General features: G+C 59.4%; 46 protein-coding genes (1 of these 46 running past the window's edge). 20 read left to right on the top strand and 26 right to left on the bottom strand.

From position 1 onward, the window contains the following. Positions 1-70: 70 nt before the first annotated feature. The 3 genes from msrB (at position 71) to D8U69_RS08550 (ending at position 1,571) form a co-directional block, all read left to right on the top strand. Positions 71-466 (top strand): peptide-methionine (R)-S-oxide reductase MsrB, encoded by a 396-nt coding sequence (gene msrB / locus D8U69_RS08540; RefSeq protein ID WP_056856382.1) that lies wholly within the window; start codon positions 71-73, stop codon positions 464-466. Positions 467-627: 161 nt separating this feature from the next. Then, on the top strand, positions 628-1,113 hold the full coding sequence (locus D8U69_RS08545) for a glutathione peroxidase (RefSeq protein ID WP_056856381.1): 486 nt from the start codon (positions 628-630) through the stop codon (positions 1,111-1,113). Continuing rightward, complete coding sequence (locus tag D8U69_RS08550) at positions 1,110-1,571, top strand: MarR family transcriptional regulator (RefSeq protein ID WP_056856380.1); 462 nt, start codon at positions 1,110-1,112, stop codon at positions 1,569-1,571. The genes D8U69_RS08545 and D8U69_RS08550 overlap by 4 nt, the downstream gene beginning before the upstream one ends. Here the strand turns inward: D8U69_RS08550 and D8U69_RS08555 are convergent. Further along, positions 1,555-3,882, bottom strand: a complete 2,328-nt coding sequence (locus D8U69_RS08555; RefSeq protein WP_177434558.1) for a response regulator — start codon at positions 3,880-3,882, stop codon at positions 1,555-1,557. The genes D8U69_RS08550 and D8U69_RS08555 overlap by 17 nt on opposite strands. Before the next feature lie 163 nt (positions 3,883-4,045). Between D8U69_RS08555 and D8U69_RS08560 the strand changes: the two genes are divergently transcribed. Next, entirely contained in the window at positions 4,046-4,936 is an 891-nt protein-coding gene (locus D8U69_RS08560; RefSeq protein ID WP_056856378.1) for an ATP-binding protein, read from the top strand. Next, complete coding sequence (locus D8U69_RS08565; RefSeq protein WP_056856377.1) at positions 4,933-5,415, top strand: GAF domain-containing protein; 483 nt, start codon at positions 4,933-4,935, stop codon at positions 5,413-5,415. Before D8U69_RS08560 ends, D8U69_RS08565 begins: the two co-directional genes overlap by 4 nt. On the opposite strand, the gene D8U69_RS08570 is transcribed toward D8U69_RS08565, so the two are convergent. The 8 genes from D8U69_RS08570 to D8U69_RS08605 all read right to left on the bottom strand — a co-directional run bounded on the left by D8U69_RS08570 (position 5,416) and on the right by D8U69_RS08605 (position 16,008). Then, positions 5,416-8,361, bottom strand: coding sequence for an HD domain-containing phosphohydrolase (locus D8U69_RS08570; protein ID WP_130907118.1), 2,946 nt, complete (start codon positions 8,359-8,361; stop codon positions 5,416-5,418). Between the two features lie 48 nt (positions 8,362-8,409). Continuing rightward, complete coding sequence (locus D8U69_RS08575; protein ID WP_130907119.1) at positions 8,410-12,051, bottom strand: transporter substrate-binding domain-containing protein; 3,642 nt, start codon at positions 12,049-12,051, stop codon at positions 8,410-8,412. Between the two features lie 8 nt (positions 12,052-12,059). Next, positions 12,060-12,686, bottom strand: coding sequence for a response regulator transcription factor (locus D8U69_RS08580; RefSeq protein ID WP_056856374.1), 627 nt, complete (start codon positions 12,684-12,686; stop codon positions 12,060-12,062). A gap of 246 nt (positions 12,687-12,932) precedes the next feature. After that, complete coding sequence (locus D8U69_RS08585; protein WP_056856887.1) at positions 12,933-13,319, bottom strand: response regulator; 387 nt, start codon at positions 13,317-13,319, stop codon at positions 12,933-12,935. Between the two features lie 172 nt (positions 13,320-13,491). Then, on the bottom strand, positions 13,492-14,820 hold the full coding sequence (locus D8U69_RS08590) for a deoxyguanosinetriphosphate triphosphohydrolase (RefSeq protein ID WP_056856373.1): 1,329 nt from the start codon (positions 14,818-14,820) through the stop codon (positions 13,492-13,494). Positions 14,821-14,960: 140 nt separating this feature from the next. Beyond that, positions 14,961-15,305, bottom strand: coding sequence for a hypothetical protein (locus D8U69_RS08595; RefSeq protein WP_130907120.1), 345 nt, complete (start codon positions 15,303-15,305; stop codon positions 14,961-14,963). Further along, positions 15,302-15,691 (bottom strand): phage holin family protein, encoded by a 390-nt coding sequence (locus D8U69_RS08600; protein WP_056856371.1) that lies wholly within the window; start codon positions 15,689-15,691, stop codon positions 15,302-15,304. The genes D8U69_RS08595 and D8U69_RS08600 overlap by 4 nt, the downstream gene beginning before the upstream one ends. Positions 15,692-15,693: 2 nt before the next feature. Continuing rightward, a complete protein-coding gene (locus D8U69_RS08605; protein WP_008055105.1) occupies positions 15,694-16,008 on the bottom strand; it encodes a YqjD family protein in 315 nt (104 codons plus the stop codon). A 327-nt stretch (positions 16,009-16,335) separates the two neighbouring features. Between D8U69_RS08605 and D8U69_RS08610 the strand changes: the two genes are divergently transcribed. The 5 genes from D8U69_RS08610 to D8U69_RS08630 all read left to right on the top strand — a co-directional run bounded on the left by D8U69_RS08610 (position 16,336) and on the right by D8U69_RS08630 (position 19,774). Further along, positions 16,336-17,544, top strand: coding sequence for an ammonium transporter (locus D8U69_RS08610; RefSeq protein ID WP_130904084.1), 1,209 nt, complete (start codon positions 16,336-16,338; stop codon positions 17,542-17,544). Between the two features lie 141 nt (positions 17,545-17,685). Next, positions 17,686-17,922: a glutaredoxin family protein gene (locus tag D8U69_RS08615; RefSeq protein ID WP_056856369.1), complete on the top strand. Its 237-nt coding sequence runs from the start codon at positions 17,686-17,688 to the stop codon at positions 17,920-17,922. Between the two features lie 167 nt (positions 17,923-18,089). Next, positions 18,090-18,407, top strand: a complete 318-nt coding sequence (locus D8U69_RS08620) for a hypothetical protein (RefSeq protein WP_056856368.1) — start codon at positions 18,090-18,092, stop codon at positions 18,405-18,407. Between the two features lie 71 nt (positions 18,408-18,478). Then, positions 18,479-19,369, top strand: coding sequence for a pseudouridine synthase (locus D8U69_RS08625; protein WP_056856367.1), 891 nt, complete (start codon positions 18,479-18,481; stop codon positions 19,367-19,369). A gap of 126 nt (positions 19,370-19,495) precedes the next feature. After that, positions 19,496-19,774 carry a hypothetical protein gene (locus D8U69_RS08630; protein WP_130907121.1) on the top strand — a complete coding sequence of 93 codons (279 nt, stop codon included), beginning with the start codon at positions 19,496-19,498 and terminating at the stop codon, positions 19,772-19,774. A 79-nt stretch (positions 19,775-19,853) separates the two neighbouring features. On the opposite strand, the gene D8U69_RS08635 is transcribed toward D8U69_RS08630, so the two are convergent. Together D8U69_RS08635 and mobA are read right to left on the bottom strand one after the other, a co-directional pair. Continuing rightward, positions 19,854-20,075 carry a YgdI/YgdR family lipoprotein gene (locus D8U69_RS08635; protein WP_056856365.1) on the bottom strand — a complete coding sequence of 74 codons (222 nt, stop codon included), beginning with the start codon at positions 20,073-20,075 and terminating at the stop codon, positions 19,854-19,856. 77 nt (positions 20,076-20,152) lie between these two features. Beyond that, complete coding sequence (gene mobA / locus D8U69_RS08640) at positions 20,153-20,755, bottom strand: molybdenum cofactor guanylyltransferase MobA (protein WP_056856364.1); 603 nt, start codon at positions 20,753-20,755, stop codon at positions 20,153-20,155. Between the two features lie 81 nt (positions 20,756-20,836). On the opposite strand from mobA, the gene moaB reads away from it, so the two are divergent. Together moaB and glp are read left to right on the top strand one after the other, a co-directional pair. Next, complete coding sequence (gene moaB, locus D8U69_RS08645; protein WP_046816112.1) at positions 20,837-21,376, top strand: molybdenum cofactor biosynthesis protein B; 540 nt, start codon at positions 20,837-20,839, stop codon at positions 21,374-21,376. Further along, a complete protein-coding gene (glp, locus tag D8U69_RS08650; protein ID WP_130907122.1) occupies positions 21,360-22,586 on the top strand; it encodes a gephyrin-like molybdotransferase Glp in 1,227 nt (408 codons plus the stop codon). The genes moaB and glp overlap by 17 nt, the downstream gene beginning before the upstream one ends. Before the next feature lie 62 nt (positions 22,587-22,648). On the opposite strand, the gene D8U69_RS08655 is transcribed toward glp, so the two are convergent. Next, complete coding sequence (locus D8U69_RS08655; protein WP_056856362.1) at positions 22,649-22,960, bottom strand: hypothetical protein; 312 nt, start codon at positions 22,958-22,960, stop codon at positions 22,649-22,651. 228 nt (positions 22,961-23,188) lie between these two features. Here D8U69_RS08655 and yegS point away from each other — a divergent pair, with 228 nt between their 5' ends. Further along, the gene (gene yegS / locus D8U69_RS08660; protein ID WP_056856361.1) at positions 23,189-24,106 is read left to right on the top strand and encodes a lipid kinase YegS; all 918 of its coding nucleotides are present in this window, start codon (positions 23,189-23,191) and stop codon (positions 24,104-24,106) included. On the opposite strand, the gene D8U69_RS08665 is transcribed toward yegS, so the two are convergent. The 3 genes from D8U69_RS08665 to D8U69_RS08675 all read right to left on the bottom strand — a co-directional run bounded on the left by D8U69_RS08665 (position 24,090) and on the right by D8U69_RS08675 (position 26,607). Continuing rightward, complete coding sequence (locus tag D8U69_RS08665) at positions 24,090-24,746, bottom strand: response regulator transcription factor (protein WP_130907123.1); 657 nt, start codon at positions 24,744-24,746, stop codon at positions 24,090-24,092. The genes yegS and D8U69_RS08665 overlap by 17 nt on opposite strands. Further along, positions 24,743-25,636: a sensor histidine kinase gene (locus tag D8U69_RS08670; RefSeq protein ID WP_056856359.1), complete on the bottom strand. Its 894-nt coding sequence runs from the start codon at positions 25,634-25,636 to the stop codon at positions 24,743-24,745. The genes D8U69_RS08665 and D8U69_RS08670 overlap by 4 nt, the downstream gene beginning before the upstream one ends. A gap of 500 nt (positions 25,637-26,136) precedes the next feature. After that, entirely contained in the window at positions 26,137-26,607 is a 471-nt protein-coding gene (locus tag D8U69_RS08675) for a hypothetical protein (RefSeq protein WP_130904080.1), read from the bottom strand. 461 nt (positions 26,608-27,068) lie between these two features. Between D8U69_RS08675 and D8U69_RS08680 the strand changes: the two genes are divergently transcribed. Then, positions 27,069-28,004 carry a chemotaxis protein CheV gene (locus D8U69_RS08680; protein ID WP_056856356.1) on the top strand — a complete coding sequence of 312 codons (936 nt, stop codon included), beginning with the start codon at positions 27,069-27,071 and terminating at the stop codon, positions 28,002-28,004. Between the two features lie 91 nt (positions 28,005-28,095). Continuing rightward, positions 28,096-28,902 carry an MOSC domain-containing protein gene (locus tag D8U69_RS08685; RefSeq protein ID WP_130907124.1) on the top strand — a complete coding sequence of 269 codons (807 nt, stop codon included), beginning with the start codon at positions 28,096-28,098 and terminating at the stop codon, positions 28,900-28,902. A gap of 68 nt (positions 28,903-28,970) precedes the next feature. Here the strand turns inward: D8U69_RS08685 and D8U69_RS08690 are convergent, their stop codons facing one another. From D8U69_RS08690 to D8U69_RS08725, 8 genes are all read right to left on the bottom strand, one after another. Beyond that, positions 28,971-29,255 (bottom strand): pyrimidine/purine nucleoside phosphorylase, encoded by a 285-nt coding sequence (locus tag D8U69_RS08690; protein WP_056856354.1) that lies wholly within the window; start codon positions 29,253-29,255, stop codon positions 28,971-28,973. Between the two features lie 69 nt (positions 29,256-29,324). After that, complete coding sequence (locus D8U69_RS08695; protein WP_056856353.1) at positions 29,325-29,867, bottom strand: exonuclease domain-containing protein; 543 nt, start codon at positions 29,865-29,867, stop codon at positions 29,325-29,327. 71 nt (positions 29,868-29,938) lie between these two features. Further along, entirely contained in the window at positions 29,939-31,900 is a 1,962-nt protein-coding gene (locus D8U69_RS08700; protein WP_130907125.1) for an acetyl/propionyl/methylcrotonyl-CoA carboxylase subunit alpha, read from the bottom strand. 117 nt (positions 31,901-32,017) lie between these two features. After that, positions 32,018-32,815, bottom strand: coding sequence for an enoyl-CoA hydratase-related protein (locus D8U69_RS08705; protein ID WP_056856351.1), 798 nt, complete (start codon positions 32,813-32,815; stop codon positions 32,018-32,020). Then, a complete protein-coding gene (atuD, locus tag D8U69_RS08710) occupies positions 32,812-33,969 on the bottom strand; it encodes a citronellyl-CoA dehydrogenase (protein WP_130904077.1) in 1,158 nt (385 codons plus the stop codon). The genes D8U69_RS08705 and atuD overlap by 4 nt, the downstream gene beginning before the upstream one ends. Before the next feature lie 25 nt (positions 33,970-33,994). Further along, a complete protein-coding gene (gene atuC / locus D8U69_RS08715) occupies positions 33,995-35,611 on the bottom strand; it encodes a geranyl-CoA carboxylase subunit beta (RefSeq protein WP_130907126.1) in 1,617 nt (538 codons plus the stop codon). 3 nt (positions 35,612-35,614) lie between these two features. After that, complete coding sequence (locus D8U69_RS08720; protein ID WP_130907127.1) at positions 35,615-36,484, bottom strand: SDR family oxidoreductase; 870 nt, start codon at positions 36,482-36,484, stop codon at positions 35,615-35,617. A gap of 12 nt (positions 36,485-36,496) precedes the next feature. Then, positions 36,497-38,299 carry an acyclic terpene utilization AtuA family protein gene (locus tag D8U69_RS08725; RefSeq protein WP_130907128.1) on the bottom strand — a complete coding sequence of 601 codons (1,803 nt, stop codon included), beginning with the start codon at positions 38,297-38,299 and terminating at the stop codon, positions 36,497-36,499. Between the two features lie 163 nt (positions 38,300-38,462). Here D8U69_RS08725 and D8U69_RS08730 point away from each other — a divergent pair, with 163 nt between their 5' ends. From D8U69_RS08730 to D8U69_RS08740, 3 genes are all read left to right on the top strand, one after another. Next, positions 38,463-39,086 carry a TetR/AcrR family transcriptional regulator gene (locus D8U69_RS08730; RefSeq protein ID WP_130904073.1) on the top strand — a complete coding sequence of 208 codons (624 nt, stop codon included), beginning with the start codon at positions 38,463-38,465 and terminating at the stop codon, positions 39,084-39,086. Positions 39,087-39,180: 94 nt separating this feature from the next. After that, positions 39,181-39,987: a transporter substrate-binding domain-containing protein gene (locus D8U69_RS08735; RefSeq protein ID WP_177434499.1), complete on the top strand. Its 807-nt coding sequence runs from the start codon at positions 39,181-39,183 to the stop codon at positions 39,985-39,987. 101 nt (positions 39,988-40,088) lie between these two features. Beyond that, the gene (locus tag D8U69_RS08740; RefSeq protein ID WP_130907130.1) at positions 40,089-41,099 is read left to right on the top strand and encodes a GNAT family N-acetyltransferase; all 1,011 of its coding nucleotides are present in this window, start codon (positions 40,089-40,091) and stop codon (positions 41,097-41,099) included. Between the two features lie 154 nt (positions 41,100-41,253). Here the strand turns inward: D8U69_RS08740 and D8U69_RS08745 are convergent, their stop codons facing one another. Next, a complete protein-coding gene (locus D8U69_RS08745) occupies positions 41,254-41,802 on the bottom strand; it encodes an RNA polymerase factor sigma-70 (RefSeq protein ID WP_130907131.1) in 549 nt (182 codons plus the stop codon). Between the two features lie 384 nt (positions 41,803-42,186). Between D8U69_RS08745 and D8U69_RS08750 the strand changes: the two genes are divergently transcribed. Then, positions 42,187-55,185, top strand: coding sequence for a non-ribosomal peptide synthetase (locus tag D8U69_RS08750; RefSeq protein ID WP_130907132.1), 12,999 nt, complete (start codon positions 42,187-42,189; stop codon positions 55,183-55,185). A gap of 205 nt (positions 55,186-55,390) precedes the next feature. Next, on the top strand, positions 55,391-56,203 hold the full coding sequence (locus tag D8U69_RS08755; RefSeq protein WP_130907133.1) for an alpha/beta fold hydrolase: 813 nt from the start codon (positions 55,391-55,393) through the stop codon (positions 56,201-56,203). Positions 56,204-56,359: 156 nt separating this feature from the next. On the opposite strand, the gene dsbG is transcribed toward D8U69_RS08755, so the two are convergent. After that, on the bottom strand, positions 56,360-57,127 hold the full coding sequence (gene dsbG / locus D8U69_RS08760) for a thiol:disulfide interchange protein DsbG (protein WP_130907134.1): 768 nt from the start codon (positions 57,125-57,127) through the stop codon (positions 56,360-56,362). Next, positions 57,103-57,671: the 3' portion of a TlpA disulfide reductase family protein gene (locus D8U69_RS08765; RefSeq protein ID WP_056856340.1), read on the bottom strand. It continues 286 nt past the right edge of the window; the window shows 569 of its 855 coding nt (coding positions 287-855); its start codon lies beyond the right edge, outside the window — the gene reads right to left on this strand; it ends in the stop codon at positions 57,103-57,105. Before D8U69_RS08765 ends, dsbG begins: the two co-directional genes overlap by 25 nt.

The raw sequence follows: 57,671 nt of genomic DNA on the forward strand, positions 1-57,671 counted from the left end.
GCAATCATACGTGCCGCCCGATCCGTGGAAAAGGTACAGATCGGGCTTTTTCAGCCGCCGAGGTGTGATGATGGAAAAGTTGGAAAAAACCCTGGAAGAATGGAAAGCCATGCTCGATCCGGAGCAGTACAACGTATGCCGGCTCAAGGGCACGGAGCGGCCGTTTTCCGGCAAATACAACGACAGCAAGGTCGACGGTATCTACCACTGCATCTGCTGTAACGAGCCGTTGTTCGATTCCACAACCAAATTCGATTCCGGCTGCGGCTGGCCAAGTTTCTATGCACCGATCGGCGACAGTGCCATGACGGAAATCCGCGATGTCAGCCACGGCATGATCCGCACCGAAGTGGTCTGCGCCAAATGCGATGCGCACCTGGGCCACGTGTTTCCTGACGGACCACCGCCGACCGGGCTGCGGTACTGCATCAACTCGGTGTGCCTGGACCTGGTACCACGGGGATAACGCTTATCCCGTAGGAGCAAGGCTTGCCCGCGATGGCGATCTCAAGGACGCCATCGCGGGCAAGCCTTGCTCCTACAGTAGCGTGGCGTCCGGTAATTTAAATTGCACACAATTCAATTGCACTCTATTTTGTATCCCTCATCTCTTCCAGAGCGCAAATCATGAGCGACAATCTGCTGAACATTCCTTGCACCACGATCAAGGGCGAGCAAAAGACTCTGGCGGATTTCGCTGGCAAGGCCGTGCTGGTGGTCAACACGGCCAGCAAGTGCGGTTTCACGCCACAGTACAAAGGCCTCGAGGAACTGTGGCAGACCTACAAGGATCAAGGCCTGGTAGTGCTCGGCTTTCCCTGCAATCAATTCGGCAAGCAAGAGCCCGGAAACGAAGGCGCGATCAGTGAGTTTTGCGAGCTGAACTACGGTGTCAGTTTCCCGCTGTTCAAAAAGATTGAAGTCAACGGCGCGGGTGCCCATCCGCTGTTCGTGCAGTTGAAGCAGCGTGCGCCCGGCGTGCTCGGCTCCCAAGGCATCAAATGGAATTTCACCAAGTTCCTGATCGGCAAGGACGGCCAGTTGGTCAAGCGTTTTGCCCCTGCCACCAAGCCGCAGGATCTGAGCCGCGAGATCGAAGCCCTGCTCAAATGAACAGCGTGTCAGTCGACTCCCTGAATCTCGACAGTCAACTGTGCTTCAAGCTGTATGCCGCTTCCCGCGCGGTGATTCGTGCCTACAAGCCGATGCTCGATCAACTGGGGCTGACGTACCCGCAGTACCTGGCCATGCTGGTGTTGTGGGAATGGCAAGAGACCGCCCCGGAGCAACCGACCGTCAAGGCATTGGGCGAGCGTCTGGCGCTGGATTCCGGCACGCTGACGCCGTTGCTCAAGCGATTGGAGCAACTGCAACTGGTTCAGCGCCAACGCTCGGCGCGCGATGAGCGCGAGGTGCACCTGAGCCTGTCGCCCGCCGGTACGGCATTGCGCGATCAAGTCGGACCGCTCAAGGCTCGGTTGTTATGCGACAGCGGCGTGGACCTCAATCGCCTGAATGACTTGCGCCAGGGGCTGGACCATCTTTTGGGGCAGATCAGGGCTCTGTCGTAACGGGAACCCACAGGTCCAGCAGTGAGGCCAGTTCTTCGCGGCGGAAGGGTTTGGCCAGGTAGTCGCTCATGCCCGCCGCGCGGCATCGTTCGCGTTCCTCCGACATGGCGTTGGCGGTCAGGGCGACGATCGGCAGTTCCGGCCATCGTCCGCTACGACGGATTTGCCGACTGGCTTCATAGCCGTCCATCACTGGCATGTTGCAGTCCATCAGCACCAGATCGAATTCATCATTCTCCAGCCGGTCGAGCGCCTCGGCTCCGTGAGCGGCGACCGTTACGTCACAGCCGAGTTTGCCGAGCATGCCTTTGGCCACCAATTGATTGACCGGGTTGTCCTCGACCAACAGCACCCGTGCCCGGCGCTGCGGGCTGAGGATATCCACCGGCGTATCGCTGACGGTGCTGATTTGCGGTTGCAGGATACGTCGCAAGGTCTGGTGCAGAGCGTTGCGTGCCAGGGGCCGCGCTTGCTGCTGCAAGGGGGCGAGGGCGTTGACTTGCTCTCCGGGCATGAAATTGCCGTAAGCGGTCACCAGCAGAATTGGCGCACTGAAAGTCGGGCGCAGGTTGAACAGACATTCGGGGCAATCGGTGATCAGCACATCAGGATTCAAACCTAGAAGGGATTCATCAATGGCGCGTTGCTGATATTCCAGCCCCCAACCCGGCAGCAGGCTGCCCAGCAGTTCGGCCAAGCCACTGCTTGCGGCGGTAATGGCGATGACCTTGCCCTGCAATGGCAGCGGCGGCAGGGCTCGCGTGTGGCGAGGCAACGGCAATTCTGCGCAGAACTGACTGCCGAAACCTGCTTCTGAGCTGATGGTCAGGCGCCCGTGCATCGCTTCACAGAGGTTGTAGGTCAGGGCCAGTCCCAACCCGGTGCCGCCGAACTGCCGGGTAATACCGGCGCCGGCCTGGGTGAAGGGCTGGAAGATTTTGACCTGGGCATCCTGGGGAATACCGATGCCGGTGTCACAAACCTCGATTCGTACGCCATCGCCGTCGCCGATGCTCGACAGACGGACGTCGACCCTGCCGAAACGGGTAAATTTGAGGGCATTGGAGAGCAGGTTGCTGACGATTTGCCTGACCCGCGTCGGATCGCCGAGCACCAGCGCCGGGAAGTGCGGGTCGATCAGGCAAGTCAGCTCGACACTTGGTGCGGCGTTTTGCGACAACAGGTTGGCCGTGTCTTCGACCAATGAGCCAAGGTCGAACGGGATGTTTTCGAGTTCAAGCTGACCGGCATCGAACTTCGACAGATCGAGAATATCGTTGAGCAATTCCACCAGAACTTTGCCCGAGTCGTGAGCAATCGACAGCTGTTGCTGTTGTTCGGCAGTCAATGGCCCATCGAGCGATAGCGCAATCATGCCCAACAGACCATTGAGCGGCGTACGGATTTCGTGGCTCATGTTGGCCAGGAATACCGAGCGTGCTTCGGCCATGTCCAGCGCCGTACTGCGAGCCAGTTCCAGTTCCTGATTGGACTGACTGAGCCGGGTGTTGATTGCCTTGAGCTCCGCTGTGCGCGCCGAGACGATGTTTTCCAGTTGGCCGAGGTAATCGGTCAGGCGGTTTTCGGCGTTGCGCCGCTGCTGGATTTCAGTGGTGACGTTCTCGAATTGTTGGTTGGCGACTTTCACCAGCACGCCGATTTCATCGTTGGCGTGCCCTGCCGGACATTCCAGAGGCGTGGGTTCCCCGCTGCGTGAATCCCGGCTACTGAGTTCGTGAATCAGCCGCACCAGAGGTTTGGTCAACATTACATAGAACAGTGTCAGCAGAATGCCGGTCAGGATCAGGCTGCGGGCGAAGCCGTTGAGCAGCGTCACCTCGGCCCGACGCAGGAAGCGATAGCCGAACGAATAAGTGTCGACGTCCAGTTTTAGTGTGCCAAGGGATTCGTTGGGCAGGTGGTCCAGATAGAGGCGGTCTTCGAACTGTCGTTCGGCGCCGAACAACAGGTCGCTGATCATGCGATAGCCACTTTGCTGGCCGGGGCGCTTGACGTCGGCCAGCACGTTGCCGTTGTTATCGATCAGTCTGGCTCCGATGATTGCCGGAGAACGCAGCAGGCCCAGTGTCAGTTCCTGAGCGAGTTCGGCGTCGATGTTATAGGCGATGCGCGAGGCGGGGTTGTGGCTGATTTCCAGCAAAGACAGTATTTCGCGGTTGATGGAGGCGTCTTCACTGGCATAATCGATGCCTATTTGCAGCAGGCTGAGCAGCATGCCCAAAATGAAACCAACCAGCACGGTAAGCCGGGCTTGCTTGTAGGACAGCCGGTTGGTGAACTTGATATCCATGGGGTGCTGAACCACTTCCGTTTCCCTTCGCTGCTCAAGCATAGTCGATCATGCATGTATACCGATGTTCTCGCGACCCCGTGTACCGGGGTGATCGCTCATTGAACGCTAAGTTTCGTCGATGTATCACCATCATTACCGTGAACGTGCCCGAGGAAAAGACGTGGACTCCCGATTGAATGCTTTTCTTGAACGTGCCGACGCCGTTCTGGCTCGAATCGAACCGTTGCTGCCTGCACCTCGGCAAGCCATAGACTGGTCCCATTGCCTGGCAGCGCGCTGGCAGCGCGAGGGACGAAGCGGGTTTTTGCTGCCACTGCAAGTCAGCCTCGACATGCGCCTGTCCGACCTGATCGGCGTTGACCGGCAACTGGAGCAACTGGGACGCAATACCCGGCAGTTCCTCGATGGCATGCCGGCCAACCACGCCTTGCTCTGGGGTTCGCGCGGTACCGGCAAGTCGTCGCTGGTGCGTGCCTTGCTGGCCGAGCATGCCAAGGGTGGATTGCGCCTGATCGAGATTGAACGCGATCACCTGGCCGACTTGCCGCGAGTGGTCGAACAGATCGCCAAATTGCCGCAACGTTTCGTGCTGTTCTGCGATGACTTGTCGTTCGAGTCGGGCGAGGGTGACTACCGCGTGCTCAAGAGCGTGCTCGACGGTTCGCTCGAACAAGCGCCGGACAATGTATTGCTGTACGCCACTTCGAACCGTCGCCACCTGGTGCCGGAGAAAGAAAGCGATAACGAAAACTGGAAACGCGTCGACGGCGAACTGCACCCCAGCGAAGCGGTGGAAGACAAGATCGCGCTGTCGGATCGCTTCGGTCTGTGGCTGTCGTTTTATCCGTTTACCCAAGAGCACTATCTCAACGTCGTCGAACACTGGATCGGCCAACTGGCGGACAAGGCCGGCCTCAAGTGGCAACGGGACGAAGCGCTGGACATCCTCGCCGTGCGTTGGGCCACGGGACGCGGCAATCGCAACGGTCGTTGCGCGTATCAATTTGCCCGCTATTGGGTTGGGCTGAAACTGTTGGAGCACAAGGCATGATCGATTTACAAAAAAGCGGCCAGGGCCTCGAAGGTTACGGCATGCTGCACGCGCAGCTCGAATCGTTGCTGGCGGACGAGCGGGATTTCATCGCCAACGCCGCGCAATTTTCGGCGTTTCTGTTCAATCAGCTCGATGACCTGAACTGGGCGGGCTTCTACCTCAATCGCAACGAAGAACTGGTGCTGGGCCCGTTTCAAGGGCAGATCGCTTGTGTGCGTATCCCGTTTGGCCGTGGAGTATGCGGAACGGCGGCTGCGACCTTGCAGACGCAACTGGTCGAAGACGTGCACGCCTTCCCAGGGCACATCGCTTGTGACAGTGCATCAAACAGTGAACTGGTGGTGCCGCTGATCAAGGATGGCCGACTGATCGGCGTGCTTGACCTCGACAGCCCGAAACTTTCGCGTTTCACGGCACAGGATCAGGCCGGAATCGAGCAGTTGGCCGCGATTTTCCTGCGCCTGACCGATTGCTGATCACCCCTTCAGGCCTGCCTTGATCAGCAGGCCTTGCACGTCCACCGCATCGATCTGTTGAGGGTCGAGAAAGCGTTCGGCGTAGAGCAGATAGATGCGCGCGTTGATGAACAGTCCAAACAGTTGCGGGTCGATGTGGGCGTCCCGGCACATGAATGCCATGATGCCCAGCGCTTCGCTCAAGGACTTGGCTTTCTTGTAGGGGCGGTCGGCGGCGGTCAGTGCTTCGAAAATATCGGCAATCGCCATCATTCGCGCCGGCAGGCTCATTTCCTCGCGTTTGAGCCGTTTCGGATAACCGGTGCCGTCCATTTTTTCGTGATGACCACCGGCGATTTCCGGAACGTTGCGCAGGTGTTCCGGGAAAGGCAGGTGGTTGAGCATCAGGATGGTCTGCACCATGTGATGGTTGATGATGTATCGCTCTTCGTTCGTCAGGGTGCCGCGGGTAATGCTCAGGTTGTAGAGTTCGCCGCGGTTGTACTTGAAGGGTGGCACATTGAGCTTGAAACCCGAGGGATTGTCCGGCGCTATCAGTTCAACTGCCGGGCGTTCGAACAGATGCTCGGGTTTGTCGGCCAGCAGTGATTCAATGACCGGCAGAGTTGCCGCCGGGGTGCGGGCCTGACGCCGGTTTTCTTCCCATGAAACTCCCAAGCGGTCATCCAGGGTTCGGGTCCAGGTGCGTTGAGCGATGCTGTGCAGGCGTTGCAGATCGGCTTCGGCCATGGCTTCGCCACCGAGATTGCAACGCGCGATGAACGCAAAATCCTCATCGAGCGCCGTCAGCGCTGTATCACGTAGCGGCGCCAGTTGTTGTTCGTCGCCACCCTGGGCAATGCCTCGCCAATAACCGATCCAGACATCGCGCTTGAGCACTTCGACGCGAGTGCGGATTTCGTGGATACGGTCGTTCAGGGTTTCCAGTTTCGTGGCTTTATCGACGACGTATTCCGGGGTGGTGATCTTGCCGCAATCGTGTAGCCAGGCGGCGATGTGCAGCGCCTCCCATTCATCGTCCGTGGGTTGGTAGCTGGCGAACTCCGGGGCCTGGCTGGCCGCTGCAGCCTCGGCGAGCATCAGGGTCAGTGCTGGCACGCGCTGGCAATGGCCACCGGTGTAGGGGCTTTTCGCGTCAATCGCACCGGCCAGCAGTTTGATGAAAGCGTCCAGCAACTGTTTTTGCCTGACTTGCAGTCGCTGACTCTCGATACTCACCGCGGCCGCGCCAGACACGGCCTGAAGAAACGCTATGCGATCCGGACGCAGTTTCTCCAGATCACTGCGCTCGCCGCTATCGGCCAGCAAAAACACCAGCAGCCCCACGGTTTCGTTGTGGCGATTGTGCAGGCGGATGCCAATCAGATGGACTCGCGGGCAGGCCATTGCCAGCAGTACTTTCTGCAGGTCCCCTGCCTGTTCGAAGCCCAAGTTGGTCACGACGTTGTTGGCGCCCGACAGCTGCCGCAGCCACGTCGGGCTTTGCACGTCTTGCAGTTCATGCGCCTGGATGTCGAAGGATGACAGGGGCTGAGCGACGTCGTTAATCACCAGGCCATGGGGTTCCATGCGGTCCCCGTCGCCTTCGCGCAGGTAAATCAGGCCGGCCTGGGCCTGGCCGATTTTTACCGTTTCGAACAACACCCGTTTCAGCAGCGGCGCAAAGCGGGTCTCGGCGCTCAGGCTGTCGGTGATCTGAAAAAAGCTCGCCAGTGTGTCTTTCATGCGCGCCATCGACACGCTCAGTTGGTCAATCTCCAGCACCGGGGATCGCCGGGACAGCGGAAAGTTGAAATCGAAACTGCGTATCGCGTCCGCTTCCTGCACCAGTGCACGCAGGGGTTTGACCAGGATTCTCGACGTCAGCCAGCCAAGCGGCAGGCACAGCAACAAGGTCGCCAGCGTAATCAGCGCGCCTTGCCAGCGCATGCGGTAGGCGTCAACGAGCAATTCATCTTCCGGCACCAGCATTGCCAGTTGCAGCCCTTGGGGGCCACCCTCCTGCATGCTGCTGCGGGCCACGATCCAGTTGCGACCGGCGGCACTCAGGCGGTTGCCCTGCGTCGGGTTGTTGAGCAATGCGCCAAGACTGGGGTTCAGGTCGGCCGCCTTGATCAGGCGGGCGGACTGATCGTCGATGATCAATCGACTGCTGTCGGGGTAGGCAATGGCATTGCCCTGACCATCGAAGAGCACGATTTCGGTAGCCGGCGTCACCACATGCCTGGCCAGGGTAGCGCTGAGTGCGGCCAGGGTCAGGTCGGCGCCCATCACCACATTCTCACCGCCGCGCCGGGCCAGCGTAGTGCCAATTTCGCGGGTGGAGAAAAAGATGTAGGGCTCGGTGGTGATCTGATCGTTGTCGTGGCTGGCGCTGGAGAACCAGGCACGGCTGCGTGGATCGTAATTATCGCCGGGATTGTCCTGGCGACTGATCAACATCAGGTCTTTATCGAAAAAAAGTGATTGGGAATGAACCTGGCCGTTAGCGTCATGTTCGATGCTCCATACCTGGAATGCCGCTGTATCCGGGGCTTTGAGCAGGGCTTTCAGAGGCGCGGAGCGCAGCGGCCGCACCATGAAGAAGTCACCGTTGTCGTAGCCCAGGTACAACGAGGCGAGGTCGGGATTGTCCTGGAGTGACTGGCTGAACGGCGGGAGTAACGCCAGGCGCTGTTGCAGATCGGGAGCCTGGACTGCAGGCGCGTGCACCAGCAGGCTGAGCAAATGTCGAATCGGTTCGTAGGTCGCGTGCAGGTCCACGCGCACGTCCTGTTCTATTCGATTGAAAAGCCTCTCGCTGCTGGACAGGATGATCTGTGTGGTTTGGTGATAGTTGAAAACACCCAGCACCACCCCGGTCAGCAAAAGCAAAAAGGTGAACATCACGCTGATATGCACGTGCAACGGAAACCGACGTTGATTCGGGCGCAGTGGGCTGGGCATGCAAGTTACTCCATGATGGTTAACACACTGCTCAGCGTCCAAGCATAGTTAAGCCTCTGGCATTTCGCCTTGGTCCGTTTTGTCGATTTGCAGCAGCAATGCCTGCTCCAGTTCGAGCATCGCGTGCTCCAGTTCCGTGCAGCGCTCGGTCACTTTTTCGCGCAGCAAGCGTTCACGGCAGGTGGCTTCGAGCGCCTCGCAACAGTCGATCAGTCGGCAGGCCTGCACGATTCGCGCGGCGCCTTTGATTTTGTGGGCAATGTCCAGAAATGGTTGCGAATCGGTTGACCCCGACAGCGTCTTCAATGCCTGGCGATCCAGACGATTACTGTTGAGCAGCTCGGCCAGCAGTCGCTGATTGAGCTGCGGATTTCCTCCGGTCAACTGTTGCAACGCGCGCAGGCTGAAGGCCGGTGTTACAAGAGCAGGCGCCAGGCCGTTGACCCATTGACTCAGGGCGGTCAGCGTCAGGGGCTTGAACAGGCAGTCATCCATACCGGCCTGTTTGCAGCGTTGCACTTCTTCGGGCTGCGCGTTGGCGGTAAAACCCAGCACGGTGCAGGGTGGCAATTGCAGGTGTTGTTCGTGTCGGCGAATGGCGCGCGCCAACGCGTAGCCATTCATGACCGGCATGTTGCAATCGGCGATCACCAGATCGAACCTGTCGTTCTTCCACGCCTCGAATGCTGCCTGACCATCCGCCGCAACGCGGAAACGATGGCCCAGAAACTCCAGTTGCTGACACATGAGCAAGCGGTTGGCGGCGTGATCGTCGACCACAAGGACGTGCAACGGAGCAATGGCGGTAGCGAGCGGGGTTTCAATTTTTTCCACCTGCGGCTCGCGCGGCAGCATGGGCAGGCGCAGCAACATTCGCACGTTGGTTCCTGTCCCGGGCTGACTGCTCAATTGCAGTTGGCCACCCATCATTTCGCACAGGCTGCGGCTGATCACCAGGCCAAGCCCGGCACCACCTCTGCCTGACTGGCCGGTGGCATCGGCCTGAGCGAAAGGCGCGAACAGGCGCAGTTGATCCTCTTCACTGATTCCGATGCCGCTGTCTTCGACCTGCAACATCATGTCCACCTGATCGGGTTCGGTGGCGTGCTGCAGTCGGACGACAATCCTGACCTGGCCTTGCTCGGTAAACTTGATGGCGTTGCTGACCAGGTTGGACAGCACCTGTTTGAAGCGCAGCGGATCGAGCAGAACATCCACTGGCGGATCGGCCGATTCGAATTCCAGCAGCAGTTCGAGCGCTTTCTGCCGGGCAAGCCCATCGAAGATACGCACCACCGACGCCACGATCTCTTCAGGATTGACGCGTTCAGGGCTCAGGCTCAGGTGCCCGGATTCGATGCGTGCAATGTCGAGTATGTCTCCGATCAACTCCAGCAGGTCTTTGGCCGAGTGATACGCCACATCGATTGCCGAGCGATCGGGATGGTTGTGTTCAATGCGCTTGAGTGTCAGCTCGAGCATGCCGATCACTGCATTCATCGGGGTGCGGATTTCATGGCTCATGGTCGCCAGGAATGTGCTTTTGGCCCGGTTGGCTTCATCGGCGCGTTCTTTCGCCAAGCGCAGATCATCGAACAGTTGTCGCCGTTCGCTGATATCGATCCAGCCACCGATGATGCCTTGAACCTCACCACTTGAATCCCGATACGGAAGAATCCAGTGATAGATCGTCAATCGCCGGCCGCCGATGTGCAGCGCACGGTCGAGAATCAGCGGCGTGCCTTCGGTCACGACACGCTGGTAATCGGCCTGATACTCCAGGGCTTCGAACGCATTGCTCATCGAGCCCTGAATCACGCTTTTGCCGATGACGTCTTCGCGTTTTGCGCAGAACGCTTGCAGATAACTGTCATTGCAACTTTGCAGCAAGCCCTGGCGGTCGCGTACGTAAATCGGGTGAGGCGTACCGTTGACCAGTGAACGCATGAATTCGAACTGATCGTTCAGGGCTCGCTCGGCCGCCTTGCGCTGGTTGATCTGGCGCCGCATGTACGCGTTCCAGGCCACGGAAATCATCAGCAATACACCGGCACCTATGACGATTTGGTAGAAGAGCCGGTGCAAGGTTCGCCAGGTGTTTTGCGTGGACTCCGAATACCCTCGCCAGCGGCTGTTGATGATGCCCAGTTCTTCCGGGGCGATGCTCAGCAATGCCTTGTTGAGGATGTCATTGAGCTCCTTGGCCTCGCGGCCGGTTGCCAGGGAAAAGGCTGCCTGCTCGGTGCCGATGGTGGTACTGATCTGCAGCGAGCGCTCGAACAGACGCGATGAAATGAAGTAGTTGGCGATCACCAACGAGTTGACCGCACCTTCGGCCAAACCTTCGGCCAGCATCTCTACGGCGCTGAATGTATCCGGCGTTTCAATGAGTTTTATCCTGGGAAAATCCTTGCGCAGATACTCCACCACCGGGTTGCCTTGGGCGACAGCCAGGCGTTTGCCTTCGAGCTGTTCAAGATTGAGCGGGCTGTCCGGGGCCTTGCGTGTCAGCAAGACGTAGGAGTTTTGCAGGTACGGGCGGCTGAAGTTCAGCAGGGTGTCGCGCTGCGCACTGGGGAGCAGGGCGGCGATCAGGTCGGCCTGGTTGTGCTTGATCCGTTCGATCATGTCGCTGTCACTGCGGCTGCGCTGAATGTCGAAGCGCAACCCGGTACGCAAGCGGATCAGCTCGAGCAAGTCCGCGGCCACGCCGCGAAAGTTGCCGGCGCTATCGAAAAACGTCAGTGGCGCGAAAGCTTCGTTGACCACCACTCGCACGACTGGATGTTGTGCCAGCCAGCGCTCCTCGCTGTAACTGAGTTCCAGTTTGTGATCGGTGAGCAGAATGTCGCTGCCGGCACTCCAGCGTTTGGCGATGTCTTCCCGGATGCTTACAGGAACCGCCATCAGCATCGCATTGATGATGCCGAGCAGTTGTGGATTGTTTTTGTTCACCGCGAAACTGAAACCGTGGGCTTCGTGTTTGCCGAAGTTGGCCATGCGGATGTTGTTCAGGTAGCCCTTGTTGATCATGTAATGGGTTGAAATGGTATCGCCCAGAAACACATCGGCCTGGTCGAAGGCCACGGCGTTGATCGCATTCTGGTAGGACGGATAGGACGTGATGATTGCCTTCGGGTAAAGCGCTTTGACTTCTTCCTGCGGCAAGTAGTGATAGACCATGCTCAATCGCATGCCGGCGAGGCCATCGGTCAACGACCTGGTTTCACCTTCGCGTGTCACCAGTACCGGTTGATCCACGGCATAGGGTGCGGAAAGGACAATGTTGTCATTGTGGGCTTCAAACCCGTTGGCAGTTCCCAGAAGGTCAATCTTGCCGCTTTCCAGTGCCTCGATGGCAGCATTTCTGGTCGCAAAGCGTTGAACCCTGACCGGCAAGCCGGTGACAGTGCCAAGGATGCCTGCGTAATCGGCAGTGAAACCTTCATAATCCTGGCCGCTGAGTGTCAGGTCGAAGGGTGGATAATCCGGTGCTGACGTTCCAAGGACCAGCTCGCGTTTATGCTCGAGCCATTGCCGTTGCGTGGCATCCAGCCGGATTTCCAGGGTGCCGGCCGTGGAGCGACTCAACAGGGCATAGTTTTCAGCGCCCTGTGCCGCGAACAATGAAGTGCTCAGGCACAAGCCTGCGATCATCAGTATCAGGTAATCCGTCAGGCGGCTGGGCATGGTTTTTCTCACACCAAAGCGTTGCGCTTCGCCATTTCGATGAGTTCGACCAGGGATTTGGCTTTGAGCTTTTGCATAAGACGTTTCTTGTAAGTGCTGACAGTCTTGTTGCTCAGGAACATGCCTTTGGCGATTTCCTTGTTGGTGCGGCCTTGTGCAAAAAGTTGCAATACCATCAGCTCACGGTCGTTGACTGACTTGAATAGTTCCAGTTCGGCCCAGCGAATATCATCACTTCGTACAGGGTTCAGCGCCTCGCTCGGGAAATAGTTGTAACCCGACAATACCGCTTTTATCGCGCTGACCAATTCACTGAGTTCTTCCTGTTTGCATACATAGCCCGAGGCCCCGGATTGCATGCAACGAATACCGAAAAGGGTCGGGCATTGTGCAGTTAAAACCAGTGTTTTCAGCGGAGTGCTCATGGCGTTGAAGCGGGCAAGTACTTCCAGCCCGTCAAGTTTGGGAATGCTGATATCGAGAATGACCAGATCAGGCATGCACTCGCGAACCATTTGCATGGCGTCAACCCCGTTATCGGTTTCGCCAACGACTTTAAAACCTTCGTGTTCCAGCAGCATGCGAACGGCAAGTCGGATGACAGGGTGATCGTCGACGATAAAAACGGAGTTCATAATCAAATCCCATGCGAGCTCAATAAAGCGCGCACCTTAGCTCAGATAGTCGAGGTGACGTACAAACAGCTGCGGCTGTACCTGCAATATAGGAAAGTTCCTACAAGTGATAAAGAATAGCCTTACGTGGTAACTAGGTTTTTGATGAGGGTGAATAAAAGTTACTTTGTATGTTTGTGTTTGGCAGGAAGTTCACTTCGGGGCTTTTACTGCTTTTTTTGACTGTTTTAAATTGGCTTTCAATGGTTATGTCAAGGTCAATAGTTGTATAAATTCAGATTGTTTCAATGGTTTTATCAAGTAACCAAGTAAAGGAAGGTCGTGAATGTTTGCCGAGTTTTCTATGCCATCCAGTTCTGCGGACGTCAGGCTGCTCAGCAGGATTGCTTGCCTGATCATTCCAAGCTCGCTGGCCAGTTTGACCAGCTCGATTCCAGGCATGTCCGGCAGACATTGGTCACACAATAAAATATCGAACGGCTGCTCGGCGCGGTTCATTTCCTGAAACGCACCTTGGGCACAATCGGTTGTAATCAGTCGGGTAAAACCAAAACTTTCTAATAAATATTGTGTTGCCCTGAGCTGAAACGGATGGTCTTCCACCAGCAAGATGCGCAGATTGTCCTTTATCATCTTTACCACGCTTATGATGTTGTACAAAAATAGTCGTGATTGTTTCCTGACAACTCTGAACAATCGATCAGTTCACTCGACATTGGCTGTAGGGATATTCCGCGAACGTTGAATGCTCTTGAGTTATCCGCGGTTAATCGGCCATTACGAATGACGTAATGGCCGATCTGGCTCAGTGACTGGAGCGCCCGGTCATCTCCAGCGCCATATCGCTGGCGTAGCTGTCGGTCATGCCGGCGATGAAGTCGATCATTCGTAGAAACGAGGTGTGTAAAGGGCCATGCGGGTCGGGCGCGTTGTTGCCCAGCAGGTCGAGAATCCGCCGACTCTTGAAGGATGGCGTGCGACCGTCATGCTGCTCCAGTGCCGCACCGCAAAAGGCGTTGAGCAAAATTTCCAACGTGGTGTAGGCACCGATCTCGTGCAAGGTCTTGCGTTTGTCCTGGAAGATTTTTTTGCGCGCCATGTCTTTTGCATTCAGGACGCAACGCTTGGCAGGGCCGTGCATGTGCTCCACCAGATCCCCGGGGAGCGTTCCGGCCAGCAAGGTGTGCTGCTGCTCGACGAAGGCGCGGGCAGCGGCATTGGTCAGGTGCTCGATGGCCTTGCCACGCAAAATCGCCAGTTTGCGCCGACGTGAATCCCTGGGGCCGAGCTGGCGATAGGTTTCCGGCAAATCGTCACCCACCAGGTCCAATAACAGGGACTCGACTTCGGCGTATTCCAGCAACTCCATTTCCAGGCCGTCTTCCAGATCGATCAGCGCGTAGCAGATGTCATCGGCGGCTTCCATCAGGTACACCAGCGGGTGGCGCGCCCAGCGCTGGTCTTCAAGTTGTGGCAGGCCAAGCTTCTGGGCAATCTGCTCCAGGAGCGGCAGCTCGCTTTGATAGCAGCCGAATTTGTGCTTTTTGTAACCCAGCGAATCGGCGTGCTTGGCCGTCCATGGGTATTTCAGGTAGGTGCCGAGCGTGGCGTAGGTCAATCGCGTGCCGCCATCGAACTGGTGGTACTCCAGTTGAGTCAGTACCCGAAAGCCTTGGGCGTTGCCTTCGAAATTGAGGAAGTCATTGCGCTCGGCTTCGCTCATCGCGTCCAGCCAGCCCCGGCCAGCGGCTTGTTGGAACCAGTGGCGAATCGCATCTTCGCCAGAGTGGCCAAACGGTGGGTTGCCGATGTCATGGGCCAGGCAGGCCGATTGAACGACCATTCCCAGGTCGCTGGGGTCGCACCAGTCTGGCAGGGCGTTGCGAATGGTTTCGCCGACGCGCATCCCCAGCGATCGGCCGACGCAACTGACTTCCAGCGAGTGCGTCAGGCGAGTGTGAATGTGGTCGTTGCTGGACACCGGATGAACCTGGGTCTTGCGTCCGAGGCGGCGGAACGCACCTGAGAAAATGATCCGGTCATGGTCTTTGTGAAAAGGGCTGCGGCCGAGCTCTTGCGGGCTATGCAGCGGCTTCCCAAGGCGTTCGCGGGTAAGCAGGGTATGCCAATCCAAGGCTGGTTCTCTCCGTCAGGTGACTGATGAGCCTAGCTTCCCGGTTCACACTGCGACCTGCAAGTGGCACGCGGGATGACCCCCTCGATGAAGAGGTTCATCCCGCGTGTTTTTGCTGCGTACAAACAACAGCGTGGCCGCTACTGTTTGCGCGAGGAGCCTTGCATGACCAGCTTGACCAGAGGTCCCAGGGTGGTGCCCAGTCGAACCAGCCGAGTCAGGCTGCTGATGCCACCGCCATGTTTTGCGCCCTTGCCGGTCAGAAAACCAAGCAAGGTGACGGCGGCCACACCCCACAGTGGAGCGTGCTTGATACCGAAACCGTCCTGCAAATTTTGCGTCATGCCGCGAACTCGCTGCAGGGGTTGCAGCAGTTGCGCGGATTCATGGCGAATTTCCTGGCGATGCATTTCCATGCGCAGGCGGATCAGCGCCTTGCGCATTTCCGTACGCGAACTGTTTCTTGGAAGTTCAGGCAGGTTCATGGCAGCAGACGCTCCCGATCATTGGCCAGTTCTTCCAGGGTGCCATGGAAGGGCGAGGATTCATCGAAGATGGCCGCTCTCAAGCGCATGCCGCAGAAGATCGCTGCCAGGGTATAGAACACGCAGAGCCCGATAATCGCCGCCAGACGATAGGTGTCCCAGAACAGAATCAGCACCAGCGTTGATAGCCCCACGAGCAACAGCAAGGCAAATACCAACGCCAGGCCTGCAAACAGCAGCAAGCTTACGGTGCGGGCCTTCTGCTCTTGCAACTCGATGCCAAACAGTTCGACGTGACTGTGCAGCAAGCCAAGGAATGCAGCACCCAGGCGCCGCGATGAGGAACTTGGGCTGGTCTCGGGCGAGACGGGGTCACCGATCGCCATAATCAGCGCCGTGTCGCCAGAAGGCCAATCAGGAAACCCACGCCGGCGGCAATCCCGACCGATTGCCAAGGGTTGGCCTGGACATAATCTTCAGTGGCGGTGACGGCAGCTTTGCCGCGTTCGCGCAGGGAGTCTTCAGTCAGTTTCAAGGTTTCCCGTGCCCGCAGAAGACTGTCGTGGATCTGGTCTCGCAGCTCATCCGCCTGATCACCGGCCAGAGACGCGGTGTGCTCGAGCAACCGTTCGGTGTCGCTGACCAGTGTCTGAAAATCGCTCATCAGGATTTCTTGAGCAGTCTTTGCCTTGATGCTGGCCATTGGTGATCTCCATAAGTGGCTTTCTGAAACGTTCGAGTATGAGCCTTGCGCGAAGGTTCAGTACAAATGACTGGTACAACTTTTGCTGTGTCGTGGTGCGCCGGCCTGTCCGCATGCGCTGTTGCTGGGCAAGGTTTGCCTGAAACCATAACTCAAACAATCGAAACCCGCGCGATTTGTCCGGCCCCGATCGGACTTGACGAACCCTGTGCCTCAAAGCGGTTCATCGGGAGTGAGCTAGTCGTTTTGATAGGTCACAACTTGGTGCATGGATTGCCCGCGCGAACTGCTTTGGTGCTTTTTTCAGCCTTAAGGTCTGCCAAATCCATGGAAAATATGCAAAGCGCTGTGGACAGCCTGGTCCATAGTTCCAACACGTTGTTCATTCTCATCGGCGCCGTCATGGTTCTGGCCATGCACGCCGGGTTCGCCTTCCTCGAAGTCGGAACGGTCCGACAAAAAAACCAGGTCAACGCATTGTCGAAAATCCTCAGCGACTTTGCGATTTCAACGTTGGCTTACTTCTTTATAGGCTATTGGATCTCCTACGGTGTCACCTTTATGCAACCGGCGGCGGTGATCAATGCCGACCATGGATACGCTCTGGTGAAGTTTTTCTTTTTGCTGACTTTCGCCGCGGCGATCCCGGCAATCATTTCCGGAGGTATCGCCGAACGGGCGAGATTCGTGCCGCAACTGTGTGCGACGGCACTCATCGTGGCGTTCATTTATCCCTTCTTTGAAGGCATCGTCTGGAATGGCAATTTTGGTTTGCAAGCCTGGCTGCTGGCGCATTTCGGCGCCGGTTTCCACGACTTTGCCGGTTCTGTTGTCGTCCATGCCATGGGCGGCTGGCTGGCACTGGCCGCGGTGTTGTTGCTGGGACCACGCAATGGGCGCTATCGCGAAGGGCGGTTGGTGGCGTTCGCACCGTCGAGTATTCCGTTCCTGGCATTGGGTTCGTGGATTCTCATTGTCGGCTGGTTCGGTTTCAACGTGATGAGTGCGCAAACCTTGCAGGGGGTCAGCGGGCTGGTGGCGATCAACTCCTTGATGGCCATGGTCGGGGGCACAATGGCGGCCCTGATTGTCGGCCGCAACGATCCCGGCTTTCTGCACAACGGCCCATTGGCCGGACTGGTGGCGATCTGCGCCGGTTCCGACCTCATGCATCCGGTGGGAGCACTCGTGACCGGCGCCGTCGCCGGGGCACTGTTTGTCTGGTGCTTTACCGCCGCGCAGAGCAAATGGCATATCGACGATGTGTTGGGGGTCTGGCCGTTGCATGGCTTGTGCGGTGTGTGGGGCGGGATCGCCTGCGGCATCTTCGGCCAGAGCGCATTGGGTGGGCTGGGGGGCGTTAGCCTGATCAGCCAGTTGATCGGCACCGCGTCAGGTGTGATGGTGGCGTTGGCCGGCGGCTTTGCCGTGTACGGCACGATCAAGGCGTTCCACGGTTTGCGACTGAGTCAGGAAGAGGAGTACTACGGCGCGGATTTGTCGGTGCACAAGATCGGTGCTGTCAGTCAGGATTGACCCTTCCACCGCCTTCGGCCCGGGCTGGAAATCGAGCCGGAGGCGGTAGCGGTCCCTGGCTACAGGCCAGATATTACAATGGCTCGACGGTTTTTCAGGGCAGGCCTAGAATGGTCACTTAATTTCTTCGGTTGAGCCCTCATGCTTCCTGAATGTCAGTTGTTCGGCACCCTGGGGTGCCATCTCTGTGAAGTGGCCGAAGCCATGCTGATGGAATTCGTCGAGCGTGGTCTGCTGGTGGAACTGGTGGATATTGCCGACGACGAAACCTGGTTTGCGGCTTACAGCCTGCGCATTCCGGTGTTGCGCCGGGTCGATACAGGGGCTGAACTGGGTTGGCCCTTCAGTGCCGATGATGTGGTGGCATTTTTGCGGTAGAAATTTTCCCGGCACGACGTTCCCGCCTGTCGAACTTTGCGATTGATCCTCTTGGCTTAAAGGATGGTATTCGGATACTGTATGCGCATACAGTTATTCGCAATGCAGCCTTGCCGCCGCCGGTTATCGGCTGAAGCGTGCGGGTGCGGGCGTGAGAGGGAAGAATCGTGGTCAATGTCGAGCAATTGAAAAGCAGCGTCAACCTGATGTCGGTGGACGTGGTACGTGAGGCGGTCCTCGAGTTGCGTCTGGACGGTCTGGTAACGGAGGGAAAAACTCCGTTCAACAAGGTCCACTTCAATACCTGTTTTGCAGAAATCGAAGCCTTGTTCCAGCGTGCTGGCTATCACCGGCAACTGGATGTGGTGGGCTATCAGGGCTTGTTGTATGCGCTCTACGATCCGGGGCGCTGGGAGGCGGTCGATGTACTGCGCTGGCTGAAGGAGTACACCGAGGCAGCGGCGCGCAGGCAGATTCCAGCCTGAAGAATCTCTGCTAGGTTCGCCCCCGTTGCTGTTGGATAATGCCGTTCTGCATTGAGGGTTAGAACGTTCGTATGTCCACTTCATCTTTTTCTGCCGCACACAGCCAGGCCAGCACGCTCTATTTGCCACCTGGCCCGTGGCGGACCGTAATCGAATGCCTGTGCGAGCATTTCAGCGCCATCAGTCGTGATCAGTGGCTGGACAGGGTTGCGCGAGGCCGCGTTCTCGATGGGCACGGAGTGCCGATCGCCGTTGATCTGCCGTACAAGGAAGGTTTACGGATTCACTATTTTCGCGAAGTGCCAGACGAAAAAACCATCCCCGTGACGGAGTCGATCCTGTACGCGGATGAGCATCTGGTCGTGGCGGACAAACCGCATTTTCTTCCCGTGACCCCGGCCGGGGAATACGTGGAGCAGACATTGCTGAGACGGCTGATCCGCCGTCTCGATAATCCCCATCTGGTGCCCCTGCATCGCATCGACCGCCATACCGCTGGCCTGGTGCTGTTTTCCGCCAACCCGCAAAGTCGTTCGGCGTATCAGTCCCTGTTTCCAACACGGCAGATCGAAAAACGCTACGAAGCCATTGCCCGGGCATTACCTGATCTGTCTTTTCCGCTGATCCATAAAAGCCGACTGATTGATGGCGAACCGTTTTTCCGCATGCAGGAAGGTCCGGGCATCAGCAACACCGAGACGGCGGTGGAGGTCAGGGAAAAAAATGGCGATCTGTGGCGTTATGGGCTCTATCCGGTGACGGGCAAGAAGCACCAGTTACGGGTCCACATGACAGCTTTGGGCGCCAGCATCTGTAACGATCCGTTTTATCCCCAGGTACTCAAGGACGTGGAAGATGACTACGCCAATCCTTTGAAGCTACTGGCGCAAGGGCTGAAGTTTGTCGATCCGGTCAGTGGAGAGGACCGGGAATTCGAGAGCTCGATCACCCTGCAATGGTGATCCCGGAACTGAAATAGAATTTTCACCCGGGTTTGCAGTCATTTGATCATGCACCACAAATGTGGCGATCAATGATCCCGGAACTGCGACACGCAATCCCGGGACTGTCCAAGCCTGGAGATACTCATGAAACGTACCGTTCTTGCTGGAATGTTCATTTGCGCTGCAATGCTGGCCTCTCCCGTTTTCGCCGCTGACAATGACCTTTGCGCCATCAAGCTTCAGGAACTCAAGGACAAAGTAACGAGCCTGCCAGCCACATCCGAAAACACCACCATGGAAATCAAGCGGATGCAGGCAAGCGCTGAAGCAGCCCGGGCGGCCAACGATGACAAGAAATGCATCACCGAAGCCACACAAGCGTTGGCCCGGGTCGATAAACTGAACAACGAGCCGAATCCATAGCCCTTCGGTACTCATGAAACAGACAAAAAAATGCCCCGATTGGTCGGGGCATTTTTTTATCCGGTATTCACCGCGAAGATTACAGCTCTTTAACGGTACGAACCTGATCCTTGTTGATGCGGGTCTGTTTGCCATCCAGCTGTTCAAATTCGTAGAAGCCCGAATCATCGTCATATTGTGGCGTGTCGACGGCCTGGATTTCGCGACCGTCATTCAAGGTGATCACTGTAGGCGATGCGCAACCGGCGAGGGTGGCGAGGCCCAGTGCGAGCATGAAAGTGGCCAGGGTCCGTTGAGTCATGGTGTGTCTCCGAAATGAATTCTTTAGGTTACCTGAGCTTGAGACGTGAACGGCGCCTGCAAGTTCCTTGGGTAGTGTCAGTCTGACACAGTGTCGTGCGTGCTTAACAGGTCCGGCGTGTTGAGGTTGGCCAGGCGAGGGTCGTTATCGGGGCACTGCAGGGCAGTAGCGCCCAACTTGCGCATCAATCGCCCCGGGCTTCGTTCGCCCTCTTGCCAGGCACTTTCAAAGTCTGCGCGAAGGGCTACGGGGATGACGCACAGCAACGGTTCCCAGTGTTCGTCATGGCGCAACATCAACGGTTTGTCGGGATGCAGGCTGGCGGTTTCACGCATGCTGGCAAGCAGGGCAGCATCGATGCGGGGAACGTCACATGGCAAGACCAATAAATGCGAATGGCGGGCTGCTTTCAAGCCGGCACGAATGCCGGCCAGCGGCCCAGGGAAGTCGACTTCGTCGTCATGAACCAACTGGTCGGCGTAGGCGGCATACTTATCCATGTTGCGATTGCAGGAAATGATCAGGTCATCGCTCAGGGGGCGCGTCTTGCGATGCAAATGCGCGATCAGCGGCTCGCCGTGCCATTCCAGTAACCCTTTGTCCTGTCCGCCCATGCGTTGGCCGCGCCCGCCTGCCAGGAGCAGAATGGAGCAGGACGGCAATTGTGCAATCGAAGTCATGGCAGTTCTCCAGGGGGGCGGCGAAAAAAGGGGGCGCTGTGATATAACACCGGGCTGTTTCTCCTACAACTGGACGAGCCTATGAAAGCCAAGGCTGATGTACCTTTCGCGCCGCTGAACATTGCGGTGTTGACGGTCAGCGACACCCGTACCCTGGAAACCGATACATCAGGTCAGGTGTTTGTCGACCGTTTGACGGCGGCCGGCCATAACCTGGCGTGCCGTGTACTGCTCAAAGATGATCTCTACAAAATTCGTGCGCAAGTCGCCAACTGGATTGCCGACGAGGTCGTGCAGGTCGTGCTGATCACTGGCGGCACCGGTTTCACCGGTCGCGACAGTACTCCGGAAGCGGTGAGCTGCCTGCTCGATAAACAAGTTGATGGGTTCGGTGAACTGTTCCGCCAGATCTCCGTAGCGGACATCGGCACGTCTACGGTCCAGTCCCGCGCCTTGGCTGGCCTGGCGAATGGCACGCTGGTCTGCTGCTTGCCTGGTTCGACCAATGCGGTGCGTACCGGTTGGGACGGCATTCTTGGCGAGCAGTTGGATTCACGCCATCGCCCATGCAACTTCGTCACTCATTTGAAACAGGCAGCCCCTTGTGAATCCCGTGGGTAAGCCGGGCAAGACCGGTAGCCTGATGCCCGTTGAGGCAGCACTGGCGCGGTTACTGAAAATGGCGGACGCCACGAGAATTCTTCAACGTGAACGCTTGCCGTTGGCTCAGGTTCAGGGTCGTGTGTTGGCGGATGATCTGCTGTCGACGCTGGATCTCCCGCCGTGGCCGAACAGTGCCATGGATGGCTATGCGCTACGTATTGCTGACTGGACCGGAGAACCACTGGTTGTCAGCCAGAAAATTTTTGCAGGCAAGGTTCCCGAGCCCTTGCAGCCAGGCACCTGTGCCCGGATATTCACCGGGGCGCCTGTTCCCGCCGGCGCCGATTGTGTCGAGATGCAGGAAAACGCTGAAGTCCAGTCGGACGAGCGAGTAGCGTTTACCGAAGTCATGAACCCCGGGCAAAACATTCGACCACAGGGCCAGGAAACGACTGTCGGAGAACTGGTTTTGCCAGCGGGTACGCGCCTGGGGCCGATCGAGCAAGGTTTGGCTGCGTCGTTGGGTTGTGCTGAGCTGGATGTGGTTCGCAAGATCCGCGTCGCGGTTCTGTCCACTGGCGACGAGTTGATTGAGCCAGGTCAAGCATTAGGCCCAGGGCAGATCTATAACAGTAACCGCGTGCTGCTCTGCAGTTGGCTGCAGCGTTTGGGTTGTGAAGTGGTCGATGCCGGTATTCTTCCAGACGATCTTGTCACCACGCGCGCGCGACTCGGCGAACTGAAAGATGTCGATTTGATTCTCTCGACCGGCGGTGTATCGGTGGGTGAGGCCGATTTTCTGGGCATTGCCTTGCGGGAAGAGGGTGAGTTGAGTTTGTGGAAGCTCGCTATCAAGCCGGGCAAGCCGCTGACATTTGGACATTTTCGTGGCGTTCCAGTCATCGGTCTGCCCGGTAACCCGGCGTCGACGCTTGTGACCTTTGCCTTGTTGACCAGACCTTATCTTTTGCGTCGTCTGGGCGTCAAGGATGTCGCGCCGTTGAACATGCAAGTGCAATGCGGCTTTGACTGGCCCATTGCAGGCAATCGACGCGAATACTTGCGCGGTCGCCTTGAGAACGGTCGGGCGATCATCTACAAAAATCAGAGCTCTGGCGTGCTGCGCAGTGCCGCCTGGGCTGATGGACTGGTTGAAGTCATGGAAGGGCGCACGTTGGTCGCAGGTGATAGCGTTAGTTTCATTCCGTTGAGTGAAGTATTGATTTGATTCTCGCGGCAATGAAAGCTCGCAAGCCCGGTTGACGAAACCGGGTTTTGCGTTTGGGTGGCTTAATGAGCCAGCAGCAGTGTGACAAGCTGATCGAAGCGACTGTTGGCGATCCAGCCAAGCAGTCCCAGGACCACCGCCGTTCCGCCCGCGGAATAGGCGAGTCTGTGTTTTATTGACCTGACGTCATTGCGCACTTCTTCCATGTCCTTGCGAATGTATTTCAGGTGTGTCTCCAGCTCGATGACGCGAGGTTCCATATCGACTTCTCCCTTGGGTTTTTTGCTGCTTGCGAAATCCGTCAGATGATCAGTGCGTTGTGCAGCGGTGGGCACGACCGGCATCACTGGAAGCCTGATGTCATGGTTTTGCATGGCACGTCCTTGTGTTTGTCCTGCTGCTGAGTGAAATCCGTAGACACCAAGGTGTACCAATCACAGGTATTGGTCAATTGAGCGGATTCCTAAGGTTTTGTGGGAAAAATCCCGTCTTGCAGGGCTTCTAGGGCGCCCGTCTGGAAAAAGATCGTCAGCGTGCAACTTTTAGTGGGGGCAAGGAGGTCAACATCTTTCATACGCCATTCAATTCCGGGAGTGAACACCATGAGTGAACGCAAGGCGCTGTTGATTCTGCATGGCAAGCAGGCGCTCAACGAGGATGTGCGCGCTGCCGTTGAAGCCAGGCGTGAACAGGGTTGGGAGCTCGCCGTTCGATTGACCTGGGAAGCTGGCGATGCGCAGCGCCTGGTGGAAGAGGCACTGGCCGCGGGTTACCCGAAAATCGTTGCGGGCGGGGGCGACGGCACCTTGCGTGATATTGCCGAGGCCATGGCCGCGCAGTCGACGCAGGCAAGCCTGGTGCTGATGCCTCTTGGAACGGCCAATGACTTTGCGCGCGCCGCTGGCGTTCCTCTGGAACCTGCGCTGGCTCTGGATCTACTGGACGTCGCTGCGAGTTCCATCGATCTGGGGGAGGTCGGTGGGCAAGTCTTTCTCAACATGGCTACGGGGGGATTCGGCAGTCAGGTCACAGCCAATACTTCCGAGGACCTGAAAAAGGTGCTCGGTGGTGCGGCCTATCTGTTCACCGGTTTGTCACGGTTCAGTGAGCTGCACGCCGCTTACGGTGAACTGCAGGGGCCGGACTTTCATTGGAGCGGAGAGCTGCTGGCCCTGGGCATCGGCAATGGCCGGCAGGCTGGCGGCGGACATGAATTATGTCCGCAAGCCCTGGCGGACGATGGACTGCTCGATATCAGCATTTTGCCAGCGCCACAGGAAGTGGTCGGGACCTTGAAAAGCTTGCTGACGGATGGATTCGGCATCGATAGCATGTTTGTCCGCGCCCGACTGCCGTGGGTCGAGATCAAGGTGGCTGAGGGGTTGTACATCAACCTCGATGGCGAACCGCTGGAGGGTGACAATCTGCGCTTCTGCGCGCAGCCGGGAGCATTGCGAGTGCATCTGCCGGTCGACTCTCCATTGTTGAGCGTAAATGAGGTCGTCAATCGTCCAGACTGATGATTTGCTCGCGCACGGCAAACAACACCAGGCCAGCCACATCGTAGATCTGCAGGCGCTTCATGATTTGCGAGCGGTGGGTCTCGACCGTCTTGACGCTCAAGCCCAAGCCGTTGGCAATTTCCCGAGTGGATTTCCCGCGAACGATCAGGCGCAGGATTTCCAGTTGGCGGGCTGTCAGGTTGTGCGAGTCTGCCGGGGTCGGGTGTTTCTGGTTGCGGGTCAGTGCCTGGTTGATCACGGTATGGGCGATCGCCGGGCTGAGGTAGCGTTCATTGTTACGCAAGGCTTCCAGCGCATGCTCCAGTTCAGTAGCCGTCGTGTCTTTGAGTAAATAGCCGTGGGCCCCGGATTCGAGCGCCTGCATGATCAGCGCGGGGTCAGTGTGCATCGACAGGATCAGCACCTTGCTTTGCGGGCGAATCCTTTTGAGTTGCTGCAAGGCTTCAAGGCCGCCGGTCTGCTTCATGGAAATATCCAGCAGGACGATATCCGGGGACAGGTGTTCGACCATCGCGAGCAATTGTGAGCCGTCATTGGCCTCGCCAATGACGTCGTAGCCAGGAAGGTCCAGCACCAGGGCGCGCACGCCAGCCCTGATCAGCGAGTGGTCATCCACCAGAAGTAAGTGACAAGTCAATGCATAACCTTATTCGTACTGGCCCGCTCAAGCGCACGGGGCGCCCAGGGGAAGAGTGCTTGGATTTGCGTGCCTTTGCCAGGCTCGCTGGTAACGGTCAATGTACCGCCCAGCTGGCTGATCCGCTCCGACATTCCAGCCATTCCGCGCTGCCCCTCGCGGCCCGGATCAATGGCAGGCGCAAAACCTTGGCCGTCATCACTGATCAACAAGCTCAATCCCTGGGGCAAACGTTTAAGACACACCAGCAGATTCTTTGCCTCGGCATGCCGCAGCATATTGGTGACGGCTTCCTGGGTAATGCGAAATGCCGCGACAGCCATTTCTTCCGGTATGCCGGTCAGGCGTTGATGGCATTCCAGGCTCCAATGCACCGGGGAGTTGGCCAGCGTCTTGAGTAAATGCGCGCGCAGACTGGCTTCGAGGCCCAGGCTGGTCAGTTGCCGAGGATTGAGGATGGCCGACACGTCGCGCACTTTGGCGAGCGTCTCCTCCAGCGTGTCGCAAAGTACCGCACATTGCCCCTGAAGCTCTTCCGGCATTCGGCGTTTGAGCCAGTCACTTTGCAGTTTTGCAGCAGTCAGCAATTGGCCGATGTCGTCATGCAGCTCCCGACTCAGGCGATGGCGCTCGTTCTCCTGAACTTGCAGGAGTCGGTCGGCGAGTTCTTGCGGTTGAAACTTGATCGACTTGCGCGACAGGCGATATTGCACCCAGACACAGCCAAGTGCCGCGATATCCAGTATCAGCAGGCCGAGGGGCAGGCGAGTGGACAGGCCATAGATGAGCAGACTGCCGAGCGTCGAGCTGGCACATAGCAATAGCGTGAACCGGCGAGCGTTTTCTCGTGAGGGTGGCCACATGGTGATTGACTTGAAACTGGCGTACATAGCGGATGGAGCCAATGGAGGTTCGCTGCGGGCAGACCGGTCATGGCTGACGGATCTCTGTTTTGTAGTGTCATGCATGGACTTCAACGGGACGTACTATCTGAATGAGAAATCCAGGATGGAACTTGGTCGTTGCAGTCACCCACAATCACATCGCCATTAATTGACGTCAACTAATGGGCGCCATAATAACACCGAACATACCGTTGGTCGCGCTTGGGTTATATGTCCAGGAAGTCAGGAAACAGTCCGTTTTGTACGGTAGTTCCATGTTGGGAAATGTGTGGTCGCTGCTGTCACCGGTTCCCCTTGAACATAGGGGTTTGGATCCATTTGCGCCAAGCGACGCTCTGAACGAGCTGGCAGGAAAAACGCAGGAATAATGGTTTGTTCGAAGATGTCGTTAATGGGTACGTAATGTTCAATTACGACCTGTACTTGGCCAGGTTATATAGCGCCGTTGGCCACAAACACATGGAGTTGCGCTCTATTGATGGCATTCAAGCCTGGCGTTCCATATAGGAAACGAGTGTAAACGGTCTGGAATTAACCGCAGGCTGGAAATGCTGCTGACCGACCTGGAAGGCGAACGCTTCGATCAGGGTCGTCTGTTCGCTTTCGTCGAGACTGAGTTGGCCGGTCTTCTGATCGATCAACTCAAGTTGCCAGGCGATCAACGTCAGGCAGTCCTTGAGCGCGGCCAGGGCTTCGTCGTGCAGATCCATGTGATGCTGCGCATGATTGAGCAAGCCGTGGATGTGCAACGAAAACTCTGAAACGGCCGCCAGTGCGAGGGCATCGGCCTTGCTGGCGAGCTTGAGAAGGGTGCTGAGCAAGCAGTCGATGGCGTCCTTGTCATTGCTGATCAGTTGCAGGTGACTGAGGCATTCTTCGGTTTTGGCCAGGAGGGTTTCGGCTTCGACAAGAAACTCCGGGACCCGCTTTGCCCATTCTGTGCGATTGTTCGGCATGCTTATCTCCACAACGTCATGTCAAATGAGGGGATGTCGTGTGTGTCGACGAGGACGATTGTCGCCCCGGCGTAACCGGGTCGTCGTGAGATCGCGCTCTGGCCGGCAGGAGAGCAGGCTGGAGAAGTCAAAAGGGTAGCTGGCCACTTACTTGCGATCGCACACAAAAGCCTGACTCCGTTCATGCAATGAGAATGGCGTCACATTAATGGCTATTGGATATCGCGAATATCAGGTTGCACCTGATTGTTGCTAGGGGAATCCCTTACGCAACGGAACCTGACGCGTAAACTATTGTCGCGCCTGGGAAATGTAGCAGATGAAAATACAACGCCAGTAAAGCATGATGTTAATGTGACATCAATGTTTGGACGCGGCATTTTGAACAGGGTCTAGGTCCGGCAAATACAGCCGATAACCCTCTATTAGTGATTTCATCAGTACAAGCCCAGGAGTGATTGATGGCCGGCATTCTCGATACGGTAGACCAACGTACGCAACTGGTGGGTGAGAATCGCCTGGAAATTCTGATGTTCCGGCTTGCCGGGCGGCAATTGTTCGCAATTAACGTGTTCAAAGTGCAAGAAGTCCTGCAATTGCCAAAGTTGACGTTGATGCCCCAGCGGCATCCGTTTGTGTGCGGTGTGGTCAACCTGCGTGGCCAGACTCTGCCAGTGATCGACCTGTCCCAGGCGATCGGCATGCGTCCACTGGTGCCCGGCCCTGGCAGCACGATCATCGTCACTGAGTACAACCGCTCGGTGCAGGCATTCCTGGTTGGAGGTGTGGATCGCATCGTCAACATGAACTGGGAAGCGATTTTGCCGCCGCCGACCAGCGCCGGTCGCCAGCATTACCTGACTGCCATCAGTAAGGTCGACGACCAATTGGTGGAAATCATTGATGTCGAAAAGGTCCTGGCCGAAATCGTCCCTTATAACGCCAAGGTGTCCCGCGACAAGCTTGATGATCCGGTGCTGGAGCGCGCCCGTGGTCGTGAAGTACTGCTGGTGGATGACTCCAATGTGGCGCTGGCGCAACTGCGCGACACGTTGGGTCAGCTAGGGGTGAAAATGCACATCGCCAGCGACGGTTTGAAGGCGCTGAACATGCTCAAGGCCTGGGCCGATACGGGTGTGAACATGACCGACAAACTGCTGATGGTCTTTACCGATGCGGAGATGCCGGAAATGGACGGTTATCGCCTGACCACGGAAATTCGCAATGACCCGCGCTTGCGCGGTCTGTATGTTGTGCTGCACACGTCGTTGTCCGGCAGTTTCAATGATTCGATGGTCAAGAAGGTCGGCTGTGACAACTTCCTCTCCAAGTTCCAGCCGGACAAACTCGTCGACGTGGTGCGCCAGCGCCTGATGCTCGACGCCGTTCCAGCCTGACCTTCGCACATGAGGCTGGCGTTGAGTCAGCCTTTGATTCGGCGATCAAGCTCGTATAGGGTGGCGTTTTTGGTCCATCAGGGAGCTGGTCATGCTGCGTCTGAGTGCGCTTTATCGTTATCCGTTGAAATCCGGCAAGGGCGAAATCCTGCAACAGATCGGTCTCGACAAGCTTGGCCTCGACGGGGATCGACGCTGGATGCTGGTGGACGAGGCCAGCGGGCGTTTCCTGACCCAGCGAGCGGTGGCGAAAATGAGTCAGCTGTCGGCGTTGTGGAATACTGCTGGCGGCTTGACCCTCAGTGCCCCGGGCCATGCGCCGATTGATATCGCCTTGCCCGCCAGCGAAGCCGAACTGCGCGGTGTGACCATCTGGCGCGATACGCTGCGTGTGCCCGATGCCGGTGACGCCGCAGGTGCCTGGGTCAGTGAATTTATCGGTAAACCGACGCGCCTGGTGCAAGTGCCACTCGACCGTGCAAGGACCACCCAGGCCGGATATGGCAAGGATGACGATCAGGTTGCGTTCGCGGATGGCTTTCCGTTGTTGTTGATCGGGCAGGCGTCGCTGGACGATCTGTCGGAAAAAGTCGGGCGGCCTATGGAAATGCTGAGATTTCGCCCGAATCTGGTGATCGAAGGCGCTGATGCGTTTGCCGAAGATGGCTGGAAGCGTATTCGCATTGGTGAAGTCGAATTCCGTGTCGTCAAGCCGTGTTCACGTTGCATCCTGACCACCATCGACCCTCAGACCGGCGAACGCAACACCGATCGCGAACCGTTCGCCACTTTGCAAAAATATCGGTCCGAAGCGGATGGCGCGATGTTCGGGCAAAATCTGGTCAACGACGGTAATGGCCGGCTGGAAGTCGGCATGCCGGTGACCATCCTTGAATAGAATCGGTGAATAAAAAAATGCCCGCGTCCTTGGATGCGGGCATTTTTTGCGCTGTGAAACCCAGGGGATCAGCCGTGGTATTCGCACAGGTAAGCGGTGTCGACGGCCACTTTCAGCTGGAACTTGCTATTGGCAGGCACGTTGAACTGGCTGCCGGCGGCGAAGGTTTCCCAGTCGTTGCTGTCTGGCAGCTTGACGGTCAGGGCGCCGGACACCACGTGCATGACTTCACGCTGGGCAGTGCCGAATTCATATTCGCCCGGAGCCATGACGCCGATGGTCGCCGGACCGTCAGCGGTGCCAAAGGCGATCGACTTGACGGTGCCGTCGAAGTACTCGTTGACTTTAAACATGGGCGATTCCTCGAAAAGGGCTAAAAATGGCCGGCCAGTATGCACAAGGCCTTTGTTGGCGTCACCTGTCTAAAGCGGTAGAACCAGTGGTAGCAGTCGTGCGGTATTGCGAGCGTCTTCCAGCGCCCGATGCTGCTGACCGGTAAATTGCAGACCGGCCAGTTGCAAGGCGCCATTGAGGCCCAGCGGACGTTCCAGCCGTCGGGCTTTGGCAAAGCGTTGTTTGAGATTCATGTGCTGGATGCGACTCAAGACGCTGTCGAGTTGCAGGCGCTGCCATTCCTGCAGCAATTGCTTGCGATCGTAATCGCCCCAACTGGCCCAGCCTTCGAGGCGGCTGTGATGTTGGCCGAGCCAACGCTCGAACAAGGGCCAGACATCGCCCAAGGGTTGCGCGGTATCGATGTTGGCTTGGGTGATGTGCGTCAGGTCCCGGCAAAATGGCGTGAGCAATGGTCGGCGCGTTGGGCGGACAAATCGCTGGAAATGATCCAGTTCACGTCCCTTGCGATCCACCAGGGTGGCACCGATTTCGATGATTTCCATTTCTGTAACGGGCCAACCACCCTCGTCGGTGGTGGCTTCCAAATCAATGACCAGCCAATGAGGCATCGCAGGGTTCCTGGTATCCGCGTCCTGATAGCCTTTGAGCGTAGCCAAACCCGGCGGTTCCGCCTAGCGGCTTATTCGACCTCCAACAGAATCTGGCGGTTTTTCACCTGGTCGCCGACCCGAACCTGCAAGCGCTTGAGCACGCCGTCGATGCCGGATTTGAGCGGATGCTCCATTTTCATCGCCTCGAGCACGACCAAAAGCTGGCCTTTGCTGACGGCGCTGCCCTCGCTGACCAGCACGTCGACGATCGCGCCGTCCATCGGCGCCTTGAGGGTGCCTGAACTGACGTTGGCCTGGCTGCTGACCCGGGCCTGGGTTCGGTCCTCCAGCGCCAAGCTGCCGGGGCGGGTGAACAGGCACAGTTGTTTGCCCTCAAGGCGATAGGCATGGCGTTGACGGATCCCGTCGATTTCCAGCGTGGCCCAGCGTCCGTCGCTGTGAATGAGCTTTACCTCAAGACAGTGGCCGACGGCTTCAATCCGGTAGATCTCTCCCGGTCCGGCGTTCAACACCACCGACCATTGCTGATCCTCCAGGCCGAGGCGATAGTGCAGCGGCACGCTGGCGTTATTGCGCCACCCGGCCAATGAGGCACGGTGCGTCCCGGCCGAGGCCTGATAGAGCAGGGCGGCGGCGATTGCCAATTGCTCAGGGTTGGGCGCAAAGGGTTGCAGGCACGGATGATCGGCAAACGCTTGGGCGATCAATCCAGTGCTGAATTCTCCAGCGATGAATGCCGGATGTTGCAACAGGCTGGCGAGCAGGCGCTGATTGCTTTGCATGCCCAGCAGGACGCTGTCCTGGACCGCCCGCAGCAGCTTGCGCCGGGCTTCTTCGCGGGTGGCGCCGAAGGCAATGATTTTGCCCAGCATCGGGTCATAGAAGGGGCTGATGTTCTGACCCTCGATCAGACCGTGGTCGACCCGCACGCCGTCGCGCAAAGCGGGTTCCCACCCCGCAATGCGTCCGGTTTGCGGGAGGAAGCCTTGGGCGGGGTCTTCAGCATACAAACGTACTTCCATGGCGTGGCCGGTGAGTTGTACTTGCTCCTGACGCAATGGCAGCGGTTGGCCATCGGCAATGTTCAGTTGCCAGGCCACCAGATCAAGCCCGGTGATCAACTCCGTCACTGGATGTTCCACTTGCAGGCGGGTGTTCATTTCCAGAAAGTAAAACTGCCCCCGTGCATCGAGCAGGAACTCTACCGTGCCGGCGCCGACGTAATTCACGGCCCGCCCGGCCTTGAGCGCCGCTTCTCCCATGGCCTGGCGCAATACGTCAGTCATTACCGGGCAAGGGGCTTCCTCGATGACCTTCTGATGGCGACGCTGGATCGAGCAGTCCCGTTCACCGAGATAGATCAGGTTGCCATGCTGGTCGCCGAACAACTGCACCTCGACATGGCGTGGCTCGATCAACGCCTGTTCCAGAATCAGTTCACCGTTGCCAAAACCGTTCAACGCTTCAGAGCGTGCCGTGCGAATCTGCTCCAGCAAAACGCCGCTGTCATGCACAAGGCGCATGCCCCGCCCGCCACCGCCGGCGCTGGCTTTGATCATCAACGGATAACCAATGCGTTCGGCTTCGCGGCTCAGGGTCGCGTCATCCTGAGCGGCGCCTTGATAGCCTTTGATGCAGGGCACACCCGCTTCGCTCATGGCGATTTTCGACAGGCGTTTGCTGCCCATCAGTTCAATCGCTTCAGGGCTGGGACCGATGAAGGTGATGCCGGCCTCCCGGCAGGCGAGGGCGAATCCAGCGTTCTCCGAGAGGAAACCGTAGCCGGGATGGATGGCATCGCTGCCGGTGCGCCGGGCGGCGTCGATGATTGCCGGAATGTTCAAATAAGAGTGTTGCACCGGGGCCGGACCGATGTTGACGGCTTCGTCAGCCATTTGTACGTGCAGTGCATCGGCATCGGCATCGCTGAACACGGCGACGGTGCGATAACCCAGCGCCTGGGCGGTGCGTTGGATGCGGCAGGCGATTTCACCGCGGTTGGCGATGAGGATTTTGCTGAATCCGGGCATGGGATAGCTCTCTTGAGTTTGCAGTGCTTGTTCGGGCCTCATCGCTGGCAAGCCAGCTCCCACAGGGATCTGTGTCGCACACACAACCTGTGGGAGCTGGCTTGCCAGCGATGCTTTTCAGGAGGCCCACCCCGGTTTGCGTTTTTGCACAAAGGCCATGGTTCCCTCGACACCCTCGGCCCCGGTCACCGCTTCGCTGAACCACTCGGCGGCTTGGTCGAGCAGCGCGTCCGAAGGTTGTCCGGCACTGGCCAGCAACAGTTTTTTGGTTGCAGCATTGGCTTGCGGTGCGCAGCAAAGTACATGCGCCAGCACCTCATCGAGACGCTCGGCCAAGGCTTGCGGATCGTGCTCGACAAAGTGCACCAGGCCCATCCGCCGCGCTTGGGTGCCATCGAAGCGCGCCGCCGTCAGTGCCAGGCGCCGGGCCTGGGTCAGGCCGATGCGCTGGACCACGAACGGTGCGATTTGCGCCGGCAGCAGGCCAAGGCTGGTTTCTGGCAGGCCAAATTGCGCTGAATGCTCGGTAATGGCGATGTCGCTGACACAGGCCAGCCCAAAACCACCGCCAAGCACAGCGCCTTGCAATACGCAAATGACCACTTGCGGTGCGTGTTGCACTTCTTGCAGCAGCGCACCGAACACCCGGTTCAAATCGCGGTGCGCGCTGCTACCCTGGGTACGGGCGTTGGCCATGTCCTTGATGTCGCCACCGGCACAGAAGTGGCCGCCGGCACCGCCGATGACCAATGCACGAACTGTGCGGTCGTCATGAATCGCCGCCAGCACCGCGCGCAGTTCGGCAACCATCTGCAAGCTCATGGCATTGCGGCTTTGCGGGCGGTTGAGGGTGACGTGCAGCACGCCGTTGTGCAGTTCCAGCAGCAGCGTCTGGCAATCGGGCAGGGTGCTCATTTCTTTTTCCCCGGCAGGATGCCCATGAGTTTGCAGATGATGCCCAGCATGATTTCGTCGGCACCGCCGCCAATCGACACCAGGCGCACATCGCGATAGGCGCGGGCCACCGGGTTGTCCCACATGAAACCCATGCCACCCCAGTATTGCAGGCAACTGTCGCTGACCTCGCGGCCCAGCCGACCGGCCTTGAGTTTGGCCATCGACGCCAGACGCGTGACGTCCTGGCCTTTGATGTACTGTTCGGTGGCCTGATAGACCAACGCACGCAGGCATTCGATTTCGGTTTGCAGTTCAGCCAGGCGGAAGTGAATGACCTGGTTGTCGATCAACGCATTGCCGAAAGTCTTGCGCTCCTTGCAGTACTCGATGGTGCTGTCGACGCAGTACTCCAGGCCTTTGATCATGTTGGCCGCGCCGAACAGGCGTTCCTCCTGGAACTGCAGCATCTGCATCATGAACCCGGCGCCTTCGTGGCCGATGCGATTGCGCTGCGGCACGCGCACGTTGTCGAAGAACACCTGCGCGGTTTCCGAACTGCGCATGCCGAGCTTGTCCAGGTGCGAGCTGAGGCTGATCCCCGGGGTGTTCATCGGCACCATGATCAGCGACTTGTTGATGTGCGGCTTGTCGTCCGAGGTGTTGGCCAGCAGGCAGATGAAGTCGGCGCTCGGCGAGTTGGTGATCCACATCTTGCTGCCGTTGATCACGTAGTCGTCGCCGTCCTTGCGCGCGGTGGTTTTCAACCCGGCCACATCGGAACCGGCACCGACTTCGGAGACGCCAATGCAACCGACCTGCTCGCCGCTGATGGCCGGGCGCAGGAACTGGTCTCGCAGTTCATCGGAGCCGAAGCGGGCGAGGGCCGGGGTGCACATGTCGGTCTGCACGCCGATGGACATCGGAATGCCGCCGCAATGAATGGTGCCGAACTCTTCGGCAGCGACAATCGAATAGCTGTAGTCCAGGCCCATGCCGCCGAATTTTTCCGGTTTGGAAATGCCCAGCAAACCGAGGTCGCCCGCCTTGCGAAATATCTCATGGATCGGAAAACGCCCGGCTTTTTCCCATTCCTCGACATGGGGGTTGATCTCGTGTTCGACGAATTGGCGAACGGTGCGGCGCAGTGCTTCGTGTTCCTGGGTGAAGATCATTTTTATTGTTCTCCTCTGATCGCCCTTAGAAGCGGGCTACACCAAAACTGTTGGCTTGCAGCGGCCGCACTTCGGCCTCCTGACAGATATCCAGCAAGTAACCCAGCAGGGTCCGGGTATCGCGCGGGTCGATCAAACCGTCGTCCCACAGGTTGGCACTGCCGTAGAGCGCCGTGGCCTGGCTGTCGAGTTTCTGCGCCGTGACCTGCTCGAGCATGTCGAGCATTTTCGGATCAGGCACCAGCCCGTCCTTGGCCTGTTTGGCCTCGGTGACGATGCGCAGCACTTTGCCCGCCTGCGCGCCGCCCATCACCGCGGTACGGCTGTTGGGCCAGGCGAAGATGAAGCGCGGGTCCAGGCCGCGCCCGCACATCGCATAGTTGCCGGCGCCGTAGGAACCGCCGACCACGATGGTCAGCTTGGGCACACGGGCATTGGCCACTGCCTGAATCATCTTGGCGCCATGCTTGATCACACCTTGCTGCTCCGATTCGGTGCCGACCATGAACCCGGTGGTGTTATGAAAGAACAGCAAGGGGGTCTGGCTCTGGTCGCAGAGCTGGATGAACTGCGCCGCCTTGCTTGCACCCTTGGGTGTGATCGGGCCGTTGTTGCCGATGAAGCCGCAGGCGCGGCCCTGGATTTTCAGCTGTCCGCAGACGGTCTGCTGATCGTATTCGGCCTTGAACTCGAGGAAGTTCGAGCCGTCGGCGATGCGGGCGATGATCTCGCGCACGTCGTAAGGTTTCTTCGGGTCATCCGGGATCAGTCCCAACAGTTCGTCGATCGGGTAGAGCGGCTCTTCCCAGCGGAGTTCGGGTGACCATTGCAGTTGTTCGTTCCACGGCAGCATGGCGACAATTTCGCGCACCTGACGCACGCCATCGGCATCGTTTTCTGCCAGGTATTCTGCGGTTCCGGCCGTTTGTGCGTGCATCTCGGCGCCACCCAGCTCTTCGTCTGTGGCGACTTCCCCGGTGGCCGCTTTCAGCAGCGGAGGCCCGGCAAGGAACAGTTTGGCCTTGCCGCGTACCACCACCACGTAGTCCGACAATCCGGGCTGATAAGCGCCGCCCGCCGTGGCAGAGCCATGCACCACGGTGATCTGTGGCAGGCCCATGGCCGACATCCGCGCCTGGTTGGCGAAGCTGCGCGCACCTTCGACGAAAATCTCTGCCGCGTAGGTGAGATTGGCGCCGCCGCTTTCGGCCAGGGTGATCACCGGCAGTTTGTTTTCCATGGCGATCTGTTGCAGGCGCAGGGATTTTTTCAAGCCGCTGGGGGAAATGGTCCCGCCCTTGATGGCGCTGTTGTTCGCCACCACCAGCACCCGCACACCGGACACATAACCAATGCCGGCGATCAAGCCGCCTCCGGCCGAACTGCCGTCCTTGTCATCGTGCAGTTTATAGCCGGCCAGGCTTGCCAGTTCGAGGAACGGCGCACCGGGGTCGAGGAGCAGATTGAGGCGTTCACGGGGCAACAGTTGACCGCGCTTGTCGAATTTGGCTTTGGCCTCGGCCGCCTTGTCCAGCAGGTTCTGTTCGAGGGTTTGAACCTGCTCGACCGCGCTGAGCATCGCCGCACGGTTTTGTGCGAACTGTTCGCTGTCGGGATCGAGTTGCGACTGGATCACCGGCATGGGTTATTCCTTGTCCTTGAGGACGTCGGGAAGGTAGGCGCGGTGGAAGCCATTGTACGATTCGCTGTTCGTCGCCTTGTGGATCGGCCATGCCCGTCCACCCAGGCTGGCAGCACCGTCGATGCGCAAGGTGCTCCCGCTGATGAAGGCTGCAGCCGGGCTGAGCAGGAAAACAATCGCCGCGCTGACCTCCGATTCAGTGCCGATGCGCTTGAGCGGCACGTGTTCGCGCAAAGTCGGGATCACTGCCTTGAACGCACCTTCGTAGGTGTCCATGCCACTGGAAGCAATCCAGCCTGGCGCCACGGCGTTGACCCGCACCCCGGCGTATCCCCACTCGAATGCGGCTGTCTTGGTCAGGTTGTCCATACCCGACCGCGCCGCCCCCGAATGCCCCATGCCCGGCATGCCACCCCACATGTCAGCGAGCATGTTGACGATCGCCCCGCCGTGTTTGCTCATGGATTGGTTGAACACTTCACGGGCCATCAGGAAACCGCCCACCAGATTGGTGCGCATCACCGTTTCGAAACCTTTCTGATTGATCGAGGCCAGTGGCGACGGGTACTGCCCTCCGGCATTGTTGACCAGACCGTGAATCGGCCCGTGTTTACGGATCAGTTCGCTGACCAGATGCGTCACCGCTTCTTCTTCGCGAATGTCGCAGGTGCTCCAGTCGGCCTTGCCGCCGTCGTCGCTAATCTCGCTGGCGACCGCTTTGAGTTTGTCCGCCTTGCGCCCCACCAGCAGCACATGCGCGCCGAGGGCCGCCAGTTCGTGGGCGGTGCAGCGACCAATGCCACTGCCGCCGCCGGTGACGATGATGTTTTGGCCGGCAAACAGATCGGCTTTGAAAATCGAATCGTAGGCCATGGCGGTTGTCCTCTAGTTGACCTGGTCGGCGATGCGCTGCGGCACCGGAATCTGGATCTCCAGCAGTTGCTGGGCGAAGGCCTTGCCTTGCGGATCGATGCGCAGGCTGGCGACGCCACCGCCACCGAGGGCGTTTTCCAGCAGGAAGTTCAGGCTGTGAGTGGCCGGCAAATACCAGCGCTCGACGCGACCCAGTACCGGGTCGAGAACATGGCTCATCCAGTCGACAACGACCTCCGGCGTCAGCGCCTCGGCGATCCACGGCAGGTACTCGGGATCGCGGGCCATGACGCCGATGTTGCTGTGATTACCCTTGTCGCCGGAGCGCGCCACCGCGAGTTTGACCAGCGCCACGCTGGCGTCGGCCAGACCAGTGGGTTTCGGTGGGTCGAGCACTGTGGGCAGTTCGGCGCTGTCGAGCGCATCGAGGGCGGGCAGGACACACGGGTGGCGCTGGCCCATGAAATCAATTTCCAGTGTGCAGACGCTTTTGTCGATCAGGAACGAGAACAGTCGGATCAGCGGATAGACCGTGGGCCGGCCGCCGACGATGCCGGTCAGCCCGGGCGCCATGCCGGTGGCGGCCTGGGCGATTTCCCTGGAGAACACGATCAACGCCTGTTTGTCCGGATGGCGCACCGCGAGTTTGATCACCACTTCGCGGCTGTCTGAGCGCTGGCCATGGGGACCGTAGGTCGCCTCGCTGCCGAGCAGTTCGACGTTCACCTCACTGAAGGGACGCCAGCCGCGTTGAGTGAATATTTCCGAGGTCTTGTTGATGATGGCTTCACTGACGCGCCGGGCCTTGTCCACCGCATCGATACCTGCGATCAGGCAACTGGCGGTACATCGGAAACCATCCGGATACGTGGCGCTGACCTTGTACTGATCGGTAGGCGGCAAGCCTTTCGCACCGTGCACCTGCACGGCGTTCTTGCCCTGCTGGTGCAATTTGACCTGAGTGAAGTCGCAGACCACATCCGGCAGCAGATACGCGCGCGGATCGCCGATTTCATAGAGCATCTGCTCGCCCACTGTCAGCGGCGTGACCAGACCACCGGAACCTTCGGGTTTGCTGACGACAAACTGGCCGTCGGCGCTGACTTCGACGATGGGGAAACCGATGTGCTCGTAATCGGGCACATCGCGCCAGTCGGTGAAGTTGCCGCCCGTGCACTGGGCGCCGCATTCGATGATGTGCCCGGCCAGTGCGGCCTGGGCCAGCTTGTCGTAATCGTGCCACGACCAGCCGAACTCATGCACCAGCGCGGCACTGACCACCGCGCTGTCGACCACGCGCCCGGTGATCACGATGTCCGCTCCCAGGCGCAGGGCTTCGACGATGCCCGGTGCGCCGAGGTAGGCGTTGGTCGACACGCACATCGGTGGCAATGGCGCTCCGCTGAACATTTCATGGATGCCCAGGGTGTTCAATCGTTTGAGTTGCGGTTGCAGGTCATCGCCCAGCAGCACGGCGATCTTCAATGAAACGCCGGCCTTGTCGCAGGCTGCTTGCAGGGCGGCGGCACAGGCTTGCGGGTTGATCCCGCCGGCATTGCTGATGACCCGAATATTTTGCTCGGCAAGTTGTGGGAGCAGGGGGCTGAGGACCTCGATGAAATCGCCCGCGTAACCGCTCAAGGGGTCTTTCATGCGCGCGCCGGCCATGATCGACAGGGTGATCTCGGCCAGGTAGTCGAAAACCAGATAGTCCAGACGTCCGCCATTCACCAGTTGCGCGGCCGCGGTCGAGGTATCGCCCCAGAATGCGCTGGCGCAGCCAATGCGAATCGTTTTTGGCGCAGTCAATTCCATAACCACCTCCAACAGAGTGCATCGAGACTACCAAGCAAGCGCTTGGTTTGTAAATCACGAAAAATATCTTCTGCCCGAGCGCTTGCTTGGTTCGGGCCGTCAGCTTAAATTGCCCGCGCAACCCCGCTGTTTTAGCGGTGATCACGACTGTAGGAGAGATCGGGTGGATGAGCAAAGAGCCCTTGGAGTCATGCGCGAATTGGTCGACAACGGCCAGTTGACCGATCCGGACAGTGCCCGTGGCAAGTTGCTGCAAGTGGCGGCTCACCTGTTTCGCAATAAAGGTTACGAGCGCACCACCGTGCGCGATCTGGCCGGTGCGGTAGGCATTCAGTCGGGCAGCATTTTTCATCACTTCAAAAGCAAGGATGACATCCTGCGCGCGGTGATGGAGGAGACCATTCGTTACAACACCGCGTTGATGCGTGCCGCCATTGCCGAGGCCGGCAATGTGCGCGAGCGCGTTCTGGCGCTGATCCGTTGTGAATTGCAGTCGATCATGGGCGGCAGTGGCGAGGCCATGGCGGTATTGGTCTATGAATGGCGGTCGCTGTCTGAGGAGGGGCAGGCCAAGGTGTTGGCATTGCGCGACATCTATGAAGACATCTGGTTGCAGGTATTGGGTGAAGCCAAAAGCGCCGGTTTTATCCGGGGTGATGTGTTCATCACACGACGTTTTCTGACCGGGGCGCTGTCCTGGACAACCACCTGGTTTCGCGCCGGTGGCAGCATGAGCCTGGATCAACTGGCCGACGAAGCACTGATTCTGGTACTTGAGGAAAAATGATTTGCTTTGTAGGTTGGCGGGAAACTGGCTAACTGGGCGAAACCGCCTAGCTTGAATGCATTGATGCAGTACTTTTGGGGAGTGGCTTGTCTTGATGTCTTCGCCAATTCGGACAGCTTCGCGGCTTTTGCTGACGGTGCTTGTGGCGTTATGGATGCTGCCGTCCCAGGCCGCGCAATTGGTGCGAATCGGTGCCGCGCATTTTCCTCCGTACACCGTGCGCCCCGAGTCCGGCGCCGATACCGGCTTGCTGCCGCAACTGGTCGAGGCCTTGAACGCCCTGCAGAGTGACTATCAGTTCGTCCTGGTTCCCACTTCCATTCCTCGGCGCTTTGGTGACTTCAAGCAAGGGCGGATCGACATGGCGATCTTCGAAAACCCCGCCTGGGGCTGGAAAGACATTCCCCACACCGATGTCGACATGGGCCTGGAAGACGCGGAGATTTTCGTCGCACAACGTCAGCCCGAGGGGCGTGCGATTCGCCAGCAAGACTATTTTGCAGACCTGACCGGCAAGCGCCTGGCACTGTTCAGTGGTTACCACTACGAATTCGCCAACTTTATTGCCGAGCCCCAGTATCTCGCCAAAAACCATAACGCCACGTTGACCTACTCCCATGACAGCAACCTGTTGATGGTCTTGCGCGGGCGGGCCGACATCGCGCTGGTCACACGTTCCTATCTCAACGACTATTTTTTGCGCAATCTGAATGTGGCCAATGAGTTGCTGGTGTCCGATCGCATCGATCAGATCTATCACCATTACGCCATCCTGCGCCCGGCAGCGCCCATCAGTGGCGAAGCGTTCGGCAGGTTGCTGCAAGGGCTGCGGGACAATGGCCAGATGCTGAAGATTTTCGATCCGTACAAGATTGCGGTGGTGCCCGTTTCCGGTAACTGAGCGCGTTGCTTGAGATCAACCCTTGAGCGACTTCTCTTAAATTTCCCGCCGCGGCTGACGTCACATGGTTGAACTGTCGACCATTAGCGTGAGCCCGACCCATGTCCATTCAGAATGACCTGACCGCCCTGGTTTTACCTTCGGGCAGTCGACTTGTAGCCGATGAAACCGAAAACCGCCTGAGCCTCAGCCTTGACGGCCAACCGCTGGTCCAGCTGCGCCTGACTCGCGATCCTGAGCTGCAGCTGCAGCGGGAGGAAGGCTGCGGCCAACCGAATGTAGCGGCTCTGTGGGCGGCCTGTTATTGGCTGTTCGCCCGGGATCCGGCCTGCCAGCGCCTGACCTGGCATCTCGATGAAGCCCCGGCCGAGGCATTGCTCAGTGGTTTGCTGGTCACCACGGACACGCCCAATCAATACCGTTGTGAGCGCACGCTGTTCTGGCAGTTGCCACAGCCGTGGCGGGTGCAATTGACCAACAGCTATCCCCAGCAAATGGTCATCAGTGGCGGCAAGCGTCACCCTTTGCGGCCGGGCAAGCCACGAGGCGAGGTTTACCGACGATTCGATGCGCGCCTGGGCATGTGGATTTCTCTGCGCACCGTGGACATCGATGTCGATCTGGCGCGTTTCAATCGGTGGCAGAACAGCGCGCGAGTGGCGAGTTTCTGGCAGGAGGAGGGCAGCCTCGAACAGCATCGCGAGTACCTGAGCAAACTCCAGGCCGACCCCCACACCCTGACGCTGATCGGTTGTTTCGACGATCAACCGTTTGCCTATTACGAAGCCTATTGGGCCAAGGAAGATCGCATCGCACCGTTCTACGATGCCAACGATTATGACCGTGGCATCCACATGCTGGTGGGCGAGGAGAATCACCGTGGCCCGCACAAGGTGGCGAGCTGGTTATCGGCGTTGGTGCATTACCTGTTTCTTGATGATCCGCGTACGCAGCGAGTGGTCGCCGAGCCCCGGGCCGACAACGCCAGGATGATCGGCTACATGCAGGATCAGCGGTTTTACCGCGAGAAAGAGTTCGACTTCCCGCACAAGCGTGCCGCGTTGATGGTGTTGGGGCGTGAGCGGTTTTTCGAGCGGTGTGGGTTGGTGTGAAGGGGAGGGCTCAAGGCTTGTTCTGATCTTGAGTCCGTCATCGCTAGCAGGCTAGCTCCCACAATGGAACTTTGGTGTACATGGTTTTCGTGAACACCAGAGATCAATGTAGGAGCTAGCTTGCTAGCGATTGGGGTGACGCAAATTTCAGATCTTAACGATGAGCAAAGGTATCCGCCCGACTGCCCGAGACCTTGCGGCAGTGCACCAGTGCATCGCGAATCATGAAGTTCACCAGGGTTGGCGAGACGCCGAGTTCCTTGGCGATGTCTTTCTGTGGCACGCCGTGCAAGCGATACATCTCGAAAGCGTAGCGGGTGCGGCTCGGCAGCTCTGTCAGTGCGTCGGCGATGTTTTCCAGGGTCGAGAAATTGATGTGCGACGTTTCCGGCGAAGCTCCCTGGATCACCACGTTCAGACCTTCCTCTTCAGGCCCGGAATACTTTTGCTCCAGTGCCTGTTTACGGTAGTGATCAATCGCCAGGTTGCGCACGATCTGGAACAGATAGCTGAGCTGGGCCTTGAACGACGACGTGATCTGCGGTGCGGATTGCAGCCGGAAAAACGCGTCCTGTACCACGTCTTCAGCGCGTGATCGGCAGCCGGTGATGCGGGCTGCAATCTTGACCAGAATCAGTCGATTGTCGACGAATGCCTGAAGTAGCGGTGAATCGCACCTGCTTGTGGATACTTGTTCCGTCATTGGAAATCACCTTGCTGCAAATAGGGTCGTGGGACGACAGGGGGGCAGACTCGTCCTACACATCGAGCGACAAATTATGTTGAATGATAATGATTGTCAATTGAGAAAGAGAACTAATGCTCCTCAAAGGTGCAGAGTGCGAACTGCGACACGCTGACGCACGCTTGCCGCCTCCCGGCCTGGTTGGCGCTAACGCCTGCCGACTAATTATTTCCAGATGTCATCCGTCCTCATTGGTGAATGGCTCCGGGCAGTTGCCCTGGCACAACCGTATGCCCAATGCCTTGCGCGGTCGGCAAAGACCGCGCCCTGCGCGCCCTTGAATGGGGCGTGACGTCAGAAAAACCGATTCCATTTGCAAGCCGAATTCAGGCAGGAAAGCTCATGACCGACGCGTTCGAACTCCCCAGCACACTGGCCCACGCCCTTCAGCGCCGCGCGGCCCTGACGCCGGACCGTGTGGCCTTGCGTTTTCTCGCCGAAACCCGGGATCAGGCTGTGGTGCTCAGTTATCGCGAGCTGGATCAACGGGCGCGAATCATTGCCGGTGCGTTACAGGCCGAGGCGGATTTTGGCGACCGTGCGGTGTTGCTGTTTCCCAGTGGCCCGGATTACGTCGCGGCGTTTTTCGGTTGCCTGTATGCCGGCGTGATTGCAGTGCCGGCTTATCCGCCAGAGTCTGCCAAGCGTCATCATCAGGAGCGTTTGCTGTCGATCATCAGCGACGCCGAGCCGCGCCTGTTGCTGACCATCGCCGACCTGTGTGATGCGTTGCTGCAAATCGAAGGCGCGCCGCCGTTGCTGTGTGTCGATACCCTTGACAGCGCCATGGCCGAGCGTTGGCAGGCACCGCATCTGCAAGACGCTCACATCGCATTCCTGCAATACACCTCCGGCTCCACCGCGCTGCCCAAAGGCGTGCAAGTCAGCCACGGCAATCTGGTAGCCAATGAGTTGCTGATCCGCCACGGTTTCGGGATCGACCTCAACCCCGATGACGTGATCGTCAGCTGGCTGCCGCTGTACCACGACATGGGGTTGATCGGCGGCCTGCTGCAACCGATTTTCAGCGGCGTAGAATGCGTGCTGATGTCGCCGGCGTACTTCCTCGGCCGGCCGCTACGCTGGCTCGAAGCGATCAGTGAATATGGCGGCACCATCAGCGGCGGGCCGGACTTTGCCTATCGCCTGTGCAGCGAGCGAGTCAGTGATTCGGCGCTGGAGCGCCTCGACCTGAGCCGTTGGCGCGTGGCGTATTCCGGTTCCGAACCGATCCGCCTCGACACTCTGGAGCACTTTGCCGAAAAGTTTGCCGGCTGCGGTTTCACGGCGGACAACTTCATGGCTTCTTATGGTCTGGCTGAAGCCACGCTGTTCGTCGCCGGTACGCCGCGCGGCCATGGCATCGGCAACCTGCGCGTGGACGATCAGGCCCTGACGCAGAACCGCGCCGAGCCGGGCGAGGGCAGTGCGATCATGAGCTGCGGCATCGCTCAGCCGGATCACGCGGTGTTGATTGTCGATCCAGCGTCGCACACTGAACTGGCCGACAATGCCGTCGGCGAAGTCTGGGCCGCCGGCCCGAGTATCGCCCACGGATACTGGCGCAACCCCGAAGCCTCGGCCAAGACGTTCGTCCAGCACGCCGGTCGTACCTGGCTGCGCACCGGTGACCTGGGTTTCATGCGCGGCGGTGAGTTGTTCATCACCGGCCGCCTGAAAGACATGCTGATCGTGCGCGGTCACAATCTTTATCCGCAGGACATCGAACAGACCGTCGAGCGTGAAGTGGAGGTCGTGCGCAAAGGGCGCGTTGCTGCGTTCGCCGTCAGCGTGGACGGACAGGAAGGCATCGGCATCGCTGCGGAAATCAGCCGCAGCGTGCAAAAAATCCTCCCGCCCGAAGCGCTGATCAAAGCGATTCGCCAGGCTGTTGCCGAGGCCTGTCAGCAAGCACCCAGCGTGGTAGTGCTGCTCAATCCGGGCGCACTGCCCAAGACTTCCAGCGGCAAATTGCAGCGCTCGGCGTGCCGCAATCGCCTGGCGGATGGCAGCCTCGACAGCTATGCCGTGTTCCCGTCAGCCACGACCGAAAGCGCAGGCAATCCCGAATCGGGCTCTGAGCTGCAAAGCCTGATAGGCCGGATCTGGTGCGAACAATTACAGGTCGAGCAAGTGAGCGCCGACGATCACTTCTTCCTGCTCGGTGGCAACTCCATTGCGGCCACTCAGGTGGTGGCGCGTCTGCGCGAGGAACTGGGGCTGGAGTTGAACCTGCGCCAGCTGTTCGAAGCACCGACCCTCGGCGCATTTGCCGCTGCGCTGGCTCGCCAGCAACAGGACGGTGGCCTTGCCCAAAGCACAATCACTGTGCTGTCGCGCCATCAACCGATGCCGCAATCCCTGGCGCAAAACCGTCTGTGGATCACCTGGCAACTCGACCCCGTGAGCTGCGCCTACAACATTCCCGGCGCCCTGCGCCTGCGTGGCGAGTTGAATCAAGACGCCTTGTGCGCCAGTTTCCAGCAGTTGATCGAACGCCATGAATCCCTGCGTACACGCTTCTTCGAGCGCGACGGCGTGGCACTGCAACAAGTCATTGCGGCCGGTGAGTTCAATCTGCAACTGATCGACATCAGCGATCTGCCCCTGGCCGAACGTGAAACCCGTGCGCAGCAAATCCGCGAAGACGAAGCGCGGACTCAGTTCGATCTGGAGAAAGGTCCATTGTTCTGGGTGACGCTGGTGCGCCTTGACGACGAAGATCATCAGCTGTTGCTGACGATGCATCACATCATCGCCGACGGTTGGTCGCTGAACGTGTTGATCGACGAGTTCGCACGGTTGTACGCAGCGGCCTGTCAGGGGCAGCAAGCAACGCTCGCGCCGTTGCCAGCCCAATACGCCGACTTCGGCAACTGGCAGCGGCAATGGCTGGCGCAAGGCGAGGGCGAGCGTCAATTGGCCTACTGGAAAGAGCAGTTGGGCGATGAACATCCCACCCTGAACCTGGCCACCGACCATCCGCGCTCGGCCCAACAACTGCACAGCGCCACCCGCCACACCGTGCGTTTGGACGTCGCCCTGAGCGACGCGATTCGCCAGACCGCGCAGGCCCATGAATCGACCACCTTCATGCTGTTGCTGGCCGCGCTGCAAAGCCTGTTGCATCGCTACAGCGGCCAGCGTGATATCCGCATCGGCGTACCGAACGCCAACCGCCCGCGCCTGGAAACCCAGGGCCTGATCGGTTTCTTCATCAACACCCAGGTACTGCGCGCCGAACTGGATTCGCGGATGCCCTTCACCGAACTGCTGGCGCAAACCCGGCACGCGGCAATGGGGGCGCAAGCGCATCAGGACTTGCCGTTCGAACAACTGCTCGAAGCCTTCCCGCAGGCCCGTGAACAAGGCTTGTTCCAGGTCATGTTCAACCACCAGCAGCGCGACCTCAGCGCCTTGAAGCGCCTCCCGGGGTTGCTCGCTGAAGAGTTGCCGTGGCATAGCCGCCAAGCCAAGTTCGATCTGCAATTGCACAGTGAGGAAGATCGTAACGGCCGCTTGAGCCTGTCGTTCGATTACGCCAGCGAGCTGTTCGACGGGACGACCATCGAACGGCTGTCCGAGCATTTCAATCACCTGTTGCGCGCCATCTGTGCTCAACCGCAAACCGCCATCGGCGACCTGCAACTGCTGACCGTTACGGAACACGAGCAGCAGGCCGACTGGTCCGTTGCACCGTGCACGCCCGCCAGCCAATGGCTGCCGGAACTGCTCAACGAACAGGCACGCCAGACTCCGGAACGCACCGCGCTGCTGTGGGACGGCGGTCAAATGGACTTCGCTGAACTGCACACCCAGGCCAATCGCCTAGCCCATTACCTGCGTGACAAAGGCGTGGGGCCGGATGTCTGCGTGGCCATCGCCTGCGAGCGTTCGCCGCAACTTCTGATCGGCCTGCTGGCGATCATCAAGGCTGGCGGCGCCTATGTGCCGCTGGACCCGGATTACCCCGCTGAACGCCTGGCCTACATGCTCGGCGACAGCGGCGTGCAATTGCTGCTGACGCAGACTCAATTGTTGGAGCACTTGCCGGCGCCTGACGGCGTCAGCGTGATCGCCATGGATGCCCTGCATCTGGAGCGCTGGCCGAGCCACGCGCCGGGTTTGCACCTGCACGGCGACAACCTCGCGTACGTGATTTACACCTCTGGCTCCACTGGCCAGCCCAAAGGTGTCGGCAACACCCACGCGGCGCTCGCCGAACGCCTGCAATGGATGCAGAACACCTATCGCCTGAACGACAGCGACGTGCTGATGCAAAAGGCGCCGATCAGTTTCGACGTGTCGGTGTGGGAGTGCTTCTGGCCGCTGATCAGCGGCGCACGGCTGCTGATCGCCAGCCCTGGCGAACACCGCGACCCGCACCGTATCGCGCAGCTTGTGCAGACGTACGGCGTGACCACGCTGCACTTTGTGCCGCCGCTGCTTTCACTGTTCATCGATGAACCGCTCAGCGCGCAATGTACCTGCCTGCGACGCGTATTCTCCGGCGGCGAAGCCTTGCCAGCGGAGCTGCGCAACCGCGTGCTGGCGCAACTGCCAGCCGTACAGTTGCACAACCGCTACGGTCCGACCGAAACCGCGATCAACGTCACCCATTGGCAGTGCTCCAGCGCCGATGACGAACGCTCGCCGATTGGCCGGCCATTGGCCAACGTGATTTGCCGCGTACTCGACAGCGAACTCAACCCTGTTCCGGCCGGCGTGCCGGGTGAGTTGTGCATCAGTGGCATTGGTTTGGCGCGAGGCTATCTGGGCCGTCCTGGCTTGACCGCTGAGCGCTTTGTCGTCGATCCATTGGGCGAGCAGGGCGCCCGTCTGTATCGCACCGGTGATCGTGCACGCTGGACTGGCGACGGCGTGATCGAATACCTCGGTCGCCTCGATCAGCAGCTCAAGTTGCGCGGCTTCCGCGTCGAACCGCAAGAAATCGAAGCGCGACTGCTTGCCCAGGATGGCGTGGCTCAAACTGTCGTGTTGGTGCGCGAAACTTCGGCCGGCGGACAACTGATCGCTTACTACACCACGACGGATCCCACCGAAGCCATCGATGCGCAAACCGCCCGCCTGAAAAATGCCTTGGCGGCTGAGCTGCCCGAATACATGGTTCCAGCGCAACTGATGCGCCTGACTGAAATGCCCCTCGGCCCGAGCGGCAAACTCGACCGACGCGCTCTGCCGGAACCGCAGTGGCAGGTTCGCGAACACGTCGAACCCGTGACTGAACTGGAGCAACAGCTCGCCGGCATCTGGCGCGAAGTGCTGGGTCTGGCGCAAGTCGGCCTGCGCGACGACTTCTTCGCCCTCGGCGGCCACTCGCTGCTGGCCACGCAAATCATTGCCCGCACCCGTCAGGCCTGCGACATCGAGTTGCCGTTGCGTGCGCTGTTCGAGAACAGCGAACTGGGCGCATTTGCCGAGCAGGTGCGCCTGATCCAGGCCAGTGGCAGCACCAACAAACAGCCACCCATCGAGACAGTCGACCGCAGCCAACCGGTGCCGCTGTCCTATTCCCAGCAGCGCATGTGGTTCCTCTGGCAGATGGAGCCGGACAGTCCGGCCTACAACGTCGGCGGCATGGCAAGACTGCGCGGGGTGCTGGATGTCGGGCGCTTCGAAGCAGCCTTGCAAGCGCTGATCCTGCGCCACGAAACCTTGCGCACGACATTCCCGAGCGTCGATGGCGTGCCGCATCAGCAGGTGCATGTCGAGACGGGCGTGCGCATGGACTGCAAGGATTTCACTGCGCTGGAGGCCGAGGCGCGCGAGTGGCAAGTCCAGCAACTGGCCGATGCGCAAGCGCACAAGCCGTTCGATCTGGAAAGCGGACCGCTGCTGCGCGCCTGCCTGGTCAAGACTACCGAGCAGGAGCACTACTTCGTACTGACCTTGCACCACATCGTCACCGAAGGTTGGGCGATGGACATTTTTGCCCGCGAATTGAGCGCGCTTTACGAAGCGTTCGTCGATGACCACGAATCGCCGCTGGCGCCGCTACCGGTGCAGTACCTCGATTACAGCGTGTGGCAGCGGCAGTGGCTGGAGTCCGGTGAGCGTCAGCGCCAGCTCGACTACTGGACAACGCAACTGGGCCGTGAACATCCGCTGCTGGAATTGCCCGCCGACCGTCCGCGTCCACCAGTGCAAAGCCATCAAGGTGAGTTGTACCGTTTCGACCTGAGCGACGACCTCGCGGCCCGGGTCCGCGCTTTCAATGCACAAAACGGTCTGACCCTGTTCATGACCATGACTGCCGCCCTGGCTACGCTGTTGTACCGCTACAGCGGCCAGACCGATTTGCGCATCGGCGCTCCGGTGGCTAACCGGATTCGTCCGGAAAGCGAAGGACTGATTGGCGCGTTCCTCAACACCCAGGTGCTGCGTTGCCAGCTCGACGGGCAGATGTCCGTGGGCGAGTTGTTCGAGCAGGTTCGCCACACGGTCATCGAAGGCCAGTCCCATCAGGACTTGCCGTTCGATCATCTGGTGGAAGCCTTGCAACCGCCGCGAAGCGCCGCCTATAACCCCCTGTTCCAAGTGATGTGCAACGTGCAGCGCTGGGAATTCCAGCAGAGTCGTCGCCTGGCCGGCATGACCGTCGAGTACCTGGCCAACGATGCCCGCGCGACCAAGTTCGACCTCAACCTGGAAGTCACTGACCTCGACCATCGCCTGGGTTGCTGCCTGACCTACAGCACTGATTTGTTCGACGAACCGCGGATTGCGCGCATGGCCGGGCATTGGCGCAACCTGCTCGAAGCGTTGATTGCCGATCCGCAACAGCGACTCAGTGAACTGCCGCTACTGGAGGCGGCGGAACAAACCAGGCTGCTCGATAGCCTTGGCGTCGAACCGGGCGAACATCGTCTGGACCAGTGCATCCATCAGCTGTTCAGCGCGCAGGCGTGTGCCCGCCCCAATGCCCCGGCACTGACGTTCGCCGGGCAAACCTTGAGCTATGCCGAACTCGACAGCCGATCCAATCGCCTGGCGTGGATGCTGCGCGAGCGCGGCGTCGGGCCGCAGGTGCGCGTGGGCCTGGCATTGGCGCGTTCGCTGGAGATGGTCGTCGGCCTGCTGGCGATCCTGAAGGCCGGTGGCGCCTATGTGCCGCTGGACCCGGAATACCCGCTCGATCGATTGCATTACATGATCGAAGACAGCGGCGTCGGCCTGCTCTTGAGCGATGCGGCAATGTTCAAAGCCTTGGGCGAATTGCCGTCGACGGTCGGCCGCTGGTGCGTGGAAGAAGATGCGGCAAGCCTGGCTGATTATCCCGTTACCGAGTTGCCGTTTATCAGCCTGCCGCAACATCAGGCGTACCTGATCTACACCTCGGGCTCCACCGGCAAACCGAAAGGCGTGGTGGTGCCCCACGGTGAAATCGCCATGCACTGTCGTGCAGTGATCGAGCGCTTTGCCATGCGCCCGGACGACTGCGAACTGCATTTCTATTCGATCAACTTCGACGCTGCGACCGAGCGTTTGCTGGTGCCGTTGTTGAGTGGCGCGCAAGTGGTTCTGCGGGCGCAGGGCCAATGGGATGCCGAAGAAATCTGCGCGTTGATCCGCACCCATCGCATCAATGTCCTCGGTTTCACCCCGAGCTACGGCAGCCAGTTGGCGCAGTGGCTGGCGACCCGCAACGAGACGCTGCCGGTGCGCATGATCATCACTGGCGGTGAAGCCCTGACCGGTGAGCACCTGGCGCGCATTCGCGCAGCGTTCAAACCGAGCGCGTTCTTCAATGCCTACGGCCCGACGGAAACCGTGGTCATGCCGCTGGCCAGTCTGGCCCCGCAGGTGTTGGAAGAAGGTCTGGGCAGCGTGCCGATCGGCAGCGTCATCGGTGATCGCGTGGCGTACATCCTCGACGCCGATCTGGCATTGGTGCCGCAAGGCGCGACTGGTGAGTTGTACGTTGGTGGCGCGGGCCTGGCCCAGGGTTATCACCAGCGCCCGGGCATGACCGCTGAACGCTTTGTGGCTGACCCGTTCGCCGACAACGGCGGGCGTATTTATCGCACTGGCGATCTGGTGCGCCAACGCGCGAATGGTTTGGTGGAGTACCTGGGACGGATTGACCATCAGGTAAAAATTCGTGGTTTCCGCATCGAACTGGGTGAAATCGAAACCCGCCTGCTGGAACATCCGTCGGTCCGTGAAGCCGTGGTGTTGGCGCTGGATGCACCGAGTGGCAAGCAACTGGTTGGCTATCTGGTGAGCGAAGTCGCAGAGCTTGGCGAAGCGCAACAGGCCGAACTGCGCGAAGCGCTCAAGGCGCATCTCAAGTCGCAACTGCCGGATTACATGGTACCCACGCACCTGATTCTGCTGGCCAGCATGCCGCTGACCGCCAACGGCAAACTTGACCGCCGTGCGCTGCCGGCGCCGGACCCGGAGCTGAACCGTCAGCAGTACGTGGCGCCGGGCAACGAACTGGAAGTCACGCTGGCGCAGATCTGGTGTGAAGTGCTGAACGTCGAACCGGTTGGGCTCAACGACAACTTCTTCGAACTGGGCGGCGACTCGATCCTGTCGATCCAGGTGGTCAGCCGCGCGCGGCAGCAGGGCATTCATTTCAGCCCGCGTGATCTGTTCCAGCATCAGACTGTGCAGACCCTCGCCGCCGTGGCGACCCGCACCGAGCAGGTCACCGCCGAACAAGGATTGCTCAGCGGCGAGTCGCGCCTGACGCCGATCCAGCACTGGTTCTTCGACACCGATATTCCACAGCGCCAACACTGGAACCAGGCGTTGCTGCTGCAACCGACCGCACCGCTGGAACCCCATTGCCTGGAGCAGGCGTTGCTGGCAGTGATCGAGCAACACGATGCCCTGCGCCTGCGCTTCAGCAAGGTGGCTGGCCAGTGGCATGCTGAACATCAGGCGATGGCCGATACGCCGGTGCTGTGGCAGGTGCGCGTTGCCTCCATGGACAAATGCGCCGCGCTGTTCGCCGACGCCCAGCGCAGCCTCGACCTCGAAGAAGGACCGCTGATGCGCGTGCTGCTGGTCGATGGTCCCGAGGGCCAGCAACGGCTGTTCATCGCGATTCACCACTTGGTGGTCGATGGTGTTTCCTGGCGTGTGCTGCTCGACGATCTGCAAACCGTTTACCGCCAACTCGACGCGCAGCAGTCGCTGAAACTGCCGGCCAAAACCAGTGCGTTCAAGGACTGGGCCGCACGCTTGCAGGCCTATGCCGGCAGCGAATCCCTGCGCGAAGAGCTGGGCTGGTGGCAGGCGCAACTGGCGGGGCCGAGCGCCGATTTGCCGTGTGATCGTCCCGAGGGTGGTCGGCAAAATCGTCACGCGCAAACCGTCAGCGTGCGCCTCGACAGCGAACGCACCCGGCAACTGCTGCAACAGGCGCCGAGCGCTTATCGCACCCAGGTCAACGACCTGCTGCTGACCGCATTGGCCCGTGTGCTGTGCCGTTGGAGCGGTCACGCCTCGGCGTTGATTCAACTGGAAGGCCATGGCCGCGAAACGCTGTTCGACGAGATTGACCTGACTCGCACTGTCGGCTGGTTCACCAGTGCTTATCCGCTGCGCCTGACCCCGTCGAACATTGAAGAGGCTGCAGGACAGGGCGCTTCGATCAAGGCGATCAAGGAGCAACTGCGCGCCGTGCCGCACAAAGGCCTGGGTTATGGCGTGCTGCGATATCTCGCCGACGACCAGAGTCGCCGCAGCATGGCCGCGTTGCCAGTGGCGCCGGTCACCTTCAACTACCTGGGGCAGTTCGACCAGAGCTTTGGTGTCGATGCGCTGTTCCATCCACTGGATGAAACCATCGGCGCGGCCCACGATGCCAATGCACCGTTGCCAAACGAGTTGAGCGTCGACGGTCAGGTCTACGGTGGGGAACTGGTATTGCGCTGGACCTTCAGCGCCGATCGCCACGATCCACAGACCATCGGCGATCTGGCGGACGCCTACCTTGGCGAATTGCGAAGCCTGATCGAGCATTGCCTGCGTGATGACGTCGGCGGCCTGACGCCGTCGGACTTCCCGCTGGCCCGGCTCAACCAGACGCAACTGGATGCGCTACCGGTTCCGGCGGCGGTGATCGAGGATGTCTACCCACTGACCCCGATGCAGGAAGGCATGCTGCTGCACACCTTGCTGGAACCGGGTACCGGCCTGTACTACATGCAGGATCGCTATCGCATCAACAGCGAACTTGATCCGCAGCGTTTCACCCAGGCCTGGCAAGCGGTCATCGCTCGTCACGAAGCCTTGCGCGCGTCGTTCTGCTGGAACGTCGGCGAAGACATGTTGCAGGTTATCCACAAACCGGGCACTACGCCGATCGAATACCTCGACTGGAGCGCTATCTCTGAGGCCGAGCAGGAACCGAAGCTGCAGACATTGCTCAAGACCGAGCGTGAGGCCGGCTTCGATCTGCTCAACCAGGCACCGTTCCACTTGCGCCTGATTCGTGTAGGGGCGGCGCGCTACTGGTTCATGATGAGCAACCATCACATCCTCATCGATGCCTGGTGCCGCTCGCTGTTGATGAACGATTTCTTCGAAATCTACAGTGCCTTCGGCGAGGGCCGGGATGCGCAACTGGCGGTGCCGCCGCGTTACCGCGATTACATCGGCTGGCTGCAACGCCAGAGCCTGGCCGAAGCGCGGCAGTGGTGGAAAACCAACCTGCAAGGCTTTGAACGCACGACGCCGATCCCGAGCGACCGGCCGTTTTTGCGCGAGCATGCCGGCGACAGCGGCGGCATGCTCGTCGGCGACCGCTACACAAAACTCGACGCCCGTGACGGTGCACGATTGCGTGAACTGGCGCAGGCCCATCAACTGACCATCAACACGTTTGCCCAGGCAGCGTGGGCTTTGGTGCTGCGGCGCTTGAGCGGTGATCGTGACGTGTTGTTCGGTGTCACGGTGGCCGGGCGACCGGTGCAGATGCCAGAGATGCAACGCACTGTCGGCCTGTTCATCAACAGCATCGCGCTGCGGGTAAAAATGCCTCAGGACGATCGGCGTTGCAGCGTGCGCCAATGGCTCAGCGACTTGCTCGACAGCAACATGCAACTGCGCGAGTACGAATACCTGCCGTTGGTGAATATCCAGGAACAAAGCGAATTGCCCAAGGGCCAGCCGCTGTTCGACAGCCTGTTCGTGTTCGAAAACGCTCCGGTGGAAACCTCGGTGCTGGACCGTGCGCAGAGCCTCAACGCCACTTCCGATTCGGGTCGCACCCACACCAACTTCCCGCTCACGGCGGTGTGCTATCCGGGTGACGACCTGGGCTTGCACCTGTCCTATGACCAGCGCTACTTCGATGAAAACACCGTCGAGCGCATGCTCGGTGAGTTCAAGCGATTGTTGCTGGCGTTGGTCGAAGGCTTCCACGGTGACATGGCCGATCTGCCGTTGCTGGGAGCCGAGGAGCAGGCGTTTCTGATCCACGCCTGCAACCAGAGCGAGCACCATTACCCGCTGGAGCAAAGCTATGTCGCTTTGTTCGAAGCGCAAGTGGCCGCGCATCCGCAGCGGATCGCCGCCAGTTGCCTGAATGAGCAGCACAGTTACGCCGAGTTGAATCAGCGCGCCAACCGGCTCGGTCATGCGCTGATAGCGTCCGGTGTCGGGCTGGATCAACCGGTGGCCTTGCTGGCCGAGCGCAACCTCGATCTGCTGGGCATGATCATCGGTAGCTTCAAGGCCGGGGCGGGTTATCTGCCGCTGGACCCGGGGCTGCCGAGCCAGCGCCTGAGCCGCATCATCGATCTGAGCCGTACGCCATTGCTGGTGTGCACGCAGGCCTGTCGCGAGCAAGCGCTTGGGCTGCTGGAAGAATTCAGCTGTGCCAATCGGCCTCGATTGCTGGTCTGGGAACAGGTGCAGGCGAGCGATGTTGCGTTGGGCAATCCGGGTATCTACAGCGCCCCGGACAACCTGGCCTACGTGATCTACACCTCCGGTTCCACCGGTTTGCCCAAGGGGGTGATGGTCGAACAGCGCGGCATGCTCAACAACCAGTTGAGCAAGGTGCCGTATCTGGACCTGAGCGAGTCCGACGTGATCGCGCAGACGGCTTCGCAAAGCTTCGACATTTCGGTCTGGCAGTTCCTCGCTGCGCCGTTGTTCGGTGCACGGGTGGACATCGTGCCGAACAGCATCGCCCACGATCCGCAAGGCTTGCTGGCCCACGTGCAGAACCAGGGCATCACTGTGCTGGAAAGCGTGCCGTCGTTGATCCAGGGCATGCTCGCTCAGGAGCGGATGAGCCTCGATGGCTTGCGCTGGATGCTGCCGACCGGGGAAGCGATGCCGCCTGAACTGGCGCATCAATGGTTGCAGCGTTACCCGGCCATCGGCCTGGTGAATGCCTACGGCCCGGCGGAGTGCTCGGATGACGTGGCGTTTTTCCGCGTGGACACGGCCTCCACCCGCGGCAGTTATTTGCCGATCGGTACGCCGACCGACAACAACCGCTTGTACCTGCTCGACGGCGCACTGGAACTGGTACCGCTGGGCGCGGTGGGCGAGTTGTGCGTCGCTGGCACCGGCGTCGGACGCGGTTACGTCAGCGATCCGCTGCGCACCGCGCAGGTGTTCGTGCCCAACCCGTTTGGCGCACCGGGCGAGCGTTTGTATCGCACCGGCGACCTGGCTCGGCGTCGCAACGACGGCGTGCTGGAGTACGTCGGGCGCATCGATCACCAGGTGAAAATTCGCGGTTACCGCATCGAGTTGGGTGAAATCGAAGCGCGCCTGCATGAACAGCCGCAAGTACGCGACGCGGCGGTCGGTGTGCAGGAAGGTGCGAATGGCAAGCATCTGGTCGGCTATCTGGTGCCTGCCGATTCAACGCTCAATCCAGCCGAATGCCTGGAACGCATCAAGCAGCGCCTGCGCGCCGAACTGCCGGAATACATGGTGCCGCTGCACTGGCTGTGGCTGGACAAAATGCCGCTCAACGCCAACGGCAAACTGGACCGCAAGGCGCTGCCGGTGCTGGAAATCGGTCAGTTGCAAAGCCAGGATTACCAGGCGCCGCGCAATGAGCTTGAGCAGACCCTGGCCGCTATCTGGGCCGAGGTATTGAAGGTGGAGAAGGTCGGTGTTCGCGACAATTTCTTCGAGTTGGGCGGGCATTCGCTGCTGGCCACCCAGATCGCCTCGCGGGTGCAGAAAACCCTGCAAAGGGATGTACCGTTGCGGGCGATGTTCGAATGCAGCACGGTGGAAGAACTGGCCGGTTACATCGACGGGCTGGCGGCCAGTGAGATCACCGAGGACAAGGTGGATCGGCTGAATGATCTGATGGCGCAGCTGGAGGGGCTTTGATTCTTTAGTGCCTGGGCTGACGCCATCGCTGGCAAGCCAGCTCCCACAGTGATTGATGTCGTGCACAAAATCCATGTTCGACTCAGAACCCTGTGGGAGCTGGCTTGCCAGCGATGGCGTCAGCAGGAATACATACATTGGTGCGATTGACTGCAACCTGCCAGCCGCGCAGTCTTGCTGTTCCATTTTTACTGGCGCAGACACGATGCCTTTCGTAACCCTAGACGGCCAACCCCTCCATTACATTGATCAAGGCTCTGGTCCGGCAGTCCTGCTGGCCGGCAGTTATCTGTGGGACCAGACCATGTGGGCGCCGCAGATCGCGGCGCTATCACAACAGTATCGAGTCATCGCGCTGGACCTGTGGGGCCACGGTGAATCGGGGGCGTTGCCTGCTGGCACGGCATCGCTGGACGATGTGGCGCGCCAGGCCTTGGCATTGCTCGATCATTTGAATATCGCGCGTGTGACCCTGATCGGCCTGTCGGTCGGCGGCATGTGGGGCGTACGCCTGGCGTTGTCGGCACCGCAGCGGCTCAATGGCCTGGTGTTGATGGACACCTATGTCGGTGTCGAGCCGGAACCGACCCGCCAGTACTATTTTTCGTTGTTCGACATGATCGAACAAAGCGGCGTGATTGCACCGCAGTTGCTGGACATCGTGGTACCGATTTTCTTCCGTCCGGGCATCGATCCGCAGTCGGCGTTGTATCAGGCGTTCCGCGCCAAACTCGCCGCATTGCCAGCGCAACGTCTGCGTGAAAGCATCGTACCGATGGGCCGGATTACGTTCGCGCGTGATGATCTGTTGCCGCGTCTGGGCGAACTGGACGCGGCGAGTACGCTTGTATTGTGTGGCGATCAGGACAAGCCGCGTCCACCAAGCGAAGCGCAGGAAATGGCCGAGCTGATCGGTTGTCCCTGTGTGCTGGTGCCGGAGGCGGGGCATATTTCCAATCTGGAGAATCCGCAGTTTGTCACTGAGGCGTTGCTCGAGTTTTTGGCTCAAAGAAATTAGTTGGTTTGAGATCGTTCCCACGCTCTGCGTTTGAGATCGTTCCCACGCTCTGCGTGGGAATGCCTCTTCGGACGCTCTGCGTCCGGCTCTGGAAGGGCGCGAAGCGTCCCGAGCTGCATTCCCGCGCGGAGCGTGGGAACGATCAAAATCAGAACACTATTTAGGCCCGAGAATCTTCGCCAGTTTGTCCGGCGACGGCGCACCTTGCTGCTGTTGCAGTTCACCCTTGCTGTCCATGTAGAAAATGGCCGGAGTGGCTTGCAGCTCCAGGTCTTCCATCAACTGCATGTTGGCCGCCAGTTTCGCCGCAATTGCCGGTGGCACTTCCTTCAGGGCTTTAAGCGTACTGGCCTTGCCGGCGGATTCGTGGTCTTGCAACGCTTTTTGCGGGTCCTTGGCGGCGAGCAGGGCGGCGGATTTACCGGGGCTGTCTTCGCGGATGATGCCGACCATGATGTGACGCAGCTGCACTTTGCCGGCCTTGACCCATGGCCGCGCCTGTTCCCAGAACATGTTGCAGTAAGGGCAGTTCGGGTCACTGAACATGTAGACGATACGCGGCGCATCCTTGCTGCCATCGGCAATCCAGTTGCTCGCTTCCATCTTGCCCCAGACTTCCTTGGCCATTGGCGCGTACACCAGTTTCTGCAACGGTGCGCTGCTCAGGTCATTGCCTTGGGCGTCATACAGATTGCCCAGCAGCACGTGTTTGCCGTCCGGCGTCAGGTACAGCGCCATGCCTCGGTTCTGGTATTGCGCGGCGTACCCGCGCAAGCCATCAGGGGCATCGAACTGGCCGACGATCTTCGCGCCTTTGGCTTCGATCTTTTTGATCGCCTCGGGCAACTCTTCGGCCTGCACCCATGGCAAGTGCAGCAGGACGGCACCGAGGCTCAGGGTCAGCAGATGGCGGAGGCGGGGCATGGCAGTTTCCTTGAAGAGGTGGCAGGTACGGAATCGAAGTTTTCCAGGGCGCGGGCCAGGCTGGCCTGCGACAGTTCACCCAGATGGCTGCCCAGCAAGCGACCGTCGGGGCTGTAGAACAGCGTAGTTGGCAATGCCATTGAGCCGACGGCCTGACCCAGGCGACCACTGCCGTCGAACAATACATTGGACAGACTGAGGCCTTGGGTTTCCAGGAACGTTGCGACGCTTTGCATGCTTTCGGCCTGATTGACGAACAGGAACGTCAGGTCCGGGCGTTGCTGTTGAGCGTTCTCCAGCACCGGCATTTCCCGGCGGCATGGCGGACACCAGGTGGCCCACAGATTGATCACCAGCGGGCCGCCCTTGTAGTCGGCCAGTTGCACCGTTTCACCGGCGGCATTACGCAAGGCGATTTCCGGCAAGCGCGTGCCTTGCTCGTAGATCGCCAGGGAGAAGGTCGCCAATAGCCAGAACGCCAGGCCGCTGGCGACACCAAAGCCCAAAGGGCGGCGCAAACCCGGTCGACGCCAGCCTCGGTACA

Source organism: Pseudomonas sp. Sample_16 (assembly GCF_004307665.1).
Classification (GTDB): Bacteria; Pseudomonadota; Gammaproteobacteria; order Pseudomonadales; family Pseudomonadaceae; genus Aquipseudomonas.

Coding starts and splice junctions, on each gene's coding strand:
- msrB (WP_056856382.1), top strand. CDS start 71: ATGGAAAAGTTGGAAAAAACCCTGGAAGAATGGAAAGCCATGCTCGAT.
- D8U69_RS08545 (WP_056856381.1), top strand. CDS start 628: ATGAGCGACAATCTGCTGAACATTCCTTGCACCACGATCAAGGGCGAG.
- D8U69_RS08550 (WP_056856380.1), top strand. CDS start 1,110: ATGAACAGCGTGTCAGTCGACTCCCTGAATCTCGACAGTCAACTGTGC.
- D8U69_RS08555 (WP_177434558.1), bottom strand. CDS start 3,882: ATGGATATCAAGTTCACCAACCGGCTGTCCTACAAGCAAGCCCGGCTT.
- D8U69_RS08565 (WP_056856377.1), top strand. CDS start 4,933: ATGATCGATTTACAAAAAAGCGGCCAGGGCCTCGAAGGTTACGGCATG.
- D8U69_RS08570 (WP_130907118.1), bottom strand. CDS start 8,361: ATGCCCAGCCCACTGCGCCCGAATCAACGTCGGTTTCCGTTGCACGTG.
- D8U69_RS08575 (WP_130907119.1), bottom strand. CDS start 12,051: ATGCCCAGCCGCCTGACGGATTACCTGATACTGATGATCGCAGGCTTG.
- D8U69_RS08580 (WP_056856374.1), bottom strand. CDS start 12,686: ATGAACTCCGTTTTTATCGTCGACGATCACCCTGTCATCCGACTTGCC.
- D8U69_RS08585 (WP_056856887.1), bottom strand. CDS start 13,319: ATGATAAAGGACAATCTGCGCATCTTGCTGGTGGAAGACCATCCGTTT.
- D8U69_RS08595 (WP_130907120.1), bottom strand. CDS start 15,305: ATGAACCTGCCTGAACTTCCAAGAAACAGTTCGCGTACGGAAATGCGC.
- D8U69_RS08600 (WP_056856371.1), bottom strand. CDS start 15,691: ATGGCGATCGGTGACCCCGTCTCGCCCGAGACCAGCCCAAGTTCCTCA.
- D8U69_RS08605 (WP_008055105.1), bottom strand. CDS start 16,008: ATGGCCAGCATCAAGGCAAAGACTGCTCAAGAAATCCTGATGAGCGAT.
- D8U69_RS08610 (WP_130904084.1), top strand. CDS start 16,336: ATGGAAAATATGCAAAGCGCTGTGGACAGCCTGGTCCATAGTTCCAAC.
- D8U69_RS08615 (WP_056856369.1), top strand. CDS start 17,686: ATGCTTCCTGAATGTCAGTTGTTCGGCACCCTGGGGTGCCATCTCTGT.
- D8U69_RS08625 (WP_056856367.1), top strand. CDS start 18,479: ATGTCCACTTCATCTTTTTCTGCCGCACACAGCCAGGCCAGCACGCTC.
- D8U69_RS08630 (WP_130907121.1), top strand. CDS start 19,496: ATGAAACGTACCGTTCTTGCTGGAATGTTCATTTGCGCTGCAATGCTG.
- D8U69_RS08635 (WP_056856365.1), bottom strand. CDS start 20,075: ATGACTCAACGGACCCTGGCCACTTTCATGCTCGCACTGGGCCTCGCC.
- mobA (WP_056856364.1), bottom strand. CDS start 20,755: ATGACTTCGATTGCACAATTGCCGTCCTGCTCCATTCTGCTCCTGGCA.
- moaB (WP_046816112.1), top strand. CDS start 20,837: ATGAAAGCCAAGGCTGATGTACCTTTCGCGCCGCTGAACATTGCGGTG.
- D8U69_RS08655 (WP_056856362.1), bottom strand. CDS start 22,960: ATGCAAAACCATGACATCAGGCTTCCAGTGATGCCGGTCGTGCCCACC.
- yegS (WP_056856361.1), top strand. CDS start 23,189: ATGAGTGAACGCAAGGCGCTGTTGATTCTGCATGGCAAGCAGGCGCTC.
- D8U69_RS08670 (WP_056856359.1), bottom strand. CDS start 25,636: ATGTACGCCAGTTTCAAGTCAATCACCATGTGGCCACCCTCACGAGAA.
- D8U69_RS08675 (WP_130904080.1), bottom strand. CDS start 26,607: ATGCCGAACAATCGCACAGAATGGGCAAAGCGGGTCCCGGAGTTTCTT.
- D8U69_RS08680 (WP_056856356.1), top strand. CDS start 27,069: ATGGCCGGCATTCTCGATACGGTAGACCAACGTACGCAACTGGTGGGT.
- D8U69_RS08685 (WP_130907124.1), top strand. CDS start 28,096: ATGCTGCGTCTGAGTGCGCTTTATCGTTATCCGTTGAAATCCGGCAAG.
- D8U69_RS08690 (WP_056856354.1), bottom strand. CDS start 29,255: ATGTTTAAAGTCAACGAGTACTTCGACGGCACCGTCAAGTCGATCGCC.
- D8U69_RS08695 (WP_056856353.1), bottom strand. CDS start 29,867: ATGCCTCATTGGCTGGTCATTGATTTGGAAGCCACCACCGACGAGGGT.
- D8U69_RS08700 (WP_130907125.1), bottom strand. CDS start 31,900: ATGCCCGGATTCAGCAAAATCCTCATCGCCAACCGCGGTGAAATCGCC.
- D8U69_RS08705 (WP_056856351.1), bottom strand. CDS start 32,815: ATGAGCACCCTGCCCGATTGCCAGACGCTGCTGCTGGAACTGCACAAC.
- atuD (WP_130904077.1), bottom strand. CDS start 33,969: ATGATCTTCACCCAGGAACACGAAGCACTGCGCCGCACCGTTCGCCAA.
- atuC (WP_130907126.1), bottom strand. CDS start 35,611: ATGCCGGTGATCCAGTCGCAACTCGATCCCGACAGCGAACAGTTCGCA.
- D8U69_RS08720 (WP_130907127.1), bottom strand. CDS start 36,484: ATGGCCTACGATTCGATTTTCAAAGCCGATCTGTTTGCCGGCCAAAAC.
- D8U69_RS08725 (WP_130907128.1), bottom strand. CDS start 38,299: ATGGAATTGACTGCGCCAAAAACGATTCGCATTGGCTGCGCCAGCGCA.
- D8U69_RS08735 (WP_177434499.1), top strand. CDS start 39,181: ATGTCTTCGCCAATTCGGACAGCTTCGCGGCTTTTGCTGACGGTGCTT.
- D8U69_RS08740 (WP_130907130.1), top strand. CDS start 40,089: ATGTCCATTCAGAATGACCTGACCGCCCTGGTTTTACCTTCGGGCAGT.
- D8U69_RS08745 (WP_130907131.1), bottom strand. CDS start 41,802: ATGACGGAACAAGTATCCACAAGCAGGTGCGATTCACCGCTACTTCAG.
- D8U69_RS08750 (WP_130907132.1), top strand. CDS start 42,187: ATGACCGACGCGTTCGAACTCCCCAGCACACTGGCCCACGCCCTTCAG.
- D8U69_RS08755 (WP_130907133.1), top strand. CDS start 55,391: ATGCCTTTCGTAACCCTAGACGGCCAACCCCTCCATTACATTGATCAA.
- dsbG (WP_130907134.1), bottom strand. CDS start 57,127: ATGCCCCGCCTCCGCCATCTGCTGACCCTGAGCCTCGGTGCCGTCCTG.